General features: G+C 38.8%; 49 protein-coding genes (2 of these 49 running past the window's edge). 29 read left to right on the plus strand and 20 right to left on the minus strand.

Annotated elements, in window-relative coordinates; all coding sequences use genetic code 11:
• The 3 genes from uvrA to L2567_RS04890 all read left to right on the plus strand — a co-directional run.
• Positions 1 to 358, plus strand: partial view of an excinuclease ABC subunit UvrA gene (gene uvrA / locus L2567_RS04880; protein ID WP_235296612.1) — the final stretch only. Its footprint begins 2,486 nt before the window's first position; the window shows 358 of its 2,844 coding nt (coding positions 2,487–2,844); its start codon lies off the left edge, out of view; the stop codon is at positions 356 to 358.
• 494 nt (positions 359 to 852) lie between these two features.
• Positions 853 to 4,722 (plus strand): AsmA-like C-terminal region-containing protein, encoded by a 3,870-nt coding sequence (locus L2567_RS04885; protein ID WP_235296613.1) that lies wholly within the window; start codon positions 853 to 855, stop codon positions 4,720 to 4,722.
• An 88-nt stretch (positions 4,723 to 4,810) separates the two neighbouring features.
• Positions 4,811 to 5,272 (plus strand): peptide-methionine (S)-S-oxide reductase, encoded by a 462-nt coding sequence (locus tag L2567_RS04890; RefSeq protein ID WP_235296615.1) that lies wholly within the window; start codon positions 4,811 to 4,813, stop codon positions 5,270 to 5,272.
• Between the two features lie 153 nt (positions 5,273 to 5,425).
• On the opposite strand, the gene L2567_RS04895 is transcribed toward L2567_RS04890, so the two are convergent.
• The 7 genes from L2567_RS04895 to L2567_RS04925 all read right to left on the minus strand — a co-directional run bounded on the left by L2567_RS04895 (position 5,426) and on the right by L2567_RS04925 (position 13,667).
• Entirely contained in the window at positions 5,426 to 6,334 is a 909-nt protein-coding gene (locus tag L2567_RS04895) for a DUF4249 family protein (RefSeq protein ID WP_235296616.1), read from the minus strand.
• A gap of 1 nt (position 6,335) precedes the next feature.
• On the minus strand, positions 6,336 to 8,705 hold the full coding sequence (locus tag L2567_RS04900) for a TonB-dependent receptor (protein ID WP_235296618.1): 2,370 nt from the start codon (positions 8,703 to 8,705) through the stop codon (positions 6,336 to 6,338).
• Positions 8,706 to 8,826: 121 nt separating this feature from the next.
• Complete coding sequence (locus tag L2567_RS04905; protein WP_235296619.1) at positions 8,827 to 9,495, minus strand: class I SAM-dependent methyltransferase; 669 nt, start codon at positions 9,493 to 9,495, stop codon at positions 8,827 to 8,829.
• A 52-nt stretch (positions 9,496 to 9,547) separates the two neighbouring features.
• On the minus strand, positions 9,548 to 10,966 hold the full coding sequence (gene dacB, locus L2567_RS04910) for a D-alanyl-D-alanine carboxypeptidase/D-alanyl-D-alanine endopeptidase (protein ID WP_235296621.1): 1,419 nt from the start codon (positions 10,964 to 10,966) through the stop codon (positions 9,548 to 9,550).
• Positions 10,944 to 11,948 (minus strand): succinylglutamate desuccinylase/aspartoacylase family protein, encoded by a 1,005-nt coding sequence (locus tag L2567_RS04915; protein WP_235296623.1) that lies wholly within the window; start codon positions 11,946 to 11,948, stop codon positions 10,944 to 10,946. Before L2567_RS04915 ends, dacB begins: the two co-directional genes overlap by 23 nt.
• 6 nt (positions 11,949 to 11,954) lie before the next feature.
• On the minus strand, positions 11,955 to 12,857 hold the full coding sequence (locus L2567_RS04920) for a RimK family alpha-L-glutamate ligase (RefSeq protein WP_235296625.1): 903 nt from the start codon (positions 12,855 to 12,857) through the stop codon (positions 11,955 to 11,957).
• A gap of 30 nt (positions 12,858 to 12,887) precedes the next feature.
• Positions 12,888 to 13,667 carry an SGNH/GDSL hydrolase family protein gene (locus tag L2567_RS04925; protein ID WP_235296626.1) on the minus strand — a complete coding sequence of 260 codons (780 nt, stop codon included), beginning with the start codon at positions 13,665 to 13,667 and terminating at the stop codon, positions 12,888 to 12,890.
• A 128-nt stretch (positions 13,668 to 13,795) separates the two neighbouring features.
• Here L2567_RS04925 and L2567_RS04930 point away from each other — a divergent pair, with 128 nt between their 5' ends.
• Positions 13,796 to 15,091, plus strand: a complete 1,296-nt coding sequence (locus L2567_RS04930; protein WP_235296628.1) for an MFS transporter — start codon at positions 13,796 to 13,798, stop codon at positions 15,089 to 15,091.
• Positions 15,092 to 15,109: 18 nt separating this feature from the next.
• Here L2567_RS04930 and L2567_RS04935 read toward each other — a convergent pair whose 3' ends face one another.
• From L2567_RS04935 to L2567_RS04945, 3 genes are all read right to left on the minus strand, one after another.
• On the minus strand, positions 15,110 to 15,793 hold the full coding sequence (locus L2567_RS04935) for an NAD(P)H-binding protein (RefSeq protein WP_235296630.1): 684 nt from the start codon (positions 15,791 to 15,793) through the stop codon (positions 15,110 to 15,112).
• A gap of 87 nt (positions 15,794 to 15,880) precedes the next feature.
• Positions 15,881 to 16,522 (minus strand): DUF2306 domain-containing protein, encoded by a 642-nt coding sequence (locus L2567_RS04940; RefSeq protein ID WP_235296631.1) that lies wholly within the window; start codon positions 16,520 to 16,522, stop codon positions 15,881 to 15,883.
• 9 nt (positions 16,523 to 16,531) lie between these two features.
• Positions 16,532 to 17,509 carry a YARHG domain-containing protein gene (locus tag L2567_RS04945; protein ID WP_235296632.1) on the minus strand — a complete coding sequence of 326 codons (978 nt, stop codon included), beginning with the start codon at positions 17,507 to 17,509 and terminating at the stop codon, positions 16,532 to 16,534.
• 109 nt (positions 17,510 to 17,618) lie between these two features.
• Here L2567_RS04945 and L2567_RS04950 point away from each other — a divergent pair, with 109 nt between their 5' ends.
• Entirely contained in the window at positions 17,619 to 17,975 is a 357-nt protein-coding gene (locus tag L2567_RS04950) for a SpoIIAA family protein (protein ID WP_235296633.1), read from the plus strand.
• Between the two features lie 111 nt (positions 17,976 to 18,086).
• Positions 18,087 to 19,976, plus strand: a complete 1,890-nt coding sequence (locus tag L2567_RS04955; RefSeq protein ID WP_235296634.1) for an ABC-F family ATP-binding cassette domain-containing protein — start codon at positions 18,087 to 18,089, stop codon at positions 19,974 to 19,976.
• A gap of 169 nt (positions 19,977 to 20,145) precedes the next feature.
• Here L2567_RS04955 and L2567_RS04960 read toward each other — a convergent pair whose 3' ends face one another.
• The 6 genes from L2567_RS04960 to hemA all read right to left on the minus strand — a co-directional run bounded on the left by L2567_RS04960 (position 20,146) and on the right by hemA (position 28,105).
• Positions 20,146 to 22,581 (minus strand): DUF5916 domain-containing protein, encoded by a 2,436-nt coding sequence (locus L2567_RS04960; protein WP_235296635.1) that lies wholly within the window; start codon positions 22,579 to 22,581, stop codon positions 20,146 to 20,148.
• A 255-nt stretch (positions 22,582 to 22,836) separates the two neighbouring features.
• Positions 22,837 to 24,117 carry a glutamate-1-semialdehyde 2,1-aminomutase gene (gene hemL, locus L2567_RS04965; protein ID WP_235296636.1) on the minus strand — a complete coding sequence of 427 codons (1,281 nt, stop codon included), beginning with the start codon at positions 24,115 to 24,117 and terminating at the stop codon, positions 22,837 to 22,839.
• The gene (gene hemF, locus L2567_RS04970; RefSeq protein WP_235296637.1) at positions 24,114 to 25,019 is read right to left on the minus strand and encodes an oxygen-dependent coproporphyrinogen oxidase; all 906 of its coding nucleotides are present in this window, start codon (positions 25,017 to 25,019) and stop codon (positions 24,114 to 24,116) included. Before hemF ends, hemL begins: the two co-directional genes overlap by 4 nt.
• On the minus strand, positions 25,016 to 26,035 hold the full coding sequence (hemE, locus tag L2567_RS04975; RefSeq protein ID WP_235296638.1) for a uroporphyrinogen decarboxylase: 1,020 nt from the start codon (positions 26,033 to 26,035) through the stop codon (positions 25,016 to 25,018). The genes hemF and hemE overlap by 4 nt, the downstream gene beginning before the upstream one ends.
• Positions 26,035 to 26,940 carry a hydroxymethylbilane synthase gene (gene hemC, locus L2567_RS04980; RefSeq protein ID WP_235296639.1) on the minus strand — a complete coding sequence of 302 codons (906 nt, stop codon included), beginning with the start codon at positions 26,938 to 26,940 and terminating at the stop codon, positions 26,035 to 26,037. The genes hemE and hemC overlap by 1 nt, the downstream gene beginning before the upstream one ends.
• Positions 26,930 to 28,105 carry a glutamyl-tRNA reductase gene (hemA, locus tag L2567_RS04985; protein WP_235296640.1) on the minus strand — a complete coding sequence of 392 codons (1,176 nt, stop codon included), beginning with the start codon at positions 28,103 to 28,105 and terminating at the stop codon, positions 26,930 to 26,932. Before hemA ends, hemC begins: the two co-directional genes overlap by 11 nt.
• 145 nt (positions 28,106 to 28,250) lie before the next feature.
• Here hemA and hemH point away from each other — a divergent pair, with 145 nt between their 5' ends.
• The 4 genes from hemH to L2567_RS05005 all read left to right on the plus strand — a co-directional run bounded on the left by hemH (position 28,251) and on the right by L2567_RS05005 (position 32,521).
• Positions 28,251 to 29,306, plus strand: coding sequence for a ferrochelatase (hemH, locus tag L2567_RS04990; protein ID WP_235296641.1), 1,056 nt, complete (start codon positions 28,251 to 28,253; stop codon positions 29,304 to 29,306).
• Positions 29,287 to 30,594 carry a protoporphyrinogen oxidase gene (gene hemG, locus L2567_RS04995; protein ID WP_235296643.1) on the plus strand — a complete coding sequence of 436 codons (1,308 nt, stop codon included), beginning with the start codon at positions 29,287 to 29,289 and terminating at the stop codon, positions 30,592 to 30,594. Before hemH ends, hemG begins: the two co-directional genes overlap by 20 nt.
• Before the next feature lie 103 nt (positions 30,595 to 30,697).
• The gene (odhB, locus tag L2567_RS05000; RefSeq protein WP_235296644.1) at positions 30,698 to 32,008 is read left to right on the plus strand and encodes a 2-oxoglutarate dehydrogenase complex dihydrolipoyllysine-residue succinyltransferase; all 1,311 of its coding nucleotides are present in this window, start codon (positions 30,698 to 30,700) and stop codon (positions 32,006 to 32,008) included.
• A 9-nt stretch (positions 32,009 to 32,017) separates the two neighbouring features.
• Entirely contained in the window at positions 32,018 to 32,521 is a 504-nt protein-coding gene (locus L2567_RS05005; protein ID WP_235296646.1) for a hypothetical protein, read from the plus strand.
• A gap of 98 nt (positions 32,522 to 32,619) precedes the next feature.
• Here L2567_RS05005 and L2567_RS05010 read toward each other — a convergent pair whose 3' ends face one another.
• Positions 32,620 to 33,693 (minus strand): DUF3667 domain-containing protein, encoded by a 1,074-nt coding sequence (locus L2567_RS05010; protein WP_235296647.1) that lies wholly within the window; start codon positions 33,691 to 33,693, stop codon positions 32,620 to 32,622.
• 155 nt (positions 33,694 to 33,848) lie between these two features.
• Here L2567_RS05010 and radC point away from each other — a divergent pair, with 155 nt between their 5' ends.
• The 8 genes from radC to L2567_RS05050 all read left to right on the plus strand — a co-directional run bounded on the left by radC (position 33,849) and on the right by L2567_RS05050 (position 40,210).
• The gene (gene radC / locus L2567_RS05015; protein WP_235296648.1) at positions 33,849 to 34,523 is read left to right on the plus strand and encodes a RadC family protein; all 675 of its coding nucleotides are present in this window, start codon (positions 33,849 to 33,851) and stop codon (positions 34,521 to 34,523) included.
• A gap of 471 nt (positions 34,524 to 34,994) precedes the next feature.
• Positions 34,995 to 35,354 carry a YraN family protein gene (locus tag L2567_RS05020; RefSeq protein ID WP_235296649.1) on the plus strand — a complete coding sequence of 120 codons (360 nt, stop codon included), beginning with the start codon at positions 34,995 to 34,997 and terminating at the stop codon, positions 35,352 to 35,354.
• A gap of 97 nt (positions 35,355 to 35,451) precedes the next feature.
• Complete coding sequence (locus tag L2567_RS05025; RefSeq protein ID WP_235296650.1) at positions 35,452 to 35,739, plus strand: type B 50S ribosomal protein L31; 288 nt, start codon at positions 35,452 to 35,454, stop codon at positions 35,737 to 35,739.
• Positions 35,740 to 35,833: 94 nt separating this feature from the next.
• Positions 35,834 to 37,039 carry a GlmU family protein gene (locus L2567_RS05030; RefSeq protein WP_235296651.1) on the plus strand — a complete coding sequence of 402 codons (1,206 nt, stop codon included), beginning with the start codon at positions 35,834 to 35,836 and terminating at the stop codon, positions 37,037 to 37,039.
• Positions 37,039 to 37,722 (plus strand): spermidine synthase, encoded by a 684-nt coding sequence (locus L2567_RS05035; protein WP_235296652.1) that lies wholly within the window; start codon positions 37,039 to 37,041, stop codon positions 37,720 to 37,722. The genes L2567_RS05030 and L2567_RS05035 overlap by 1 nt, the downstream gene beginning before the upstream one ends.
• A 9-nt stretch (positions 37,723 to 37,731) precedes the next feature.
• Positions 37,732 to 38,343, plus strand: a complete 612-nt coding sequence (locus L2567_RS05040) for a tetratricopeptide repeat protein (protein WP_235296653.1) — start codon at positions 37,732 to 37,734, stop codon at positions 38,341 to 38,343.
• Positions 38,344 to 38,347: 4 nt separating this feature from the next.
• Positions 38,348 to 39,286, plus strand: a complete 939-nt coding sequence (locus L2567_RS05045) for an EamA family transporter (protein WP_235296654.1) — start codon at positions 38,348 to 38,350, stop codon at positions 39,284 to 39,286.
• Positions 39,287 to 39,526: 240 nt separating this feature from the next.
• On the plus strand, positions 39,527 to 40,210 hold the full coding sequence (locus tag L2567_RS05050) for a hypothetical protein (RefSeq protein ID WP_235296656.1): 684 nt from the start codon (positions 39,527 to 39,529) through the stop codon (positions 40,208 to 40,210).
• Here L2567_RS05050 and L2567_RS05055 read toward each other — a convergent pair.
• Complete coding sequence (locus L2567_RS05055; protein ID WP_235296657.1) at positions 40,195 to 40,680, minus strand: DUF6702 family protein; 486 nt, start codon at positions 40,678 to 40,680, stop codon at positions 40,195 to 40,197. The genes L2567_RS05050 and L2567_RS05055 overlap by 16 nt on opposite strands.
• Before the next feature lie 123 nt (positions 40,681 to 40,803).
• Here L2567_RS05055 and L2567_RS05060 point away from each other — a divergent pair, with 123 nt between their 5' ends.
• The 6 genes from L2567_RS05060 to L2567_RS21115 all read left to right on the plus strand — a co-directional run bounded on the left by L2567_RS05060 (position 40,804) and on the right by L2567_RS21115 (position 50,324).
• Positions 40,804 to 43,083 carry a M1 family metallopeptidase gene (locus L2567_RS05060; protein WP_235296658.1) on the plus strand — a complete coding sequence of 760 codons (2,280 nt, stop codon included), beginning with the start codon at positions 40,804 to 40,806 and terminating at the stop codon, positions 43,081 to 43,083.
• 144 nt (positions 43,084 to 43,227) lie between these two features.
• Positions 43,228 to 45,330: a pyrroloquinoline quinone-dependent dehydrogenase gene (locus L2567_RS05065; RefSeq protein ID WP_235296659.1), complete on the plus strand. Its 2,103-nt coding sequence runs from the start codon at positions 43,228 to 43,230 to the stop codon at positions 45,328 to 45,330.
• A 62-nt stretch (positions 45,331 to 45,392) separates the two neighbouring features.
• Positions 45,393 to 45,938 carry a CIA30 family protein gene (locus L2567_RS05070; protein ID WP_235296660.1) on the plus strand — a complete coding sequence of 182 codons (546 nt, stop codon included), beginning with the start codon at positions 45,393 to 45,395 and terminating at the stop codon, positions 45,936 to 45,938.
• Between the two features lie 78 nt (positions 45,939 to 46,016).
• Positions 46,017 to 48,338: an acyl-CoA dehydrogenase family protein gene (locus L2567_RS05075; RefSeq protein WP_235296661.1), complete on the plus strand. Its 2,322-nt coding sequence runs from the start codon at positions 46,017 to 46,019 to the stop codon at positions 48,336 to 48,338.
• A gap of 31 nt (positions 48,339 to 48,369) precedes the next feature.
• Positions 48,370 to 49,119 (plus strand): 3-oxoacyl-[acyl-carrier-protein] reductase, encoded by a 750-nt coding sequence (gene fabG, locus L2567_RS05080; protein ID WP_235296662.1) that lies wholly within the window; start codon positions 48,370 to 48,372, stop codon positions 49,117 to 49,119.
• Between the two features lie 41 nt (positions 49,120 to 49,160).
• The gene (locus L2567_RS21115) at positions 49,161 to 50,324 is read left to right on the plus strand and encodes a M43 family zinc metalloprotease (RefSeq protein WP_235296663.1); all 1,164 of its coding nucleotides are present in this window, start codon (positions 49,161 to 49,163) and stop codon (positions 50,322 to 50,324) included.
• On the opposite strand, the gene L2567_RS05090 is transcribed toward L2567_RS21115, so the two are convergent.
• Positions 50,296 to 50,997, minus strand: a complete 702-nt coding sequence (locus L2567_RS05090) for an SDR family oxidoreductase (protein WP_235296664.1) — start codon at positions 50,995 to 50,997, stop codon at positions 50,296 to 50,298. The two genes, L2567_RS21115 and L2567_RS05090, sit on opposite strands and share 29 nt — an antisense overlap.
• Positions 50,998 to 51,074: 77 nt before the next feature.
• Here L2567_RS05090 and L2567_RS05095 point away from each other — a divergent pair, with 77 nt between their 5' ends.
• The 3 genes from L2567_RS05095 to L2567_RS05105 all read left to right on the plus strand — a co-directional run bounded on the left by L2567_RS05095 (position 51,075) and on the right by L2567_RS05105 (position 53,617).
• Entirely contained in the window at positions 51,075 to 51,821 is a 747-nt protein-coding gene (locus tag L2567_RS05095) for an MlaE family ABC transporter permease (protein ID WP_235296665.1), read from the plus strand.
• Complete coding sequence (locus tag L2567_RS05100; RefSeq protein ID WP_235296666.1) at positions 51,818 to 52,573, plus strand: ABC transporter ATP-binding protein; 756 nt, start codon at positions 51,818 to 51,820, stop codon at positions 52,571 to 52,573. The genes L2567_RS05095 and L2567_RS05100 overlap by 4 nt, the downstream gene beginning before the upstream one ends.
• A gap of 105 nt (positions 52,574 to 52,678) precedes the next feature.
• Entirely contained in the window at positions 52,679 to 53,617 is a 939-nt protein-coding gene (locus L2567_RS05105) for a DUF4382 domain-containing protein (RefSeq protein ID WP_235296667.1), read from the plus strand.
• 172 nt (positions 53,618 to 53,789) lie between these two features.
• Here the strand turns inward: L2567_RS05105 and L2567_RS05110 are convergent, their stop codons facing one another.
• Positions 53,790 to 56,225, minus strand: coding sequence for a TonB-dependent receptor (locus L2567_RS05110; RefSeq protein ID WP_235296668.1), 2,436 nt, complete (start codon positions 56,223 to 56,225; stop codon positions 53,790 to 53,792).
• 86 nt (positions 56,226 to 56,311) lie between these two features.
• On the opposite strand from L2567_RS05110, the gene L2567_RS05115 reads away from it, so the two are divergent.
• Together L2567_RS05115 and feoB are read left to right on the plus strand one after the other, a co-directional pair.
• The gene (locus tag L2567_RS05115; protein WP_235296669.1) at positions 56,312 to 56,533 is read left to right on the plus strand and encodes a FeoA family protein; all 222 of its coding nucleotides are present in this window, start codon (positions 56,312 to 56,314) and stop codon (positions 56,531 to 56,533) included.
• Positions 56,533 to 57,671, plus strand: the 5' portion of a protein-coding gene (gene feoB / locus L2567_RS05120; protein WP_235296670.1) for a ferrous iron transport protein B. Its footprint extends 982 nt past the window's final position; the window shows 1,139 of its 2,121 coding nt (coding positions 1–1,139); its start codon is at positions 56,533 to 56,535; its stop codon lies off the right edge, out of view. The genes L2567_RS05115 and feoB overlap by 1 nt, the downstream gene beginning before the upstream one ends.

Consider the following 57,671-nt stretch of genomic DNA (forward strand, 5'->3'; position numbering starts at 1 on the left):
GGGTCAATCTTCAAGCACTTTGTCAGGTGGGGAAGCTCAGCGGATCAAGTTGGCATCCTATCTCGGAAAGAGTAATACGTCGGAGAAAATCTTTTTCATCTTTGATGAGCCTACTACTGGATTACATTTTCATGATATTGAGAAGTTGATGATTGCGATGAATGGTTTGGTGGAGAATGGACATACCGTGTTGATCGTGGAGCATAATATGGATGTGATCAAGTGTGCGGATTGGGTGGTGGATTTGGGTCCTGTGGGAGGAAAAGAAGGAGGGTATTTGATATTTCAGGGAAGGCCAGAGGATTTAGCAGAGGTCGAAGCGAGTTATACCGGGCAGTTTTTGAAGGAGAAGTTTTAGGATTAGGGGTTCGCTATTCCCTTTAAGAGCTGCAGCCAGGCTTTGCAGCGCAGGTTTCTTAGCATTTCCCTTTAAGAGCTGCCACCAGGCTTTGCAGCGCAGATCTATTATCAATTCCCTTTAAGAGCTGCCTCCAGGCTTTGCAGCGCAGAAAGCTCTTCAAGGGATGATATGATATGAAAGAAATGGGCTATTCGCTTTTCGCTATTCTTAAGAGCTGCAGCCAGGCTTTGCAGTGTAGATCTATTAGCATTTCTCTTTAAGAGCTGCCGCCTAGCTTTGCAGCGCAGAAAGCTCTTCAAGGGATGATAGACAGGGCTTCACAGCTCATATTTCGCTTTTCGTTATTTTTTAACATACCTACTTTTATCAATTCTGATAGCCCAGGGTGTTATAATTATAAGCACTGGATGATAGTTAGTAGTTAGTCTATTGTACAAGTAATTATTTATTTCCACCTTTGCTTAGTGAAAAAATGGAAAACTGTTAGAAGAGTGAGTATCACGCTGTTGATTCCACTTTTATTTCTCACCTTGATACTAGGTGTTGGGGACTATTTGATCAATCGATATCTTAACAGTGAGGGGAACACACTTATCAATGAGTTGCTACCCATCAATGGAACTTTAAGCTTCGAAAAGGTTAGGATTCGCCCGTTCCGAGATATTCCCAATATCTCTCTCAAAGTAGAGAACATCATCTTATCTGATTCACTGATAAATGAACATCATCACTATCCAGTCATAATCAAAAGTTTATATTTAAATGCATCACTACCCAGTTTGCGAAAAAGGTACCTTAAAATTAAATCTTTGGAACTGGAAGGAGTTAATGTAAGTGTCTATGATCGAGTCGATGGCTATTCAAATCTTACATCTATAATTCAGAGCTACTTGCAAAAAGGGACCATGGCGGAAACCATGAACGATTGGACGGTAAGCTTTGACCACAGTAAACTCAATATTCAAGATCTGGAAGTCATTAGGATAGACGATATCACAGAACAGCAAGCGCAACTCAGCGTTCAAGAATTGGCTATTAACAGTACAGAGGTAGATTCATCCTATCAGTTCGATATCGATATCGAAAAATTCAAGACATCGTCGCTCCACGAAAAAATAAAGTCTGATATTCCTCTACAGATTGAAAAGGTCAAAGCAGATGTTTTGGTTAAGAAATACTGGACCGAAGCCAGAATATCAAGCATTCAGCTAGACGATGGACAACTATATCTTCACACTGACGAAAATAGCGAAACGAACTTCTCGGATATCGTTGGTCTTCTGAAATCTTCCACCAACAGTAATGTTGAAAATGGCATGGATATAGAACTACATGGTGCTAGTTTGACCATGTCTGATATCAACTTTCTGTTGATAGATCAAATCAGAAATAGACATGTAGAAACAAAGATCGTTGATCTTGAGACTGAATTTAATTTGACTCATGATACAACAGCCGTAATCGAACTTCATCTTGACGTCTCACAAGTATCTCCCAACGTAAATAAAGGTTCATTTCTCAAAAACAGCATTGTAAAAGGTCAAGTGAATACAGATTATAGAAATAGTTCGGTCGCTCTTACGTCCTCCACATTGAAAATCAACCAGGATACCTTTGAGGTACAATCGTTTCTATCATTGGACAACCGGCAACCTACAACATTGACCATTGAAAAAGATGATGCACGCATAGAAAAGGTCAGACCTTTATTAAATGATTACCTTCAGGCAAGAGTTTCGACCTATGAAGCCAGGGGACCTATTCAAGCCAAGCTTAATCTCGTATTTACTCCAGGTGTGAAAAAAGCCCGTGCCGATCTTCACATGAGCGTTAACAATCAGACCTTAGTTATACAAGATGAAGTTTTTGAAAATGCAGTGGCATCAGTCACAATTATAAATGGATTATACGATGATTACCGTCAATATTCTGAAAATATAAAGAATACACGTGTACAAATACATCATGTTAGTGGCGTCACACGTGATTTTCATATTACATCAGAAGATGCCTTGATTACTTATACACCTGAACAAGGACTTCATTTAAAAGCTAAAGCCGAGGTGTCTGGAAACGCTGCTGTAGGCAGTCAATTTCTGGAGCATGATAGATTTATTTTTCGGAATGGTACCTTTTTATTGAAATCGGACATTGATGCGCCTCTAAATAACTTTGAGACTTTATTTTCAGGTACAGATTTGGATCTGAAGATTAGAAATATTGATGTGTACAATCCTGCTGGCAACACTTCCTTTCCATTAAATCTTATGTCTTTAAGAAAGACCGGAGATTCTACCACCTTTGCAATTGAAGGTCTGAACTTGGGAGTCGGCTCACCGATTCAAATTGATGGTGAAGTTATTAATCTGGAGGCAGTCTTGTTTCCAGGCAAAGATGAGCAATTACAAACGCATGCTTCAATAAGAGCTAATTCACTCAATTGGCAAGGATTGGTTGCAGTTTTTGGGAAAGATGGAATTATCAGTACAACGATAGAAGAAAGCGATAAACTTGCTAAGCGCTCAATGAAACAGACCCTATCAGGCATGCAGAAAAGTTTTCGGCCTTCCGTTGAAGTTTTTATTGACACCATAAATTATGGTAGGGAATTTCAATTATATGATTTTAAAACTGGCCTCAATTTTAAAAATGATAAAACGCTTGTTTTGCAAGAAACAAATTTCGAAATTGAAAATTCTAACGTCATTTTAGATGGAGAGGTAGTGATTAATCAGCTGGATTATACGAAATTTGACTTTGACATCGCATTGAATAATCTTGACTTTGATGTTCTGATGCCAAAATTTGATTATTTCGGTGTGAAAGTACTCAGGCAAATCCATGATCAGCCTGACAACCTCACCGTGAAGGCGAAGATATCAGGAGACTTGGATGATATCGAAGGACTTGATCCAGAATCCATAGATGCATATATTACCTACGAAAGTTTTTCTGAAAATAAATTTACAGGTAGCCTTTCATTACAAGCTAATCCCTCTACTAAAAATATGGATGTCGTTTTTAGTCATTCAGGTTTACCTAAAAACATCAATAAACTTCTAGGTTCTGAAGAATATACATTCGATAAAGGATGGTTTACTGCATCATTTGAATTTTCAGATAATTACGAATCATTTGCACAAATGCTAGAGGAGTCGAAGAGCAGCCTTTCTATTGCAAACGCTGAGGTAAAAATTAAAAGCCTGGGCGTAACAGTTCCTCTCTCTCGAATCGAAGTAGCTTCCATTAATAATAATGCCTACTATAATTTATTGATTAGAAGTGATTCATTAGACCATGAATTGACTTTGGATGGAGTAGTGAAGAATGTCAGGCATTTTGCGTTCAATGACACCGAAGAACCTTATGAAATAGACCTGACTTTGTCTTCTCCAGAATTGGTATGGGAACACCTCAAGCAGGTAGCGCTTTACGGGGATTCTAATACTCCTCAAAGTGGCAGATTATTTAAGAAAAGTGTGACCAAAATCTTGCAAGATTTTAATCCGAATGTAAAGTTGCAAATCGATAAATTTCTTTATACTGATCAACTGTCTTTTAACGATATTTATGCACATGCCTACATGGAAGATGATATTCTTAGTATAGATAGCGCGAATGTTTACTATGGTAACAGCCATATCGAGGCGGATATTGAAATGAACATGGCTTTTGAATATGCACTTCCATTTAAGCTGAATCTAGACCTTACCTACATTGACATTTCTCATACTTTACGTTACTTTAATTATTTCAATCGTGAAGAACTGCGCAATGCTAAACAAATAGATGGCAAGGTATGGTTAGATCTTGACATGGCAGGTGAAATAGATCTCAAAAACAATGTCTATGATTATGCAAAGACTGATGCTAACTTGAGGTTTGTTGTTCAAAACCTAGTTGTTGATGACCTGGAAACCATCAACGCAATTAGCAGAAAAATAAGGAGAGAAGATCGATTCAGAAAACTTCGGTTTGCTCCAATATCTACTCGTGTGAAAGTGCAGGGTAAAAGAATAGAAGTAGAACAAACTGAGATCCAATCGAATGCTGCTCAGGCATTTGTGGAAGGAACAATAGACAAAAGTTCACCGGAAGATCTTTGGATCTCTATTCCTATTGATAACTTGAAAAAACCAGATTTGGATACCATTCCAAAACAGACAGGTTACGAGGATAGCGGCCTGAAGATCTTTTTGCAATGGATAACGAGCCAATCTGAGGATGATGGAAAAGTCAAATTTAGATTAAGTAAAAAGAAATTTTTTCAGGAGAGAAACGAATCAAAAGAATTTAAGGCATATAAGAGAAAGAACCGTAAGGCACGTAGAGAACTAAGAAAGTCAGCTGAATCTAATTAATGCACATTAAAAAAACTCTGTAGCATTATAATAATTAATGATAGAGAATTCAATAGATTCCTAAAGCTAGGTCAAAACAAATTTTAACATGAGAAAAATTGGTTTCGGGGGAGGATGCCACTGGTGTACAGAAGCTGTTTTTCAGCATGTTCCTGGCGTGGTCAATGTTGAACAGGGCTGGATTGCTTCGGACCCACCTTTTGATGCTTTTTCAGAAGCAGTGATTGTGCATTATGATGATTCGGTTTCACTGGAAAAATTGACCCACATCCATCTGGAAACCCACAGTTCTAAAAGCAAACATCCTCTTAGGGAGAAGTACCGATCAGCTATTTATTATTTTAACGAAAAAAGCAAGGAAACTGCAGAACAATTTATCATGCAAAAAGCTCCTGATGCCATCACCATGCTGCTGCCCTTTCGAAAATTTAAACTCAATAAAGAAACTTATCTCAATTACTTTCAGAAAAATCCGGAAAATGCATTCTGCCAACGATATATTGAACCAAAGCTGAGAAAGCTATCTGAAATGGAAATGAATTCTCTTTGACAAATAATAGGCATAAATGAAAAATTCTTAAATAAATTAAAGTCTATTACATCACTAAACACACTATTAATGACATTAAGTAAGATTTAATTCTTGCTTGGTTGCCAATGGCAATTACAATAGACAAATACTTAATATATCATCAATTCATAATTATTTAATAACTAGTGATGATCTGCTAAGTGCTCCAAATACTCCTAACATAGGCACGAGATTCCCTTCAATAGGAATTATATTTCCAAATGCTTGAGAATATAAATCAGGACTAAAAGGTTGATCTCTAATACTCAGCAAATATCTGTAGTAATCTGGTGAAAGTGATTCTACCATTAAATTAACCTTCTCAAAACTCATGTAATTTTCTGGTATATAGAACTGAAATCTGTGATTGATAGTTTCGGCTTTTGCAACTGACAATAAGGTTGTATTAACTGCTGGTTTCATTTCAAGACAATTATCAGAAACGCATTTCATCAAAAAGTTGAAGGATTCAGATATTTGATTTTTACCAATGCAAAATATGCGATAAAAGCTTTGTAGACTAGATGGATTTTTAAGATTTAATTCGAAAAGAATAGACAATCTACCTGATCCACTGTTATTATCATCATAGAGTACGTTTTCTACTTTGGTTAATGAGTCTAAATTTACAATTATTGGCCTTTCTGGAACTTTCTGAATCTTGCTAAAATAATCGTTATTATCTTGTTTTATATTCATTCGAACTTCATCTTTACTTCTTAGTGGGCTATTCAGTTGCACTACATAATTGGGGTTTTCTGTACCAATGAATTCTATTTTTTCAGCAAGTATCTCTGAAGAATCATTTAGTGAAAATGTAAGGTTAATAGAAGTGTCAAGAAGCAATCCTTCAAAATTATCCGAAAACTTATAGGGATTTTTAAGTTTAAATACATTTGCATATATTTTATCGTTACCTTCCTTAGCAATCACATTGATCTTTAAATTATCTGGAATTTCCAGTTCTATTTCCCTATCATTTAATGATTTTTGGCATCCAGTAACAATGAAAGTGAGTATAACGAAAAAGTAGAATTTCATGTTAAGGGTTTATTAAATAACTATAACTAAAACTTGGAATAATAGGAAAAAGCGCATATTCTTCTAAAGTAAGTTTACCAGACCTTGTGCCGTCACTATTGTCAACGAAATCAGGAGATATATTAAAATAATAAGCATTTTTATTATTTAAAATATTGTAAATGTTGAAAGAAAATTTGTTCTTCTTATTTTTTGATCTATAAGTTATTCCACAATCTAAACGACTGTATGTGGACAATCTCTGATTATTTATACCTTCATAGTAGTTGACTCTAAAATCTTCTTCTCCTGAGATTAGTACTGGAAGAGAAATAGGTCGTCCACTTGTTAAATTATATTGAATAGAAAATTTATATCTCGTAGAAAAGTGATATATAAATGAAGCTGATAAAGAATGGGGACGTTCATACGTAAATGGAAAATATCTGTCACTATTTAAGTTTGGGAACATTCTTTGCGATCTTTGATAAGCGTAAGATAAACTGACAAATTTATGTGTATCGCTGTATTCAACTTTTGTCTCCATGCCGTATGCATTGCCTGATCCAATTAGTATGTTAGATAAAAGATTTCGACCAATTAAAAATTGACCTGTTTTGACATAAAGCATATTTGAAAGCTTCTTATAATAAATGTCGCTATACAATCTAAATTTTTTTAAAGTATACTTATACCCTAATGACGTTTGCCAACTGTCTTGAGGTGGAAGGTCTGCAGTAGCTGGAACCCAAGCTTGCGTAGGTATCCCTGATTCGCCAACATCAAGTAACAAAGAAGTCTGTACATTGCGATCTAGTGATAAATTTAGTATGCTAGATTCAGTTATTTCGTATGAGACTGAAAGTCTAGGTTGTATATACCAGAAAAGTTTATCTGAATAATATAGATTGTGCACTAAACCAAGCTGTGTATTAAATTTTTTTGCAAGATTAAATGCGTACTTAAAGAATATATCATAATCATATGAATTTTGTACAGTATTAAGTATGGTCGTATATGATTGAGTAATAGTATTTTTCCACTTATAATTTGATGAAATTGCTAAAGGTTTGAAACGATGAATAACTAAATTAGAACCAAAAGTGATATGTCTTCGATTTAAGTAGTATTTAAACTTTGATCTGATTCCATAATCCTGTAGACTGGTTAAAAATTTTCTTTCAGAAGAAACGATTTCTTTGCTTTTATTTATGGATATTGCTTCATTAAAGGAGTTATATGCATATCGAGTGTAAAACATAGTTGTCTTTTGCGATAAACTTCTATTCCAAACTTTTTTATAAGTAGAACTTACAACGTCATTTTTCCATTGAATTGCTCTTGTCACTTCTGCTTCACTTTGTTTTCTTATATTATCTATGCGAACATATTGATCGCCGCTTGCAAAATATTGAAATGACAAGCTTGTTGTTTTATTAAATTTGTGATGTAACTTTATATTAGCATCGTGAAAACTATTGGCTAGATTTCCTATGCTATTGTTAAGAAATGCATTATGCTTTTGAAGGACCTTCAAATAATAGTTAAATATGGACTTTCTACCCGCCAATAGTAAAGATGTGTTGTCCTTTGAAATTGGAAAAGATAACTCCGCCCCTATTGAAATAGGACTTAATGTGATATTGGATTCGAATTCCTTCTTGTTACCTTCTTTAAGGTAAATATCGATCACTGAAGAAAGTCGTCCGGTGTATTCAGGGGGAAAAGAATTTTTGTAGAAATCTACATTTTTAATAATATTGCTATTGAAATTGGATACGAAACCCAGCATATGAGTAGGATTATAGATGGGAGCGTTGTCAAGAAAAAAGCCATTCTGATATTCATTACCACCTCTAACACTGAAATTAGATTGTCCTTCGTTTCCAAAGTTGACACCTGGAAAATTCTGTAAATATCTTAATAAATCTCTCTCTCCACTCATAGATGGCAGCTGTGTGACTAGATCTATTGGTATAGACTCAAAAGATATATTGTTTCGATTAAACTTCGATTTTTGAGTATGTGATATGATTTCTATTTGATCTAATGCATTTTCTTCTTTGATAAGGTAGATATTGTAATTCAGAGTATCATGAGTCGTTTCAATGATTTTAGTTTTGTAACCTAAATAAGAAACTATGACCTGTGGCGCTTCAAAGGATGTTAAATATGCTAAGCCTAGGTCATTTGTAAAGGTATAATTATTTGATCCAAGCTCCTTTATTGATGCAAAAGGTAATGCTTCCCCACTAGACTTATCGTATACTCCAAAATAAAACTTTTCCTGGGCAATTATAAATGATGATATAAGGCAAGAGGCCATAAAGCATACCCACTTGATTTTTAAAATGCCCCCAAATACTGGGGGCATATCTGATGATTTATTCAAATACAATAAATTTATTTGTCTGGTTGTTCTCTAACAATTGTCGCCATGATACACAAATTAAAGCCATTTGTCCAAATGGATATTCAGTATTTTCTTCAAAAAGATAATAGGATTTGCGATTTCAAATCTTCCTCGCTCTTACTATATACTGATAATCCAAGGTCTGGTCATCTGACTCGAAAACCTGAAAGCCTGCTGCTTCTAATTCTTCCTCCAATTCACCTAGTGGCACTCTGTAATTCATGCCCGGAGCATTAATGGACAGCTTTTTGGTTTTAAAATCAAGAATGAAGAGTTCGCCATTGGTGCTGAGATCCTCCTTAAGCACGCGATAATACTTACTTCGATTTTCAATATATCCGATGGTATTAATGATGGCTATCACGTCAGCTTCTCCTTTTTCAAGCATTGGATCGCTGGGGATAGCAAGCCGCGTTTCTATTTTTTCTTGAATATTCGCCGGTAATTGCTGTTTAAAAGTTTCTATGATTTTGATCATAATGGGATCAATATCAATCGCGATGACCTTCTTCGCTTTGAGCGCAAACCGGAAGGTGAAATATCCGGAACCAGCTCCAATATCCGCAATCGTCTTGTTGCTGATATCTCCTAATAACTTAACTACCTCTTCTGGCTTCTGCCATACAATTCTTCCACTATCGTCTACTTGCTCCAGAATATTTTCTTTGGCCTTCTTATAATTTTCATCTTCGGGAAACCTTACTTCTTGTTCACCGGGAACACAGGCAGCGAGTAGCAAAACTATAAAGAGCACTTGGGTTATCTTCATGGGTTAAAAATACTACTGCAATTACTCATATTGTTGAAATAAGGCAAAAAAATTAACCTTTGACATATATTGTATTCATTAGTTCTTGATGAATGCGACGAATTTTCCGATTGGATTCCTGGTGTCTATTGGAAATAATACAGAAAAATAGCACCTTGCCTGAAGCGGCTTTGGTGAAACCGGCATAATTCATCACCTGTTGCATGGAACCGGTCTTAGCCCACAATTTGCCATTGGCCTGCATGCCTTTGAACATATAATACAGTGTTCCTGTCTTTCCTGCTTCCGGAAAATAATTGCCCAATCCCGCGCCATAGACCAGATAGAGGTGACGGAGCAGTTGCACAAAATCTTCAGGGCTCATTGAATTCCAAAACGACAATCCGCTCCCATCTTCGATATATATGTCTGATGTGTCTATTCCTATTGCACTCAAATATGTTTTTTCCATCTGAATACCTCGATGACGCGAACCCTGACCCATTGCCACAAGAAAAGCTTCGCAGTAGAGGTTGATGCTTTCCAGATTTGCCGAACGAACCAATTCTTTCAAAAGTGGTGACTTGATCTGCGCAATCTTTTCATGCATGTCAATGGGTTGATTAAACTCCACATCTGCACCGTTATTCGAAATCCCGTCTGCCAGGAGTTGACCTGATATCAATTCTGCGAAGTATTTAGGACTGTTGGGAATAGATCCTTTAATTCTGAAGGTAGTGGCGCCTTGTGGAAGGCTCCCGCGAATGTATCTTTGATAGGTGTATGGCGCTCCGAAAATGTACGATTGATCACCCGATCCTCTGGTACCGGTTTGAAGTTCATTGATAAATTCAAGATTGGGAATAAAAGGAGAGTGGCTGATAATTTGAGGGGCGACGCTTCTGTTATTTTGCAGCTGGAAGTAAAGATTGTAATAATTTTCATGAAGATTAATAGACCAGGTATTGCAAGCGTAATAGTTTCCGATATCATTCCAGGACCAGGAATGAATGGTGCCATCAGTTCCAAAATAGGAGGCATCACATATCACTTTCCCATCAATGCAAGTAATTCCCTTCTTTTTGACAAAGCGGGTAATATCTTTCAATAATTGTCTGATTTGCGGCCTCTTCTGGAATCTTTCGGATCCTAAGGAGGGGTCACCATTGCCATATATAATGAGGTCTCCGGTCAAATTTCCGTCTGGCAAGATGCTGCCCGTGTATCCAATCTGCGTCGAAAATTCATAATCTTCTCCAAGCATTTCCAGAGTAGCGAAGTTGGTGATGATTTTTTGTAGCGAGGCAGGAATAAAATTTTGTTCACTATTTCTTTCATATAGCAATTCACCCTTTTCATCCATGATAGCGATCCCTAATTCTGCCGTGGCGGGATATTTTTGTAAAATTCTATTGATTTCACTGTCCCATTGGCACCAACCAGTGCACCATAAAACAGAAAAAAGGATACTAAGTAATTTCTTCTTGCTCATATGCTAGGTGATATAATGCGTCGCCCTGATTTACAACGGAGGCATTGTTATGGCCAATAATATATCCGGATTTAGTCGATGTAATGGTCACAGACTTAAGCCCTTGGGGATCTTTAATGAACCCTATAGGTTCATCTTTCGTCACTTTCTGACCTGAACTTTTGGCCCAGATAAAAAGTCCGCTGTACGGAGCGCGAATCCAACTGGTTTTGGTCACATGTAGAATATGATCGACAATGGCTTCTTCATAGGAAGCAATCATTTGAGCGTTGTTCAATATTCGTTTAATACCGCGGACGCCCAGTTCGATTGCAAAACCATCAAAACGAATAGACTCACCAGCCTCATAAACAATGGTAGGGATGTTCATTTCATGTGCAACCTTGCGCAGTGACTTTGAAATGAAAGGCTTTTGGATCAGAAATGGCGCCCCAAACTGCCTGCCCAGTTCCTTAGCTAAAGGATCAGCCTTCGAATATCTAATCTGTGGGAAATTATAGCGAGAAGCGCCTCCCGTATGTAAGTCGATGATAAAGTCAACCATTGGGAGTACTTTTTTCGTCAGGTTTCTGGCCACTCTGGAAGCCAATGAGCCATTGAGGGATCCTGGAAAACTGCGATTCACATCCTTTCCATCTGGAACAGCCCTGCTAAAATTGATGAATCCGAATATATTGACAATAGGTATCGCGATGATGGTACCTTTAGAAATGTGGTCGAATACTTCTTCCTCAAGACATCGTCTGATGATTTCTATGCCATTGATCTCGTCACCATGAATACCACCTAAAATCAGGACAGTAGGGCCCTCTTCCTTTCCTCTGAAAACATGGGCATCAATGGTGATCCTGGTTCCTGATGGGAGCCTCCCGACCCTTAATTTTATAAGCGTTGATTCACCCGGCAAAACGATCGAATTGCTGATTACAAAATCGTCTAATTCCGCCTCCTTCCTAAATTTTTCAAAAATTTTCTTAACCATTCAATCTTATCTTTCTGCAAACTGTTTTTTGTGAAGCTTGGCATTTCGTTCGGTATATTGAACGATTTTTGAGGCTATGTCAATGTTAGTGGTGGTCTCGATTCCTTCTAATCCCGGCGAAGCATTCACTTCCAAAATCAATGGGCCTTTATTGCTTCTTAACATATCTACACCACAAACGCTTAAACCCATAATTTGCGCCGCCTTTTTGACCACGGCTTCTTCCCCTTCCGTCAACTTGACAACGAAAGAGTGACCACCTCTGTGTAAGTTGGATCGAAATTCTCCCGGACGAGCCTGTCGCTGCATTACGCCTACAATTTCACCATCAATGATAAATACCCTGATGTCTGCACCATTTGACTCAGCAATAAATTCCTGCAAAAGAACCCTTTGTTTTAGTTTGTGAAAGGTTTCAATCAAATTTTCAGCAGTAGAAGCGTTATCCGCCTTTAAAACACCAATTCCGTGTGTTCCGCTCAACATTTTGATGATCAAAGGCATTGAATCTAAGCGTTCTAGTAGTTCTGGAATGGTGTAGCTATTGTTAGAAATCAAGGTATCAGGAATGCCAATGCCTGCAGATGCCAGCAGTTGCAAAGCACTTAGTTTATCTCTTGTCCTAAGCAAAGCTTCATGATCTAAAGTAGAAAAAACACCCATGGACTGGAATTGCCTGACGACTGCCGAACCATAGGAAGTGGCTGTATTTCCGATTCTCGGTATCACGACGTCGTAGCCCTCTATGACTTCATCTTCATAATAAACTTCTAATTGTCCTTTGCGAATTCTTAGGTCACAATACATGTGATCCAGAACACGAACGAAATGGCCTCGATCTGTAGCAGCTTTGTACAGACTTTGCGTACTGTAAAGTGCGGCATTCCTGGACAAAATTATAATGTTCATAGTAAGGATCTTTTAAGACTCAGTAAGATATTAATTTTGAAGCACATTGAGCCGGAATAAAAAATCAGCAAAGTCCTTGCCCCACTGTTTGTATGTCAACATGGATGGGTGGACGCCATCACTAAAGAAGTCGTCAACTTTATATCGGTGATCAAATTTACCGAGCCAATCTTCCAGTTCAATGATTTTCGGATCATAGAAAAAGTTCTCATATTTTTTAGATATGACATTCAACTCTTGCCCCAGTATTTCTACCAGATTTCCTATAATCCATTTTATTAAGGGTGTGAAGGCAGGAAAATCTTTAATAGGAGGCATATTTATAAAGGCGATGGTGGTTTCTGGAAATTGGAGCCTAATTCGGTTTATCAATGTTTCGATCTGTTTTTTCCATTTCCAGGGTGTATTGAAGGTAAAAGCGTCATTACCACCCAGGCCTATTATGATGATATCAGGATCTTGTTTCTTTATTTTTGGAAGGAGTCGGTCCGTCACCATTTTAGCGGTATATCCACTTTGAGCATGTACGGTCCAATCTATAGTAAAGCCAGAAAGATCACTCAAATGTTGACTTACAGCACCTGCAATTCCATTTTGATGTTCTTCTACACCCAGGCCTGCAATCGTACTTTCACCAATGAAAATGATGTGCCTCCGCTCATTTTTTGATCCATGACAAGTACCGTAAGGAGTTTTAGCGCCAGGAAGGCGTGGGACTTCCCTTCGTACTTTGCGACCCTGCAGAATAAGAAATGGTATTAAGGGAATAGCAATAGTTAAAAGGCCTGAATAGCGAATTCGATTCCACATTTTGCGAAAATATGCATTTCTCCTTCATTGAGTAGGATTGATCTTCAATAGATTCACTTAGTGGCTTCAAGTTTCTTTGGTTGTCATTTCAAAGAATTTATGGTCAAAAGGCTTATATTGACGCCATAATGAGTACGATTTCCAATGTCATTAAAATCAACGATCGAAAAACCATTAATGGTTGGGCTATATACGATTGGGCCAATTCAGCTTATTTTCTAGTCATTTCTACCGCCATTTTTCCTGCCTATTTTTTGTCTAATACACCTGAGGTGGTGAGTGTTATGGGTTTAGAGATGACCAACAGCAGTCTGTATTCCTATTCGGTCTCGTTTTCCTATTTGGTGATTGTTTTCTTGTCTCCTTTGCTATCGGGTATTGCTGATTTTGGAAATAAGAGGATGTACTTTTTAAAGTTATTTACCATCGTAGGTTCTTTGGCCTGCATTGCACTATATTTTTTCGCCGGCGTAGGTCAGATGTGGCTGGGTACAAGTGCGTTTATATTGGCAACGATAGGTTGTGCAGGAGGAATTGTTTTTTACAATGCATATCTGCCGGAAATTGTTACAGAGGATAGGGTAGATTCTGTAAGTGCAAAAGGTTATTCCTATGGTTATATTGGATCTGTACTATTATTGATCATGATTTTGGTCCTGGCGATGAAACCTGACTGGTTCGGAATTACCAGTGAGACACTACCCTATAGAATAGGTTTTGTAATGGTTGGATTGTGGTGGATCGGCTTTGCTCAGATTACTTTCAGAAGATTGCCTGGAAGTGGAATCGGTAGAATCACCTTGGAAATGATGAATAAAGGGGTTATGGAGATCAAGGCGGTGGCAAGAAAATTGAGAGAACAACCCAATATTCTTCGATACTTAGCGTCTTTCTTTTTCTACAGTGCAGGTGTGCAAACGGTCATCTATTTGGCATCAGCCTTCGGAGCCAAAGAACTCGGCTTTACCACGATCAATTTGATCACTGTCATACTCATTTTGCAATTTCTTGCCATGGTTGGCGCCTATCTTTTTGCTCAGGTCTCCAAGCGCGTGGGCAATAAATGGGCGTTGATCATTATGAATATCATATGGATTTCAATTTGCCTGGTCGCTTTCTTCGTCGAAAACCACATACAATTCTATGTTATTGCCGGTTTTGTAGGTTTGGTGATGGGTGGTATTCAGTCCCTCAGTAGATCTACATATTCTAAAATGGTAGAAGAAAATCGCGAGGATCTTACCTCCTATTTTAGCTTTTATGATATCGTCTATAAGCTTTCCGTAGTAATCGGAACTTTCGTTTTTGGGTTGATAGAACATCTGACATCCAATATGCGATTCAGTATTTTAGGACTCGCCATATTTTTCATTATCGGAATATCTATACTTACAACGGTAAAAGTAAAGTTTAAAAGTGCTTAAGATGATCCAGCAAGTCAACTAGCGCTTCATCTGTTCAGGCAAAATCTTTTGGAAGTCTGACCATGTTAAAGATTCGAACCCTTTACCTGCTTTTCTGATATTAAACGCCATTGCCGCACCCAGATTTTCAACTTTTACACCCCTGTATTTTTTTAATTGGCCCAGAAATAATGGACTGAGGACCGGCCATATTTTCAATGTCAAACCCTGTGCAAAGCCATACCGATTTTGGGGAGTCAGTATCATAGAAGGTTTGAAAATACTCAGTCGATTAAACTGGATGTCTTTAAGAGCTTCCACCAGCTCTCCTTTCGTTCTTAAATAGTAATTATTAGCATTGGGATTGATAGCCACCGATGAAAGAAGTTGAAAGTGCTTGACACCTTGCTCTTTACATTTCTGAGCAAATAGAAGCACTGCTTCCTTATCGATTTTTACAAATTCATCTCTGGGTAATTTTGAAGGCTGACCGACGCCGAGCGTGCAAATGGCCACATCGTGATTTACTAAATGATCAGCATAGGTATCCGCATTGAAAATATCGACCAAATATTGGTCTAAAAGAGGAGCATCTATCTGATCGATCTTCCTTCTACCAAACGATGTGATTTTAACAACCTCTTCCATCTTTAATAGTGACTTGAGTACCTCACTTCCCACAGCGCCAGTTGCTCCCAGTAGAGCTATTCGTTTTGTATCCATAGAACATAAAGGTAAGAAAAGCGATTCAAGCGCTTGAAAGAATTAGGTTTAGACGACTTTACCTATGTTGAATAATGAATAAAAGGTTTATACTACACGCAGATGCTTGCTTTTCCAAATGTAGATTTCTGCTATCCCTAAGTTGACCAACCAACCCAGCCACGCCACCAATCGATAAATGTCCATCGGCGGCCATTCCAGCCAGTTGGCTATCATCCATTTTAATAGTCTGAGGGTGATAGCGGATAAAGTTAACGCAAGACTTCGTATCATGAAGTTGCGGTGTAGCGTCCATTGCTTGTTGCGGGCATATACTAATGCCAACAAAGTGAAGAGAAACCAAATGAAAGCTTGCATGACAAAAGAAAACTGACTGATCATCCCTCCATTGGCATAAAATGCCATAATCAATCCAGATGGACTACTAATCACAAGAATGAGAAATACATAACACTTTCCCATTAGCCGATGTACTTTTGGAAATTGTATTCTGATCGAAGAAGAAAACTGTACTATTCCGATCAGTAAAACAAATATGCTGGTATAAACATGGCTGAAAAATGCTAACTGGTAAAACTTTTGGTCAATAATATCATATTTGATATTTAGAAAAGCCACATCTAATCTCAAAGGAATGTACTGAAGAGTAATCAGAAGCATGAGGTATGAAAAATACAGCAGGGTTGCAAAGTAAAGTGTTTTGGTGATGATTGATTTGCTGCGTTGCATCCTATGATTTTATCCCCTTCCAAAAGAATCGTAGTATTCCGAGGCATTTTTTTCATACCTGAGGAGCAACTCTATATTTTCCTTTTCCAGATCTGTAAAGTCACTTTTGATGTCAGTGTGAACAGGAATGTACCAGGATTGTGCATCGAAAAACACACGTAAGGGCCTGTTCTTATAGGAATAACCATGTCTGGCGTATATGGTGTTTCGAATGATGGTGAGGTCTCCCCTTTTCAGATTTTCAACCTGGGATTTAGTAAGGTTGGTATTTGACGCATTGATGGTGTAAATGAGATCTGTAGCGGTAGCAAACTCTTGAGCAATCCATTCCTCAAACTCATTTTCGTCCATTTCTACCCGCTCTATAGTTTCCAGGGATTCGTTCCAGTTGACATATTGTTTAGATCTCTCCAGATTGACATCAGGATTGTACCTGAAGGACCGTTTTTCTAAATCGTATTTTCTCTTTTTGATGTCAATGTCTTGGTAGGCAGTCCAAGTACCTTGTAAGCGACCATCAATGATGGTAAAGTTGAATTCGCCATCATATCTGTGGTCACCCGGTTCTTTCAGGGAGAAGTGATGGTTGCCTTCATCAGTTATTCTCATGGTGCCCTTAAATGGACGATCATTACCAGCAACAATGCTTCTTCCGGTCACAGTTCCGTTTTTAATTTGATCGATGGAAATATTGATTTTGTTCTCTCTGGTCCATACAAATCCTTCATCAACATAAAGGGTTTTGTCTTCCCTACTTTGATCGTCGTCTCTTTCAAAATAGCCAACCCAGTTGCCGACAAGATCTGGATATTTCGGTTCTTCAGCTTCGTCGATCTTACGGTCCATTTGACGATCACTCATCTGGATAGAAGGCGTGTCGGTTTGAGTTCCATCTTCAACTACGATTTGCGCATTATGATTTTTTATGTTATCACTGCAGAAGCTAAAAAGGAGTGCTGTGACAATCAGTTGAAAAATGGTTCGCATGGGTAGAGTGATTGATTTGGTCACCTAAAATAAAGAATTATTTCAAATGAGATAGTGAAAATGCTCGAGCCCGAACAATGTTTAGTTTCATTCAGTAGATCAAAATAAAATGGCAGAAGTAAATATTCTAAATCATACCAACATCATACATACCAAAATCAGTGAGAAAATTACTACTGAGGACTATGAACAAATGGTACCTTTTATACAACGAATAGTGGACAAGTATGATAGTGTCAGATGGATATATGAGTTGCAAGGAAAACCGTCAATGGAACCCGGGGCCATGTGGAAGGATGCGAAAACCAGCATGAAATACTTCACTAAGTTTGAGAAGGTGGTTTTAATAGCAGAAAGAGACTGGATAGAGAAAGCAACTAAAATAGGAGACAGCCTGGTCCCCTTTGAAATGAAATACTTTGGTTCAGAAGATGCTGCCCAGGCGTATGAGTGGATCAAATCATGACTTAAAGCTCCTTAGATATGACGCTGTTTGCTGTATTTTCTATTTATTTAAAATCGACAGAATGATCAATAAGTAAAGCTTATCTTCGCCACATCATCAAATAAATTTGATTTGAATTATTTGACTATAGAAAATGCCTCTAAGACATTTGGAGAAAAAGTTCTTTTTCAGGACCTCAATTTATCGATCAACCAGGGAGACAAGATTGCCTTGGTAGCAAAAAATGGTACTGGAAAATCTACGCTATTAAGAATTATCAATGGTGAGGAGGCAGTAGAAGGTGAACAAGCTAAAATCTTGTTTAAGAAGGACATTACCATAGCTTACCTGACACAGGAGTCGCAATTGAAAGATGATCTGACGGTACTGGAAGAGGCATTGAATAGTGACAACCCCCGTCTAGAGGCTATTCAGCAGTATGAGTCCGCTTTACTTTCTAAAGATGATGAAAGAATTCAGAAAGCGATAACCAAAATTGAAGACTTGAAGGCCTGGGATATAGAGGCCAAAGTGAAAGAGATTCTGGGAAAGCTTAAGATTTATAAGTTGGATCAAAAAGTAGGTAGCTTATCAGGAGGGCAACAAAAAAGATTGTCGCTCGCAAAGGTTTTGATTGCTAATCCCGATTTTTTAATACTGGATGAACCTACCAATCATTTGGACCTTGAAATGATCGAATGGTTAGAAGAATACTTACAACAGCCACACTTAACCATTTTCATGGTGACACACGATCGTTATTTCCTGGAGCGGGTTTGTAATACGATCGTAGATTTGGAAGAGAGAAAATTGGCTTCATTTAAGGGTAATTACTCGGAATATCTCGAAAAGAAAGCGGCAATTCAGGCAACGGAGAAAGCGAATCTGAATAAAATGAAGAAGCTTTATTCGAAGGAATTGAATTGGATTCGCAGACAACCAAAGGCTCGGGGAACCAAAGCCAAATCGCGAGTGGATAAGTTTTATGAGATCAAAGAAAAGGCTCATCAAAATGTCCAGGAGGACGAAGTTGAATTCATTATCCAATCGGAGCGGCTTGGATCGAAGATTTTGGAGGCCTATTATGTGCATAAATCATTTGGTGAACTGAAAGTGCTGGATGATTTTTACTATAAATTTAAGAAAGGAGAGAAGATCGGAGTCGTGGGTCCCAATGGGGTAGGGAAGTCTACATTTATTAAAATATTGACTAAACAAATTGAACCTGACCAGGGAAAAATAGTCATAGGAGAAACTGTTAAATTTGGGGTTTTTGCACAGGAAGGCCTTCAGCTACCAGAGGATAAGCGGGTCATCGATGTAGTCAGGGATGTAGCCGAGTATATTCCATTGGAAAAAGGGATGAAACTTACGGCCAGCTCACTTTTAGAGAAGTTCCTGTTTACCAGAAATCAGCAGCAAGTCTATTACTCCCAACTTTCTGGTGGAGAGAAAAGAAGGCTGTACTTGCTTACCGTTTTGATGCAAAATCCCAATTTTTTGATACTGGATGAACCTACCAATGATTTGGATATTGTGACCCTAAATGTTCTTGAGGAGTACCTACAATCATTTAAAGGATGCTTAATGATCATTTCGCATGATCGCTATTTTATGGATAAGATTGTAGATCACTTATTCATATTAAGAGCAGGGGGTTCCATTAAGGATTTTAATGGCAATTACACTGAATATAAGGCGAGAGAGGACGAGTTTTTACCGAATAAGCCCGTTATTGATAAAAAGACCAATGAAAACAAATCAATTCCTGCAGAAACCAAGAAAACCGATACAAAAGCTAGTTCTGCAAAACTAAGTTTTAAAGACAAGCATAGGTTGGAAGAGATTGAAAAACTTTTGGCTAGAAATGAAGCACGAAAAAAGGAGATTACTGAACAGTTTTCGGATGCTTCTCTGAGCTCAACTGATATGGAAGCACTTTCTAAGGAAATGGGTTTGCTGATGTCAGAAATAGAAGACCTGGAAATGGAATGGATGGAGATTGCGGACAAAGTAGGTTGAGACGGCTGGGGGCTATCAAATTTCATTATTGATAACGACCTGGGGACTAGCACTTTTTCTTTGAAGTTAGCATGCTGGAACTTGAAAATTCCATTTACAAGCTTACTTCGATACAACATAAAGGCAGCTAACAACTTTTAAATTCCAGTTGCAAGAAAAATACCCCAACTTACGAATTGAACTTATTAGCAACTTTGATATAATCCAAAAAGTAAAGCACTTTCAGGTTCATGGAAAAGTTGTTGTTATATTGGTAGACAGACTGTACACTACTCTTGTAGGAAGGCTGCAAATTCCGAATATCCTCACCATTGTTCGCAAAATTCTTCACTACAAAAACAAGGTCACTTCCCGGTGCAAACCTCCAGTTGTACACCAAATCCATATTCAACAAGTTAAAATTGACATCATAGGTTTTTCTTCCATCATCATTGATATCATCAATATCATGTTCAATCAGCTCGCCTTTGTCTCCCAATAAATGATATGAATTATAGTTAACTTTAGACCAATAATGTCTTCCAATCAGATTCACATACATGTTTTCATTGAAAATGATTCTGGTTGTAAACTCATTGACGACGGTCTTACGGTCTCTTTTACCAAACAATATGGCTTCGCTTTGTCCTATAACATCTTCATTCTTGGATACAAAACCCACATCATTCTTCGACAGCGTCCAGTCGTAGTTCCAATCCAGACTGATCTTATCGTTTACTCTCCACCTCGGTCCGATCTCAAATGAGTAGCTGTTTCGGGATTCCTCGTTAAAAGTTCTGATGTTCCAATCCATATTGAATGCAAGCGGGTTGTTGTAATTGGTGCTCAAAAAAGTACCAATCATAAAGTTCTGAGGAAAAGCGTAAAATTTTGAAAAATCGGAAGTTCTTGGTTCGAAGTAATCAAAGGTCTGTATGGGCTCTAGACGAATGAATCCTCCGGTACCAATAAAATTGTTGGTCCTGACAAATCCATTGGCAGTAACCGCAAAATCGGTAAACACATTAGGATCCACAAGCCTCCTGTAATCCGTTCTCAACCTTACACTACCTCGATTAATGTATTTGAATTTAGGATTGTAACTATTGTAAGCTCCACCGACATTGACACTTCTCTCATTTGGACTTCGGATAAAACCCAGATCATTAATATCGTAATTAGGGCTTTCTTCTGAATACCTGGCATAGTAGGTTAATTGGCCGCTGGCCTTTGCGGCGACAAGGTTGTATTTGTAACCCAGATCTACGGATTCAGAGTGATATTTTTGACTTAAGGCAGATGAACCGCTCAACATCCACTTCTGATCCTGTGTTCTGAGCGTGAACTCAGTGCCGGTTACATTGGCGTCATAATCCTCTCCGAATCTAGTCACATTGGTGTTAATCAAAGATACATAGGAATTATTCTTAAGATTTTGATCAGCAACCAAAACATTATAATTGGTCAATGGATTGACCTGAATTTGGTGCTCTAATCCATTAGCATCTGTATATGCTGCATTGCTCACACCTACAATCGCATTGAAAACGCCTATACCCAAACCATTTTGCATCCTTCCAGATAATTTGGAGGCATTGAGCAGTTGCGTTATATTACTATATCTGGTGATTTTATTGCCTTCACTTTCTTTGTCAAAGATTCTGTGTCTATTGTGTGGAGCACCACCTATTCTCCGGGAATAAAAAAGACCTGCTTTCTGAAAAAGCTCAGTTCCCTCGGTAAAGAAAGCCCTGTTTTCATCAAACTGGACCTCGAAAGGCGTTAAATTTAAAATTTCCTCATCAAATCTCACCTGGCTAAAATCCGGAATAAGGGTCATATCCAGGGTAAAGGCATCATCAATTCCATACTTTAAGTCCATCCCTCCGCTAATTCCAGAGCTGGTAGAGCCAGCCTGTTTCATATTGGTCTGACCTCCATATGACAAATAAGGGGTCACCATTAAGCGTACAGGAGTTTCAATTTTTTCAATTCCGGTGAGTACTCCAGCCTGAGATAAAAACCCTTCAATCGTCGGATCCACCTCATTCCAAAAACTGGTCTCACGCGTTCTACGAACTTCACGACCGAAGTTGATACCCCACTTTTGTACATCTTTTTTTGGAAATCTCAATGCAGAATAAGGTATTTCCATTTCCACGACCCAACCATATTCTGTAATCTGTACACTTGAATTCCACACTGCATCCCAGTTGTCATCCTCTCCTTCAGGAGATAGTAAAAAGTCACTTTGAACTCCTGCCGAGGTTACTTTAAAGCCAAACCCGTTGATGCCGGATTGGTAAGAATCTATCGCTATGGTAAAGGAACTAGCATTAGCTCGACCATCTCTCTGAGACAGTTGCTTCATGATTTTTTCTGGTTCAGGATCTATCAGAAAAGCACCTATGTATAAAGAGTTATCGTTGTAAAGAATCCTGACTTGTGTTTCAAATTCAGCCGGCAAACCGGGAGTAGGGCTTAGAGTCGTAAAACCTTCCGCTATTTTGGCACTCACCCAGTCTGATTCATCCAGGGCGCCATCTATTCGTATTGAGTTGATTGCTCTTTCTGCTTCTATAACTCGATGAGGAATCTCTCCTCCAAATAATGATACAGGAAGCATTATGATAAAAAATAAAATCAGTCTTCGCATTAGAATTTCTCTGTCTTAGTCTCGTAAAAGTATTGGAATACTGTGAATGGTATTCGCAATATTGTCTTAATAACAATTTGTTAACGAATCATCATGTACATTGTTTCATCGTTCTGGGTCAATGTCGGAAATTTAACATATCAAAATTTTTAAATATGTACAGTGCAAACTATTGCATGTTGTAGGGACTCTGCAAAGGATCTTCAAATCAATTTCCATTCAAACTTAGAATGTCCGAAAGGTATTCAAGATTTTTTCAATCTCAACTTCACCAATTCCTTGACCCAAAAACCAAGATTCATAATTGCTAGGGGGCATGTAAATGCCGGATTTCAAGCCATGATGGAAAATTCTAGAGAAGAGTTTGGTATTCGTCGATTTCGCATCTGAAAAACTCTTGACTTGTCCCTCCAGATAAAAAATACTGATCATAGACCCTATAGAATTAATGGTGTGGTCAATACCTTTCTCGTCAAGAATTGTATCCAATTCTTTATGCAATGTTTTAACCGTTTCTTCCAGGTCGACGTAAATCGAGGGGTTATCCTTTAAGATGGTTAGTGTAGCTATTCCAGCAGACATGGCTACCGGATTGCCAGACAAAGTACCCGCCTGATATACAGGTCCCAAGGGTGCCAGGTGCTCGAATATTTCACGCTTGCCACCGAAAGCACCTACGGGCATGCCACCACCGATGATCTTTCCAAAGCAAATAATATCCGCCCTTATGTCAAAAAGCTGTTGAGCACCACCAGGAGCTAACCTGAAGCCTGTCATGACCTCATCCAGCACAAATAAAGCGCCGTTGCGGTGACATAATTCTTTAATGCCGGACAAGAAACCTTCTTCAGGCACTATACATCCCATGTTTCCTGCGACTGGTTCAATAATTACACATGCAATGTCATCATGAAGATCAAAAAGTGCTCTCACAGATTCCAGATCATTGTAAGACGCTATAAGTGTATTGGACGCAGTTTCCTCAGGGACGCCAGGCGAATTTGGGCTTCCCAATGTCAAGGCACCACTACCAGCCTGGACAAGAAAGCTATCATGATGGCCGTGGTAGCAGCCGGCAAACTTGATGATTTTCTTTTTGCCCGTATATCCTCTTGCCAGTCTGATAGCACTCATACATGCTTCTGTACCAGAATTGACCATTCGTACGATATCCAGATCAGGAACCATTTCACAGATCAATTTGGCCATTTCAAGCTCTTTAGCTGTGGGTGTACCATATGTGAAACTATGTTGTATCTGTTCGGTTACAGCTTTTATGACCTCTGGATGGGCGTGCCCAAGGATCATCGGTCCCCAGGAGTTGATCAGGTCTACATATGAATTGTCATTTTCATCAAAAAGATAAGCACCTTTAGCTCTTTTGATAAAAACAGGTGTACCACCTACAGAATTAAAGGCCCTAACAGGGGAATTGACTCCTCCTGGAATATATTTTTTTGATGCTGAAAAAAGTTGTTCGCTGTTCGTCAATGTGTGGTTCGTCATAGATTTATATTTTCTGATGCCCAGTCTCTTGGCTTTAAGGCTTTTAATAATTGTGCTTCAGCGCTGCCGGCTGCAGGATGATGGTTGTAAACCCAACGTACAGTAGGCGGTAAACTCATCAGGATAGATTCAGTTCTTCCATTTGTTTTCAAGCCGAAAAGTGTTCCACGGTCATGGATTAAGTTAAATTCTACGTATCGCCCTCTTCTGATTTCTTGCCATTCTTTATGATGTTCGTCGTATGTGTTATCTTTTCTTTTCTGAAATATGGGCATGTATGCTTTTAGAAAAGCATCGCCAACTGCGCTAGTGAATGCCAAGTGAAATTCCGGCCTTCCTTTCAAATAATCGTAGAATATACCACCTACGCCACGGTGTTCATCCCTGTGCGCATTATAAAAGTATTCATCACATTTAGGTTTAAAGGTAGGATAGAATTCTCCATTGAATTGATCGCAAACGGACTTTAAAACCTGATGAAAATGTATCGGATCTTCTTCGAAAATATAATAAGGAGTCATATCCATTCCTCCTCCAAACCAGCTGTCGACCATTTGGTCAGATTCGTAGAGTTCAAAATAACGGATATTGAAATGGACTGTGGGAACAAAAGGATTCAAGGGGTGAATAACAAGGGAAATACCAGAAGCATAAAACGTTGCTGATTTGGCATGTAGACGCTCTTTCATTTCTTCCGGGAGCTCTCCATGTACCATAGAAATGTTGACTCCCCCTTTTTCTATGTATTTACCATTAGATAGAATATTGGAGAATCCACCTCCGCCACCAGGCCTTTCCCATTCATCTTCAAGTAGTATTAAATCAGGATCATCGTTTAGAAAAGCACCAACGATCTCTTTTTGAAGTAATTTAATTTTTTTCTCAAATCGATCTTTGATCATGAATACCTATAGTTTTTTACCGTTTGGATAAAAAGCTTTGCCTTTTCTACAGGAATATTTGGCAGAATACCATGACCTAGATTGGCGACGTAGGGATGTCCTTCAAAAGACGCAATCATTTCATTTGTTCTTTGAACCAGGATCTCATCTGATGAAAGCAACATCGACGGATCAAGGTTGCCCTGTAATACTTTATCTTTACTAACCTTTGATTTTGCATAATCTGCAGAAATGGTCCAGTCTAGTCCTAATGCATTGCATTGTAGCTGGTTAAGATCATCTAATAAGTGCCATCCACCTTTAGCGAAAACAATAGATGGAAAGTCAGGAAATGCATCACAAATTCGCTTAATAAACGGATAACTGAATTGCAGATAGTTTTTTCGATCTAATAAACCACCCCAGCTGTCAAAAACCTGAAATACATCAACGCCGCTGTCAATTTGATGCCCCAGATATTCTATGGTTGCTATGGTAATCTTATCCAGAATTTTTAAAGCCAGGCTGGGATGATTATAAGCAAAAGACTTGGCCTCAGAAAAATCTTTTGATCCCTTTCCCTGAACCATATAACAAAAAACTGTCCATGGCGATCCCACAAATCCAATGAGTGGTATATGATCAGGGAGCTCCGCTTTGATCATTTTAATACAGGCTTCGACAGTTGGCATCCTTGAAATGATATCCTCACCATTCAGCTTTTTATATTCTGATTCACTTTTAACGGTCCAGTCCAGAACCGGTCCTTTGCCTGGAATCAGTTCTACATCGATGCCTAAAACTTTAGGAATAACCAGGATGTCAGAGAATAAGATGGCCGCATCTACACCAACCTGGTGGACCGGCATCACAGTGATCTCGGTGGCCAATTCCGGTGTTTCAATTCTTTCGAAAAAAGAATACCTTGCTTTCAGTTTCATGTAATCAGGCAAATATCTTCCTGCCTGCCTCATCATCCATACCGGTGGCCTATCTACTGCTTCTCCCTTTAAAACTTTGATGAAACGGTTGTTCATTATTGATGTTTAATTTTATACATGATTTTATCTCCACCTTCATCCAAAATATTTTGGACCCAGTCCGAAACGTATTCCAATGCTGAATTTTTATCGACGGATTCATTGACATAAAATGCCGCTTTACCATTTGGATCATGCAAGCATCCTTTGAAGATGATCTGATCACTGCGAACCTTAGCCAATGCACCAATCGGTGCGCTGCATCCACCTTCCAGCAAATTCAGAAACTTTCTTTCTATTTCAGCACATAATTGAGTATCTGGATCTACCAGTTGATGTCCCATTTTATCTATAAATGCATCATCAGATCTGTAACTAATGCCCAGGATACCCTGCGATGGTGCCGGTATCATCCAATCCAGTTCGGTGCATTGACCATTGATAAGATTAAGCCTGGACATGCCCGCATAAGCCATGATGATCCCATCCCAATCTGAATCCCACAGCTTCTCAAGTCGGGTGGGGACATTTCCCCTTAATGGAACAAACTCAGAATTGGGGTATTTGAACAACCACTGTGCCTTACGCCTCACGGATCCAGTTCCTATTTTGAAAGTAGAAGCTGAAATGCTTTTTTCAATGACATTATTGACCAGGACATCTTTAGGATTTTCGCGTCGCCCCGTACTTATGACCTTAATGCCTTCGAGTGGCAGGGTGGGATAGTCTTTGAGTGAATGAATGGCCAGGTCAATTTTGTTATCTATTAAGGCTCGGTCAAGAGCTTTTGTAAAAATACCTGTCTGATTTAGGGATTCTAATTTGGATTTTTTATCGATGTCTCCAAGAGAATCTATCAGGACCAATTCTGCTTTTAATCCCAGATCCTGGATTCTTTTCAATAGATGATTTGCCTGCCAAAGGGCTAGTTTGCTTTTTCGAGTACCAATTCTAATCTGCATTCACAGCCCTGTTTCGCACTTTCTTAATCCATTGCTGAGAGAGTTGATTGAAAAGTTCATCGGTATACTCATTCAAAAACTTTTCAGAATGTGCTCTTTCTCCTGAATCGACGTTCATCAAAGCCTCCCTTTTCATGTCAGCAAGTTCCTCCTTAAGTTCTGCAAGCATTGGCATTCCAGATTTAATGGTGAACCACGCTTTTAAATCCTCAATACGGTCTTCTATAATTTGCTCAACGACTGCTTTTTCAGCTTCACGCTTCTTTAGATTTTGGTTGATTATTTCAGATAATTCATCAACATTTAGGAGCTGAATATTGGGTCGGCTCTTTAGTGAGGGATCCACATTTAAAGGAACGGAAAGATCTATGATATATTGATTCTTATGCTCAATAATATGCTCAGCTGTAATGATAAAATGAGGAGCATTAGTTGCACAAATGATGACATCAAATTGTGCAATATTTTGGTGCATTTGATGAAAGGGTAATATATTGATATTTTTTCTTCCGCCAAGTGCTGTGGCTTTGTCTATCGAACGGTTGGTGAGTGTGATATTTTCAGCAGGGACCAATTTCAGTAAGTGGTCAATGGTGTGGCTGCCAATTTTTCCCGCTCCTAAAATAATATATTTAAGATTTTCCATGTCAATATCAGCATTGCGCAGGTATTCTATGCAAGCATAACTGGTGGAGCTAGCACCGCTGTAGAATCCAGTTTCCGTTCTGGCTTTTTTCGCAGCTGATAAAGCATTGTTTATGATTCTTTCCCACGTTCCTGAAATCATTCCGTTTTGCTTAGCCAGGGCACAAGCTTTTTTTACCTGTCCTAGAATTTCATAATCGCCAGCAATCTGTGATTCTAACCCACTACAAATCCTGAAAAAATATCTGGTTGCTTCATCATTTTTTTTGCAGTGAAAAAGCTCGGGTTCGACGTCATTTTGATAGATGTGTGTCGTGATCAGGTCAATAGCAGTCTGCTTTTGATCGATGGGAATAAAAAACTCTGTTCGGTTACAGGTGGATATAATCAATGCTTGTTGAATTCCGGACTTTTTGAGCAAGTGAAAGGTTTCTATGATACGATCTTCATTCAGGGCATACTTTTGGCGTTGACTGAGATTAGCCTTTTGATAATTTACGCCTATAACCGTCCAGTTCAAATAATTTGCTTTAATAATTGAAACGCAAAAATACTTGTAAAAACCTCTGATAACACGGGTTTTTGTGTCATATAATTGTAAAAGCCAATGCTTAGTTCCAACTAATGTGGACGGATTAAGTTTAATTTGCACTCAAAATATAGAAGTGGGAAGTAAGAAAGTCGCATTAATGGTCAATTTAGGATCTCCGGATTCCACTGCTAAAAAAGATGTTCGAAAGTATCTGGACGAGTTTCTGATGGATGAGCGGGTGATTGATCTGGCCTATTGGAAAAGAGTTCTTTTGATTCGTGGCATCATATTGAATTTTCGCCCCGGTAAAAGTGCTAAAGCATACCGAAAAATTTGGTGGGACGAAGGTTCACCTTTGATCGTGATTTCAGAACGGCTTCAGGAAAAAGTTGCGAATCGCACTGAGTTTCCGGTCTATCTGGCAATGCGTTACGGTAATCCTTCTATCGAGGATGTGCTACTGAAAATTAAGGAAGAAAATCCATTTGTCGAAGAAATTTTACTCATTCCGCTGTATCCTCACTATGCCATGAGCTCCTATGAAACGGTAGAAGTTAAAGTGAGAGAATCATTAAAATTAATGAGTCATCAGGTTGGTTTAAAGGTCATGCCACCCTTCTACAATTCTAAGGAATACATCAAATTATTGGCTGATAAAATAGCGAATCACAACCCGGATCAATATGATCAGGTTCTTTTTAGCTATCACGGTATTCCTGAAAGACACGTACGTAAAACGGACCCTTCAGGTGGTCACTGCTTAAAAGTGGACAATTGTTGTGAAGTTCCTCATCCATGTCAGAAGTTTTGTTATCGTCACCAGACGCTTAAGATGACTGAATTGATTAATGGAGAATTGCAACTTGCTGAAGACAAAGTAGCTTCCAGTTTTCAGTCAAGACTAGGCAATGATCCCTGGCTGCAGCCATTCACGGACAAAAGGCTGGAAGCACTCCCTGATGAAGGAGTGAAAAAATTACTGATCGTTTGTCCCGCGTTTGTCTCTGATTGCCTCGAAACATTAGAAGAAATAGAAATGGAAGGTCAGGAAGAGTTCCTGGAGAATGGTGGCGAAGCGTTTAAAATGGTACCTTGTTTGAATGATGATGATGAATGGGCGGAATTACTTGCGAAATGGATCAATGAATTTGAACCGGAAATAAGCCTAAGTGAAACCAACACATTTTGATTACATTGTTTTAGGCGCAGGTGTGAGTGGATTGGTCGTGGCCAATGAGCTGCAGGCTAGTGGTGCTGATGTATTGGTCTTAGAAAAAAGCGATGTTCCTGGTGGTGTTTTACAATCTGTAAATAAGGATGACCTAATTTGGGATCGAGCTGCCCATACTATCGCTGCAGATAATGAGCTCCGTTCTTTTTTCGAAGCGTACCAACTTGAGGATTTACTGGAAGAACCAGATGACACTGCTAAGGCCAGACAATTAGTGATCAATGGGAAAATCTCAAATATTGAGCCGCATCCAGCTAAAATCTTGTCATCAGATTACCTGAGTTGGAATGCAAAGTGGAAAATTATAAAAGAAGTATTTAAAGGACCAGTGGGTGATCTTAACCCAACCGTTGCTTCCTTTTTTCAATATCATTTTGGTGACGAAATCACAAAGAATATCATAAGTGCAATATTTTCAGGAATTTACAATGGTGACATTGAACAAATGGAAATGAAGGCAGTGATGCCTGAAATATTTGCGAAAGAACAGGAAATGGGAAGTTTAATCAAAGTGGTGGCCCGAATGACTAAAAGCAATGGTGGTGGAGGGCGAAAAATTTTTGGAATAAAAGGTGGGACAGCTTCCATGATGCAACGATTAGCTGCGAGGCTGGAGAGTATATTGTTTCGGCAATATGTTATAAGCCTTGATCACATTGGCGATAGATACGTAGTCAAAACCACTGAATCTGAGTGGACGTGCAACAAGCTTATTTCAACCCTTCCTGCATTTGCCTTGGCCCCCATCGTTCAAAAGCGATCTCCTGAGCTAGCAAGCTTACTTTCCTCTATTACTTACAGTTCTATCGCTCTTTTACACGTATCAATTGAGGATGAGGGACAGAAAGAACATGAAGCCTTTGGTTTTTTATGTTCCCAATACCATACCTCGCCATTAAAAGGCGCTATTTATAATTCAAATCTCTTCCCCTCCAGATCAAGAAAAGGACTGCACACTTTCACCATTTTCATGGATTACTGGGAGGACATGGATTTCAAGAGGGAAAGTCAGCTCGTTATTCAGGAATTTCTTGATTTAAAAAAGATCAAAGGACCAGCTACATTGCACTGTCATACGATATGGGCAAATGGAATTCCACAATTTAATAGACCCTATCTTTCGAGGAAAAAAGAAATATTGGCACTTGCTGATTTCGAGTTAAGTGGATCTTTTGTCTCCGGGGTGTCTGTCCCTAACTGCATTAAGTACAATCAAGCACTGGCCAAGCGCTTGATCTCTTCTTGATCTCCGCTTCAAATATTGTGCAGTCAAATAATTTTTAGCATATTTGAAAAGGAAAGACTTATATTTTAAGCCACATTAAAGAATATTTTAAACTAGTCTAAAAATGAGCATAGTTGAGATGAAGGTTCCTACAATCGGGGAATCAATTACGGAAGTGACCTTATCGCAATGGTTAAAGGCCAATGGTGATTACGTGTCCCTAGATGAGCCGATTTGTGAATTTGAGAGTGACAAAGCTACTTTAGAATTTCCCGCAGAAGCAGCAGGAAAGCTGATTCATGTTGCACAGGAGGATGACGATCTTGAGATTGGTGCACTTGTGGCTAAAATAGATACCAGTGTATCCGCTCCCGGTGGCGACGATTCTGCTTCTAAAGAGGAGAAAGAAGAAGTCTCGAAAGAAGAGTCTGCATCGAAACAACCCTCGGATAAGAAAGAAGAAGCTGATTCTGAAGAATCGGCGGAAAGTGAAGATAGCTATGCTACCGGACATCCCTCTCCAGCAGCTGCTAAAATATTGAGAGAAGGGGGTGTTGACGCTAAAAAGGTAATTGGAACTGGAAAAGATGGAAGGATAACGAAGGAAGATGCTGAGAAAGCGGTAGCCGATAAGGATAGCAGCAGTGCCGAAAAGAGTTCTTCCGTTGCTTCTGAGACTCCAAATAAAACTTCAGAGGCAGCCACCAACGAGTCCAAAAGTAAGGAAACTTTCAGTAGAAATGTGAGGAGAGAGAAAATGAGCAGAATGAGAAGGACCATAGCATCCAGATTGGTTTCTGCGAAGAATAATACCGCGATGCTCACTACCTTTAATGAGGTTGATCTCACAGAGATTATGAAATTGAGAAAGACTTATCAAGACAGGTTTGTAGAGAAAAATGGCATCAAATTAGGATTTATGTCTTTGTTTGCCAAGGCGTGTGCCAAGGTACTCTTGGAAATGCCTGAGGTCAATGCGCAAATAGATGGCAATGAATTGATCTACCACGATTATGCAGACATATCTATCGCCATTTCAACGCCTAATGGATTGGTAGTTCCCCCGGTTCATAATGTTGAATCATTAACCTTTGCAGAAATTGAAAAAAAGATTAAAGAATTGGCTGTAAAAGCAAGGGATGGAAAGCTAAGCCTTGAGGAAATGAAAGGTGGTACTTTTACGATTACCAATGGTGGAATTTTTGGATCAATGATGAGCACACCTATTATCAATGAACCTCAATCTGCCATCTTGGGTATGCACACCATACAGCAACGACCCATGGCGATCGATGGTGAAGTGAAAATAAGACCCATGATGTATTTGGCCTTATCTTACGATCACAGGGTCATTGATGGAAGTTCTTCCGTGACTTTCTTAGTGAAAGTCAAGCAATTGCTCGAAGACCCGACTACGCTGTTATTAGACTTGTAAGCAGGAAAGATGACGTTAGGTGACTTTTTTAATGTATTGAGTGAAAATCCTTCGATTGTTATCTTCTACTTCATAGCGGTTCCATTAAGCGCCTTGCTGGGATGGATTTTTGGAAGAGGAGATGGACATCTTACACCATGGAAGTATTTTTATTGTGCCATTATTTATTTTGCCTGTGTACCCGGAATATTTGCGATTACATTGAGTATTTATCAATTTTTATTTGAGCGGATGTCGGTCAATGAAATAAATATATACACTCAGATCTTACCAATTATCAGCATGGTTTTAACCATTTGGCTGGTAAAAAAGAATGTCGCATTGGATCAGATTCCGGGTTTTGGAAAACTACCTGCCCTGATGGTGATCATCTTAGTCCTTCTTGCATTGATGTGGGCACTGGACAGGACCAGAATCATTGCATTTACAGGATTTCCTTTTTTCTATGTCATTATCATCTTAATTGCGCTTTTTGTTGTGATTCGCGTAGCTATGAAAAGACTTGCCCGTTAGAGTAACCATTGACATAAAATATCAAACTACTCATCCTTAATGAGGATTCACTTTTAAGATTAGAAGTTTGGATGATATCTCGCCTAAATTTCGATGGATTAGAATAAAGCCGCTGTAATCACCACAAAGAGTAGGAAAGTAACTAGAAAGACTACAAAGAAGACAATGCCTATCAATATATATTTGATGATGGTCTTTATGTTTCCTTGTTTGTAATAATTCTTAAAGGCAAAATAGGGAAATAGCAAGCCGATCATAGCCATAAGCCCTGCAATGGTTTGATTGTACTCTAGAGGTACAAGTATTCCTAAAATGATTGCAGAAAATAAAATCAAGGCTGAAAAGAGATGGAGGAGAAAGACAAAATGTTCCATGTAATATCTTTTCCTTCTGATATAAAAGACTTTTAAAATCAGTGAGAAAATGGGAATCACGGCCAGAAAAAGCCAGGTGAGATTGGCAAAAATGAAGTTGTTGAGTGAATTCAGATCGCGTGCAGCCTTTATATATTGTCTAAATGCAATGCGATCTATAAAATTGTTTAGATTTTTATTGGCAACCACTGTATCAATGTCACCATTGTAGATTTCTTCATTGGTATACTGAATGGTATTAGAAATAAATTTAAATGTGTTGGAATCTTTGCCTATAGAACTATTTAAATAAATGGTGTCTGATCGATGAACAAGGTAAAGTTCTTTATCAAGCGAATCCAATAGTGCTCTCTGTTGGGTATTAGTATAAATTTCTCTCAAAGAATCGAGCGTTGCACCTAGAATGGGTTTTTGATCATAAACGACTTTCTTGTTATTATACCTTTGACCTAAATTTAATGTGTCATTATCAAATTTGATGACGTTGTCCAGTTTCAATAGAGAAATCACAGTAAAGAATATGATCACACAAACAATATACAATCTGAGTGGGTGATAAAAAGACGCGCGTTTACCTTCGAAGAATAGTTGGGTCAATTTTCCAGGCACAAAAACATAGCCCAGTGTCCTCCAGAATTTATTTTCAAGATTTAGAACGATGTTAAAAAACTCTTTGATGAATTCAAAGAATGTGATTTTTAAAGGTCTGTTTTTCTGTCCGCAAGAAATACAATAATTGTAGCCTGGCGGATTTTCCGTACTGCAATTAGGGCAAATATTTTGGGTGGTTTCTGACATCAGTTGTAAAATATTGAAATTTTCTTTCAATCTAAGGTAACGTTTGGACAAATTCTTACACTAATAGGCAAAGGTTTATTTAATGATGGCCGAAAGCATGCAAACGCTTGTTTGTATTGCTTTCGGTTCATTCTAACAAGTGGTAAGAAATACAGATGATTATTAAAGATTGGGCTTTGGAGGACAGGCCGAGGGAAAAGCTTTATATGCTTGGTCCCAGACAACTTACAAATGCTGAATTATTAGCAATTATACTCTCTTCGGGAACACGGACCAAAAGTGCATTGGAGGTGGCCAAGGAACTTTTGGCAGCGTCAGATAACAATCTGGATAAGTTGGCCATAAAAGACATTGAGTGGTTGATGGAAATCCAGGGCATAGGTCATGCGAAGGCAATAGCGATAAAGGCAGCTATGGAATTGGCTAACAGGAGAAGTGAGCGCAAGGTGAAGAGACGCAAGATCACAAGTTCAGAAGAAGCCTACGAGGAAGTCAAAAATCTGTTTCTAGATTTACAAGTAGAGGAGTTTTGGGTGGCATATTTGAATAGAGGGAATCGTATACTAGCAAGAGAAAGGATCAGTGTGGGAGGCGTTGCGGGGACGATAGTGGATCCGAAAGTGATTTTTAAGCCGGCCATTTTACTCTTGGCTACTGGAGTAATTCTATTTCACAATCATCCGTCAGGTAACTTGAAACCCAGTCGAAACGACTTAATGTTGACGAACAAATTGATAGATGCTGGACGTCAACTTGACATTGTAGTGCACGATCATTTGATCGTAGGAAATGGAGGATATTACAGTTTTCGGGACGAAGGTGAAATGTGAGAATGATGTTGAATTTAACCTATTTTATGAGTAGAAAATGGAGTCTGGGACTGGCACATTTCATTTGTCAGAGGGTGATTAAATTAAAACATTTTTTATGTGTACAGAATAGAATATCAGTAGTAAAGTGCTTTGGGACTGGCAAATTCCCTATGCCTTAAGATCGTTTATAAAAATTTTGTCTTTTAAAGAGGTCTCTTTATTAGCAGTAAACTGCTTTAGGACTGGCAAATTCCATTTGCCAGAAGTTCATTAAATTAAAAAAATTCATATGTGTACAGAATAGAATATCAGCAGTAAAAATTGCCTTGAGATTGGCACATTCCATTTGCCAGAAGGTTACTAGTTAATAGATCTTTCCCCATTGAATAAAGAAAACCACAAGAAAAATATTGAGATGTAAACTTCAAATTAAGCAACATAGCTAATACTGATTTTAAGTGAACTTGCAATTGATGAAAGGAACAAACCATGGCCGCACATAATGAACTTGGAAAAAAAGGAGAGCAAATCGCTGTCGACTATCTTATCGCTGATAATTACGAAGTTTTAGAAGTCAACTACAGATTCAGCAGAGCAGAAGTAGACATTATCGCCAGAAAAGATGGTTTATTAATTTTTGTAGAAGTAAAAACAAGATCCTCTCTAAAACACGGTTGTCCGGAATCAGGAGTGAACCATAAGAAAGTGAAATTGCTAATGGATACAGCCTATCACTACATGGAAAAGATAAATCATGATTGGGAAATCAGATTTGATGTTATTGCACTACTGTTTCCAAAAAACCGCCTACCTTTTCTGAAACACATCAAAGATGCATTCGTGCCTTAATTTTTTCCATATAATTGCTTTCCTAATTCATATAAATATTCTATCTTTGCACTCCGAATTTAAAAATATAGTCAATTAGGCTATTAAATAAACGATTATGAAAAAAGAAATTCATCCGGAGAGTTATAGAACAGTTGTCTTTAGAGATGTATCATGTGACTATGAATTTATTTCAAAGTCTTGTGCACCAAGCAAGGAAACAACGACTTGGGAAGACGGAAATGAATATCCATTGATCAAGCTAGAGATTTCTTCTGAGTCTCATCCATTCTTCACAGGAAAGATGAAGTTTGTGGATACTGCAGGTAGAATTGATAAATTCAATAAGAAATTTAAAAACTTCGGTATTAAGAAGGACGAGGAACAAGATGCAGCTGCAGAATAATCCCTCCTCTTTTCTATTTTACTGAATCATTAAAATACATTAATTTTCATTGCCCTGTTGAATATTTCTTCAGGGCTTTGTTATTTTTATCACCATGGATTCCAATCTAATACTTTTTGATGATGATTCTCGTGACAAGTTATTGCCATTGGCATATACACGACCGGTCTGCGAGTTAAGAGTGGGTATTTTGACCATAAGAGAAAAATGGGAATTGATGATGAATTGCAAAGCTTCATACATCACCCAGGAGTACCTCTCCAAAAAATATCCTATTCATATCGAGAATTCAAATCTTGTGATTAATGGTGCGCTACTTCCAACTAAGAAATTAGTTGACCTTTTTAGTCAATTAGATGTTAATCAAGCCATTATATTTAACGATGAATTATTGGCAGCCCACCTGGATCGAAAGCAATTTAAGAACCTCGAGGCTGACGTTCCCATTTCACAATTAACAGGTTACGATATATCCGATGATGAATCGGTTCAATTAATTGATGCAGCCTGGAAAATATTTACATTAAATGGTCAGGAAATTGAAAGAGATTTTGACCTGATTACCCAGAATAGAACCACTCAACCTATCAGTCATTCAAATACGATAGTAGGAACCGGAAGAATTTTTGTTGAAAAAGGAGCAAAAGTAGAAGCCTCAATATTAAATACCTCTCACGGGTCTATATATATTGGAAAAGAGGCTGAGGTGATGGAAGGGGCTATGATTAGAGGTGGCTTTGCCCTATGTGAGCATGGAATTGTTAAAATGGGAGCTAAAATTTATGGAGCCACGACGATTGGTCCCTGGTCTAAGGTTGGAGGCGAAGTTAACAATTCTGTTATTCTAGGTTATAGCAATAAGGGACACGACGGTTATATGGGAAACTCCGTGGTAGGGGAATGGTGTAATATAGGTGCCGATACTCAAACTTCTAATTTAAAAAACAACTATACCGAAATAAAGCTTTGGGATTATAGTAGTGAACGCTTTATCAAAACTGGCCAACAATTCTGTGGACTTATCATGGCAGATCATGCAAAATCGGGTATCAGTATAATGTTTAATACAGGTACCACAGTGGGTGTCGCCTCTAATATTTTTGGAACCGGTTATCCTCGTAATTTCATCCCATCTTTTGCATGGGGTGGCTTAAAAGGATATGAAACTTATAGGCTAGACAAAGCTTTCGATACAATGGAACGCGTCATGGCCAGAAGAAAAATGAGCTTGACAGATCTCGACCGGGAAATTATTGAAAGCATTTTTAAGCAATCTTCCAAGTATAGATCCTGGGAATAATGAAGCAGCCATGGTGGAAAAGAATGCTGTCCCATTTCTCAGATATACATATAGAAAGTGTCGACTCCTCTGTCAATCCAGAATTATATGTCTGTTTATCGAAAGGCAGATATCAATTATGCGTTAAGAATGCCATCTATTCTTTCGAAGATAAATACGATAATTTCTGGGACACCTTTGCAATGCTGGACCTGGGTGATTTCATCGGGAAAGATATTTTAATATTGGGTTTTGGGCTGGGAAGCATACCAAAAATGCTTGAGATGAAAGGCCTGAAGGCTCACTTCACCGGAGTGGAATACGATGAACAAATCATCTACTTATTTCACAAATATATGGCTGACAAAATAGAGGCACCCTTGGAAATTATTCAAGCTGATGCTGAAATTTTCATGAAACTGAATGAAAGAAAATACGATATGATCGCCATGGATGTATTTGTCGAAGACCTAATACCTAATCAGTTTTTACAGCCAGCATTTCTCACTGACCTTAAAAATGGTCTCAGTGATAATGGACTTCTGATTTGGAATCATTTATATCACTACGAGAAAGATAGAAAAGCCGCAGATAATTTTTTTGAAGACACTTTTCAAAAGATTTTCACAAATGCGTCTTTTATCCAAACCAGCGGCAACAAGATGTTGTTAAATAAGAAAATTGTACCTTCGCAGGCAAAATAAATCAAGAGTATGTTAACGATAAATGTATATCTCAAAATAGCCTTAATCATCGTGTCCATGATCCTGGGAATATGGCTGACAGCTGCTTTTGGGGTGTGGTACGGATTGTGGTTTATTATCATTTCTCTAGGGCTTCTGGCGAGTTATTTACTTTTGGGAACGGTAAATTCGGCTGCAAAATTTGTTCAAGTTTCCGATTTTGAAGGCGCAGAGGAAAGACTAAAATTGACCTTGTCTCCGAAATTGTTGTACGTAACAAATAGAGCCATTTACTATATCATGCAAGGATCTATTGCCATGAATAAAAAAGACAATGCTCTAGCAGAAGATCTTTTTCAGAAAGCATTGGCACTGAAGCTTCCGACTGATAACGAGAAAGCCATGGTTTTGCTGCAACTTGCGAACATCAATGCCATGAAAAACAAATGGACTGCCGCCAAAATATATCTGAATGATGCCAAGAAACTGAAGGTTTCAGAGGGACAGATTAAAGAGCAGATTCAACAGTTTGATAAAGCATTCTCTAATAGAGGCCAAGCTAAAGCAGCAGCAACCATGGGTCGAAAGGGATATCGACAAATGGGTGGTGGCGGCAAGCGAAGAAGACCTAAAATGAGATAAGGGCTTGAATTCTAACAATTTCCTCATTGTAGTCTGTTTTTTTATTATTTACATCGTATGGGGAAGTACTTATCTGGCTAATATTATAGCCATTGAATCCATTCCCCCATTCGCACTGGTGTGGTCTCGTTTATTAGTAGCCGGCACCATTTTGCTTTTGATCACCTACGCTATTGGAAGATGGCAAATGCCTACTCAATTACAATGGCGAAACCTGATTATATCTTCTATCTTATTTCTTGCAGTAGGGCTTAGCGGGGCAGTATGGGCAGAGCAATTCATAGATTCAGGTATAACTGCACTGGTCATATCCATAGAACCATTGGTAGTCGTCATGTTGATGTGGCTATTTAACAGAGTATTACCCAAGTGGAATAAATTCATCGGCTGTTTCATTGGAATGGTTGGTATGTATCTTCTGGTCAGTCAGCAGGAAGTTGTTGCCGGTCCTGAGGATATCAAAGGAATTGCAGCCATCATGCTTTCAGTCATATGCTGGGGAGTTGGATCCGTTTTTATCAGTAAGGCTGAATTGCCAAAATCAATGTTTACGGTAGCAGCCTTACAAATGCTAATTGCTGGTGTGTTGGTATTCTTTGTCAGCTATTTATCCGGTGATTTAAAAGGTCTTGAAATCTGGAATTGGGAACCGCAAATTTATTACAGCTGGATTTATCTGGTTGTATTTGGATCAATTTTAGCTTACTCGGCCTTTAATTATTTGCTTAAAAATGTATCTCCAGAAAAGGTAGCTACTTCCACTTACGTACATCCCATAGTAGCCGTTTTCTTAGGATGGTTCATTCGAAATGAGGTAATCACCACTCAGACTTTAGTGGCCATGGCCGTGATGTTGACTGGAGTTTATTTCATCAACACCAACATGGACCTTCTACTTGTCATCAAGAATCGCAAAAGAAAAAGCAGCGCTAAATCTCTTTAGCACTGCCAATCACTTGCTTGCTCTCATACCTGATTTCTCTGGTAAAGAGGGGTGCTAAATGACTAGTCGTTATAGGCAATTATATTCTTTGAAAAAATTGACCGTTTTGATCCTGGTTTCAACCTAATTAGATATTTCTCAATTATCTTGGCTGATTACATTGTTAAGACGACACCATTTAAATAAGCCACATATCTTTGGAGATTTTTTTTAAAAAATTAACTTAAGGTCAAAAAAATCATGAAAACTGATCTGGATATTGTCTTGGAGTCACTTGAAAATAGCGTCAGGGAATTAGAAATTGAATTAGAAGACTCAGTCCAGCATGGTGAATTTCAAGCAGCGCATTATCTATCGAACGCGCTGAATGAAGAAAGAAGGAAATTGGAAATATTTAACCATTTGAAAAATCCTTATAAGGATCAGATTCAAATGTTAAAGTCTCGCATAAAAAGCAAAAAAAAATGGATTGAACAGGATAAAAAATCTTGGATTGCTTTTCCTCCTGGTGAGGTTCCAATAACAGATCATCAGAAAATGATTGAAGACTTGCAATCAAAATTGGAAATACTTGAAAACTCAACAACAAGCTACTTTTCGGATAGTACAATTTTGATGCAATATATTCAGGAACTGATCAATGGAAATCTACATATTTTAGAACTTATACTAAAGGAAGAAAAGCTCCAAATCACAAAAAGTGAGGAGGCCATTCTTATACAATTATCACCAGTTTCTAATCTTAATTTTAAATGGCATTCGCTTCAACTTGCTAAAATCAAACTGGATCTTGAATCGAAGAGAATTGCTGTTCCTATTACAGGAAGAGCGGTACAGGACGCTTTACAAATCTTATCAATCATTGTTTACGAACTGTACCCTTCAGTTAAGACTGCCAAGCTTATGGCTCAAAAAATCATTTGAAAGGGTTTCGAGTGAACATCAAACTTTTGACTTTGCTTCTTCCCATTAGCCTGAATAGAAATCACATTATCCTGATCATCAAAAAGTTCAAAAAGGATATGAGAAAAAATGTCAATAGATTTCAATTTTTTAACATTGGCCTTAAACAAATAAAGCACTATGGCATCGTTGCTTATTTCGTACTCCAGTAATTCGAGTTCACTGGCTTTATCATTGACATAAAGATCGATATGGCGATTGGCATATTCCTGGAAAAGGGAATCGTAATCTAAAGTGCTTTCTTCTGGTTTTAAAATATTGAAATGCTCGTTCTGCATCTGAATTTGAAGCGATTTTTCCAGATCGTCGTAAAAAATTCGCTGTTGTACCTCGATTCTTTGAGCATCTTCGTTATAAACAATAGAGCACATACTCAAGTGTAGGTCGTGAAAGGAGTTAAATATGACGAACAAAAAAAGAAATATTTGCATTTAATAAAAACGGATTATGTGTTGAGAAAGTTTCAAACTATTTTCACGCGTCATTGATGAAAAGTATTAAACGCCAAATCGGCTACATCAATGCAATTCTATTCAGTAAACATAAACAGTAATATGAAAAAATTATTTTATTTGTTGACGATTTCCCTTCTAGCTTTAAATGTCAATGGGCAGAAAGAGTGGGAAGGAAAATTCGAGCAATTAGGTCCAGATCTCCCCACACCAAATGAATATAGAACAGGAAGTGGTGCGCCAGGAGAAGATTACTGGCAACAGAAAGTTGATTATGATATGGTGGTGGTTTTAGATGACAACCAGCAAACCATCAAGGGAACTGAGGAGATACATTATCACAACAATTCCCCAGACCAATTGAAGTACTTATGGGTTCAATTGGATCAGAATATGAGAAATAAGAATTCCAATACTTATAAGATTCAGACCAATGGGATGCTTGAAGAAGGCGATACCATTCCTGCTAAAATATTTTCTCAGTATATGGAATCTCCGGACTTAGATCGAGGGTTTAATATCACTTCAGTAGTAGATGTCAATGGAAATCCACTAAAGTACATCATCAATCAAACTATGATGAGAATTGATCTGCCAGAACCCATTGAGTCTGGCGGAGACTATAGGTTCTCTATATCCTGGAACTATAATATTAATGATCGGATGAGTGAAGGTGGACGCAGTGGATATGAATACTTTCCAAAAGATGATAACTACCTCTATACCATAGCACAGTTTTACCCTAGACTGGCAGTTTATGACGATGTCAACGGATGGCAGAATAAGCAATTTTTAGGAAGGGGCGAGTTTGCGCTGGAGTTTGGAGATTTCAAAGTCGCCATTACGGTTCCTGAAGATCATATTGTTGCCTCTACTGGAACACTTCAGAATCCTGATGAAGTATTGACGGTCACTCAGAGAGAAAGACTTGAAAAGGCCAGGAATACATATGATAAGCCAGTACTTATTGTGACCGAAGAAGAAGCCATTGAAAATGAGAAAAGTAAGACACAGGGAAGCAAAACGTGGGTTTTCGAAGCTGAAATGGTAAGGGATTTTGCTTTTGCAAGTTCACGAAAGTTCATTTGGGATGTTCAGGCTGTCAAATTGGAAAATAGCACCCCGCTCGCCATGTCTTACTATCCTAAAGAAGGAAATCCTTTATGGGAAGAAGAATCTACAAAAGCAGTTGCGGCTACATTGAGAGTATATTCAAAGCATACCATTGAATATCCTTATCCTAAAGCCATTTCGGTTCATGCCGCTTCGATAGGAATGGAATATCCTATGATTTGCTTCAATTTTGGTAGGCCCAATGAAGACGGTACATATTCTGATAGAACTAAGTACGGAATGATCGGTGTCATTATTCACGAAGTTGGTCATAACTTCTTTCCTATGATTATTAATTCTGATGAACGTCAATGGACGTGGATGGACGAAGGTTTGAATACTTTTGTGCAATACCTGACGGAGCAAGAAGGGTATGTTGATTTCCCTTCCAGAAGGGGGCCAGCAGATAAGATTGTGCCTTATATGAGCATGCCTAAAGATCAGATTAGGCCTATCATGACCAATTCAGAACAAGTTAAACAGTTTGGTTGGAATGCTTATGCAAAGCCGGCAACTGCCCTGAATATTTTACGTGAAACCATCATGGGGCCTGAGCTTTTTGATGCTGCATTCAAAGAATATGCAGAGCGATGGGCATTTAAGCATCCCGAGCCTGCAGATTTTTTCAGAACCATGGAAGATGCTTCTGCTGTAGATTTAGATTGGTTCTGGAAAGGCTGGTTTTATACCGTAGATCATGTAGATGTTGAAATAGATGAAGTGAGGTGGATGAAAATCGGTGCAGAACCAAGTATGGCAATGGAGGACAAGGACATAGAAGAGGCTCCTAAGAAAAAGAAGCGCAAGAATAAGAAAAGTGAAAAGGAAGAGGTAGCAGAGTCACCCAGACATGATGATGTCCCTGCACCACAGACCGATTTTAGCGCTGGGCCTAAGCCTTTCGTACTGGTAGAAACAGATGACCGTATGTATGGAGAGTATAGAAATAAAGTGGACGATCAGAAGATCATAGATGAAGTAGCTCAAAAGAATTACTATTCTATCAAGTTTTCGAATAAAGGTGGATTGGTAACGCCTATTATTCTTGAATTCACCTTTAAAGATGGTAGTACGAAGCTGGAAAGAATTCCTGCAGAAGTATGGAGATTAGACGAAGACAGCATTACAAAGATGTTTTCCTTCGAAAAAGAAGTGGAGAAAATTGTTTTAGATCCATACAAGGAAACGGCGGACACCAATACTGAAAACAATGTTTTTCCTAAAATGGAGAAAAAATCTAAGTTTGATAAGTTGGATGGGAAAGCTTAATCCAAAAATTAAGTAGAAATGATTTAGCAATGGATGCCTTTAGCATTCGATGTGGTCATTGCATATAGTTATTGAATAAAAAAGACAAGGAGGACTTGAAAATTCAATTTTCAAGTCTTTTTTATTTTTTACATTTAACAAATGATGCGTTGGTTGCTTTTTCCTATTTGTCTCTATTTATTTATAGCCTGCTCAGATGATCGACCTGACTATGAAAATTGGTCCCATTATCTTGGCGATCCGCAACGCTCACATTATACGACACTGGATCAAATCAGTACCGATAATTTGGATCAACTTGGCATTGCCTGGGTTTATCAAACCCCTGATACAGGGCAGATGCAGATGAATCCCATAGTTGTTGATGGCATATTGTACGGAGTAACTGCAGGGTTAAAAGCCTTTGCTTTAGATGCGGAAAGCGGAGAAGAAAAATGGATTTTTGAGGATTCGACTAAAGACTGGCATAGTACAAGTCGAGGTGTTTCCTATTGGGAAAAAGAGGGGGATAAAAGAATTCTGTTCACAAGAGGTGATCAATTGATCGCGCTTAACGCTGACTCAGGACTTCCTGTCAAAACATTTGGAAAAGACGGGTACCTTGACTTAAGAACAGGCCTGCCTTCAATAGCAAGAGAGAAATATATAGTATCTAATACTCCAGGAGCTATTTACGAAGACCTCATTGTGATGCCAACCAGAGTTGCGGAGCAGGCAAACGCTGCACCTGGAGATATAAGAGCATTTAATATAAAGGATGGTTCTCTGGCATGGACATTTCATGTCATTCCTTATCCTGGTGAGAAGGGTTACGAAACTTGGGAAAATAAAAGTGCCTACAAGAACACCGAAGGAATAGGTGCGGGAAACAATTGGGCAGGGATGACAGTGGATGAAGAGGAAGGTATCCTTTATGTTCCTACTGGATCTTTAGCACCTGATTTTTATGGAGGTCACCGAAGTGGAAGCAACCTGTATGCCAATTGTTTGCTTGCGCTTGATGCTTCTACCGGCGAGCTTATCTGGTATCAACAATTGACGCACCACGATCTTTGGGACAGGGATCTTCCAGCGCCCCCGAATCTTCTTGATCTAAACATTAAAGGGGCAAAAAGATCGGCAGTAGTACAACCTACGAAGCAAGGTTATGTCTATGTTTTCGATAAGTACACAGGAGAGCCATTGTTTCCCATAGAAGAAAGGCCTGTTCCCTCATCCAATCTAGAAGAAGCCTGGCCTACCCAACCTTTACCAACTAAACCTCTGCCATTCGCTCGTTTGTCATCAGAGTTATCGGACAAAGATATTAGTCCCTATGCTCCAAATCCGGATGAAATTAAGAGATTGATGCAAGCGAGCCATCGGGACTTTTATCATCCACCGGACACCATTCCCACCCTTTTGCTTCCTGGCTACGATGGAGCGGCAGAGTGGGGCGGAGCAGGAGTAGACCCGAAAAATGGCATCATTTATATCAATTCAAATGAAATGGCCTGGATACTTAAAATGGAAAAAGTAGCTGACTTGGAAGGCAAGCAGGTAGCCAGAGGCGCTTACCAATACAAGCAATATTGCTCTAGCTGCCATGGTGCAAATATGGAAGGGAATGCATTGAGTGGTTATCCTGCCTTAAAAAGTGTAAATGAAAAGTTCAACAGACCACAAATCATGGAGATGATAAATTATGGCAAAGGAATGATGCCCGGTTTTGAATTTATTGATCAGAAAGATAAGGATGCCATTATTAACTTTTTATTCGACAAGGATGATGAAATGATTACGGTGCATGAAAGTTCAGAGCTTCGATATAATATACCCTACAAACATACAGGATATCAGAAATTTTTGGACGCCAATGGACTTCCTGCAATTAGTCCACCCTGGGGAACACTGAGTGCCATTGACTTAAACACCGGTGAGTATTTATGGAAAAACGTATTTGGTGAAATAGACAGTCTGATGGAATTAGGTCATCCTGCAACTGGGTCTGAGAACTATGGCGGTCCCATAATCACTGAAAATGGCTTATTAATTATCGCGGCTACTAAGGATGGTAAGGTAAGAATATACGATAGGTATACTGGGGAATTGCTATGGTGGGATAGATTACCAGCTGCCTCTTTTGCAACACCGACGACTTATATGGCTGGAAACAAACAATATCTTGTCTTTGCTTGTGGAGGTGAAAAGTTAGGAACAAAACCTGGACATCAGTTGGTAGCCTATGCTATTGACGATGAAAATTAAGCTGTTATTGATTTAGTTTCTATAAGGGAGAACATTCTTAAACTTCAAGGTATTAGAAAGATATGAAAGCGTATTTTTTCACCTTTATAATGATCTCTATGGTGACCATGACAAACAAGGTTTATTACCTCACAGAATTTAAAGTGAACGATCCCGAATGGTATATTGTCAATGACGGAGTAATGGGTGGACTTTCGGAAAGCCAGATCGTGACCGAGGAAGACAAAGCTATATTTAGTGGGAATGTGTCACTGAAGAATAATGGCGGATTTGCCTCTGTCAGAATGCCAATCAAAGAACAATTGCCTTCCAATTTTAACAAAGTAATCATTAGGCTGAAAGGGGATGGCAAGCAATATCAATTTAGACTACGTAAAGAGAATGACTTTGATGGACTTGCTTACGATTACGGTTTTTCAACACCAAAAGGACAGTGGGAGAAGATCGAAATTCCGTTGAGTGAAGTTGTCGGAACTTTCCGAGGTAGAAAGTTTCCAGACAAAACGGGTGTCTCTTCTGATGAGATCCAACAAATCGGTATTCTCATAGCAGATAAACAAGAGGGTTCATTTCAGCTGGAGCTAGATTACATTGCACTCAGCGAATAATATTATAATAGTTTTAACAGCTTTTTAAAATCTTAATGGTGTATATCTTGTTATAATTGTAATATAATTTGGCAAGATATGAGTGCAACAGCAAAGAAGAGCAAATATTCACCGGGAGTGTTATCCTTACTTCCCATTTTCTATGTTACCTGGTCAGATACGGTACTAAGTCCCACTGAAATAAAGTTGATTCGCAAAAGAATTCAAGATTTAACGTTTCTGACTTTTTCTGACAAAAGACAGTTGGTTAAATGGCTTAATCCGGCGAAACCACCCAGTGCGGAGGATTTTAAGGAGTGGATCAAAGTGATCAGAAAACACGCTCCTGAAATGGAAGAGGATGAGAAAATGGATTTGAGCGTGTTGGGGCTTAAAATTGCTCAAGCCAGTACTTCAGGAGATAAAGACGAGGTGTGGAGGGCTCCTAGAACGAGAAAGGCACTCAAGGAAATAGAGGAAGCCTTAGGCATAGAAAGTGAGATCAGTAAAGTTTTGATTCAGACCAAGCTGCAACCAGAAAGTAGTACGGTAGAAATCAGCAATGAAGGCAGTTTTGATCCCAAAACAATGCAGATGATTTTAGATGGAAAACATGGCGAATTAATCAATAGAATCAAGCAGTTACTCAGAGATCCGGTTTTTGAACATAAGATCATTAGGGATAAAGAAGAACATCGCTTAAGAGTGCTAAATCAGGTGAAGTTACTGGCAGATCAGGGCATCAGTAAGTTCGCCTTCCCCGAAAAGTATGGGGGTAAAGGAGATGTGGCTAAAAGCATTGCAGCTTTTGAAGGTCTGTCCTTTCATGATTTTTCTATGCTGATCAAGTTTGGCGTACAGTTTGGTTTGTTCGGAGGTGCTTTATATGGTTTAGGAACAGAACGCCACTTCGAAAAATATCTGGAGGACATGATGAAGCTGAATCTACCGGGTTGTTTCGCCATGACTGAGACAGGTCACGGCTCTAACGTACGTGGATTGACCACGACAGCTACCTACAATCATGATAAAAAGACCATAGTCATCCATTCTCCGGATCACGATTCCGGAAAGGAATACATTGGAAATGCCATGCATTCAAGAATGGCTGCTGTATTTGCACAACTTATGGTTAATGGAGAAAATCAGGGGGTACATGCTCTTTTGGTGCCTTTGAGGGACAGGCATCATAATTTGTTGCAAGGTATAAAGGTCGAAGATTGTGGCTATAAATTGGGGCTAAATGGTGTCGATAACGGTAGAATATGGTTTGATAATGTCGAAATTCCCAAAGAAAATTTACTTAATAAATACGGAGATATTGACGAGGATGGCCATTATATCAGTTCGATCGAAAATCCATCCAAACGATTTTTTACCATGCTTGGGGCTTTAGTAGCAGGCAGGGTAAGTGTTGGAATAGGCGGTAATACAGGAGCAAAGTCTGCTCTTGCGATTGCGATTAAATATGCCATAAAGAGAAGGCAATTTGCTCCTAAAGATGGAGAACAGGAGACACTTATTATGGATTACCCTTCACACCAAAGAAGACTCATTCCTAAATTAGCCAAAACATATGCCTTAAATTTTGCGCTCCATGATTTGCAGGATTTTTATACCAAGCAATATGGGACCGGTGAAATGCGGGAGGTAGAAACTCTGGCAGCAGGATTAAAAGCATACGCTACCTGGCACGCCACGGAAACCATTCAGGAGTGCAGAGAGGCATGTGGTGGAAAGGGTTACTTAATGGAAAATCGAATAGCTGATATCAAAGGAGATACGGACATATTTACCACCTTCGAAGGGGATAATACCGTATTGATGCAGTTGGTAGCAAAAGCATTAATGTCAGAATTTAGAGATAACTTCAATGATGGCGGATACATGGCCATCATTAGATTTCTCGCTGGCAGATTTACTACTTCAATTACTGAATTAAACCCCATTACCATCCGCAATACCAATGCAGAGCATCTTCTGGATGAAGACTTTCATCGCAGTGCGTTTGATTATAGAGCACAGAAATTGACCATCACTGTTGGTCAGAGAATGCGCAACTATTTAAAGCGCAGGATCACCCCTTATCAGGCTTATTTAAGATGTCAAAACCATATGCAAACGATGGCAGAAGCCTATATAGAAAAAATCATTCTGGAAAAGTTTTATCAGAAGATTGCTGAAACCGAAGATGCGGCTTGTGCAACGACTTTGACCAAGTTATGCCAATTGTACGCACTGGATACCATGCAGAAGCATAAGGGTTGGTACCTGGAAAACGATTATGTAACTGGGAATAAAACCAAAGCCATCAGAAGGGTGGTCAATAAGCTGGTGCAGGAGCTCAGACCTGAAGTACTGAGTTTGGTCGAAGCTTTTAACATTCCGGATGAATTACTTGGAGCCAGGATAGTAACCTGAAAATTTTATCTTTGGCCTAAAGTTTAGATTTATGAAAATATTGACAGGGCATACCACATTATTGACTGGAGGATCAAGAGGGATAGGAGAGGCCATCGCTGAAAGATTCGCCGCACAAGGTTCGAATGTTGCTTTTACTTATGTTTCTTCAGCTGATAAGGCCAATGCATTGGCAGACCGTCTGAGCGAGGAATATGGGGTCATGGTCAAGGCATACCAGTCAGATGCCAGCTCCTTCGAAGAGGCACAATTGCTGGTGGACAAAGTCATTGAAGCCTATGGCAAAATAGATACTTTAATTAACAACGCGGGAATTACTAAGGACACATTGATGCTTAGGATGTCGGAAGAACAGTGGGATCGAGTGATCGACGTCAATCTGAAATCTGTTTTCAATCTTACCAAGCACTGTTTAAAACCAATGCTTAAAGCCAGGAGAGGTTCGATCATCAATATGAGCTCGGTTGTAGGTGTCTTTGGAAATGCTGGGCAAGCCAATTACGCGGCATCTAAAGCGGGAATAATCGGATTTACCAAGTCTATTGCAAAGGAAGTAGGCACGAGAAGTATAAGGTGTAATGCTGTTGCTCCCGGATTTATTGAAACAGATATGACCGAAGAGTTAGACGATAAAACCAAAGATTCATTTTTAACCAATATTCCTATGAAAAGATTGGGAACCGGGGAGGAAGTAGCTAATACTTGCCTGTACCTGGCTTCAGACCTTTCGGAATATGTGACGGGTCAGGTCATTAGTGTATGTGGTGGATTAAATACTTAATTTTCCTATTACTGATAACGTTTTGGTGCTGCAATTCCAGAGTGTCTGAACTTTCTGTGACACCTGAATTAATGGAAGAATTAAGTCTTGAACACGTCGGTGTTTCGGAAAATGATTGTCATGTCATTGAGTCCTACATACCTGACACAACAATACCCTATGCTGATAATTTATTGCACATCAGAATGAACTTTCACTTCATGAATACTTCTGATTGGAGCAACAATTTTACCGGGGAGAGAGGAATTTACTATGCCAAAGAACTGGTGAGGTATGCCAATGAGAAGCTATTTTATAATCAAAAAATGAGACTTCCTGAAGGAAATGACACCCCTGTCTATTACCCTGGTTACAGGTATGATTTGCAGGAAGACGGTATTTACTTTCACGCCGACGATGAACTTTGCTTTTATATCAATGAAGGAAAGAGTAACAACTACAAGCGAGATGTCATTGATAAATACAGCGTTGGTGAAGATTCTATACTCAATGTTTTTTTTATGGTTCATCATCCTGATTCGGTTCGCTCTGATACCTACAGTGCCAGTAGTGCAGGGATCGCGCTGGGAAAAAGCTTAAAGTTGGGTGTGAAATTTGATCCTAATGAAGAGCCATGGCGGCACTCATCATTACTGAACCATGAAGTAGGACACGTTCTGGGTTTGAGGCATACCTGGAATCTCAATGATGGCTGTGATGATACGCCGAAAAACGCCAATTGCTATGGAGCAACAGAATCAGGAAGGTGCAAAGCGCCTACATCCAATAATATGATGGACTATAACAATGCACAAAACGCTGTGACGCCATGCCAGATTGGAAAAATGCGTATGCAAATGGCTAATTTAAATTCCAGACAAAGAGACTTACTCGATAAGAAATGGTGTGAACTTGATACCCTTAGAAATGTGATCATCAATAAGCCTGTCCACTGGACTGGTGCTAAAGATTTACGAGGAAATATTATCATACAGGAAGGCGGAAGCTTGATGGTTTCGTGTAGATTATCAATGCCCCCATCTAGTGAAATAAGAGTAGAACCGGGTGGTGAACTGATATTGAATGAGGCTCGGATATACAATGATTGTAATCTGCAATGGAAAGGCATCGTGGTCGTAAAAGAAGGCAGAAATCAGGGAAAAGTTTACAGGAGAGGTGCCGTAAAGCTTGAAAACGTCAAAGGTCTCCCAGCTGTGGCCGAATGATGATTTCTTCAACCACTGCCGAAGAACTTAATTGATAAGCGGACCACAAGGCTTCCGCAACATCACTGGCCTTCATTAGTCGCTCTTCTGGGAGGTCAACACCATCCCACGAATGGGACCAGGTAGCTCCTGGCATGATTGCAGTGACCTTTATACCTTTGTTCTTCAGCTCTTCTCTTAAGACTTTCGAAAATCCCAGTAAGGCAAATTTACTGATAGAGTAGGAGCCGCCATTTGGATAAGCTATTAAACTTGCTACGGAACACATATTGAAAATATGCCCTTGGTTTCTTTCCAGAAACTTCGGTAAAAGTGCTTTGGTAAAATAATAGGCGCTGTATAAATTGGTTTCAATTTGAGATTCAAGAATTCCATCCTCTTCTTTATGAACTTCACCTGGAATAAATACTCCTGCATTATTTACCAGTATTTCAACAGTTTTCCATTGCTTTTTAACTAGTTCTGCAAAGGCCGTGACCTCAGACTTAATACTCATGTCTGTAGGCTTGCTTATGAATTCAATGTTAGGATGTTTTGCTTTTAATGCCTTTTCCATAGCTATAAGATCGGCAGAACTACGAGAGCAAATGGCCAGATTGGAACCTTCTTGCGCTAATCTTTCAGCAATAGCTCTTCCGATTCCCTTGGTTCCACCCGTTATTATAGCGTTCATGTTATAAGTTTATGAAATACTAAGCATATTGTTAGCTTTACCAAACAAAAGCTTTAAAATTAGGTTTAAAACGTTGTATGATTTCAAAAATTTTCACTGACTTCGGCAGATTCATTCTTTGGTTGCCGAAGGTTTTCGCCAAACCAGAAAATCTTTCTATGTACTGGAAAGAGATTTCCAGGCAAATGAATGATATTGGGATAGGATCATTTATCATCGTTTTCTTAATTGCCATATTCATTGGAGCGGTTACAGCGGTGCAGTTTGCCTATCAGATGGATGGTACTTTGATTCCGAGGTATTATATTGGTTACATCGTGCGAGATATGACCATCATAGAAATGGCACCTACGATTTCATGTTTGGTTCTATCAGGAAAAGTCGGCTCTAATATAGCGGCAGAAATTGGTGGGATGAGACAAAAAGAGCACATCGATGCTATGGAAATCATGGGTGTTAATACTGCGGCCTATCTGGTGATGCCTAAAATAATTGCTGCTTTGGTAGTTATTCCTTTATTGGTTTGTATGGCTGCCATCGTAAGCATCCTTGGAGCCTATCTTGCTAGTGTACCCACAGGAATGTTTACAGGTGGAGAATTTGTGCAGGGGTTAAGATCATGGTTTGAAGGATGGAATGTGTTTATTATGCTGGTTAAATCTGTGGTTTTTGCATTCATCTTAACGAGTGTAGCTTGCTATCAGGGCTATTTTGTGAAAGGAGGAAGTATTGAGCTCGGAAAAGCGAGTACACAAGCGGTAGTAACCGGAAATATTCTGATTCTGGTTGCTGATTACGTCATCGCATTAGTATTGACCACATGATAAGAGTTGAGCATATAAAGAAGTCTTTTGGAGACACTGAAGTACTTAAAGGAATCAGTTTTACATTTTTAAAAGGAAAAACCAATTTAATTATTGGTAAGAGTGGTGCCGGCAAGACGGTCTTATTGAAATTATTAGTTGGCCTACTCAAACCTACCTCCGGTAAAATATGGTATGATGATGTCGATTTCACTAAATTAGATCAGGAAGCAGTACGTCGGATTAGAATGCAAGTAGGTATGCTTTTTCAAGGTTCAGCTTTATTCGATTCGATGACTGTTGAGGAGAACATCAGATTTCCGATGGATATGTTTACCAAGAAAACCATGAAGGAGAAGAGAAAAAGAGTGGATTACTGCCTGGAACGCGTCAATTTGGAGGGCGTTAATGATAGATATCCTTCAGAAACCAGTGGAGGGATGCAAAAGAGGGTAGGGATTGCCAGAGCCATTGTTCTAGAGCCTAAGTATCTTTTCTGTGATGAGCCCAATTCGGGTTTAGATCCGAAGACTTCTATAGTTATCGATGAGTTGATCGCTAGTATTACCGAAGAAAACAATATTACTACAGTCATCAATACGCACGATATGAATTCTGTAATGGAAATAGGAGAAAATATTGCACTACTTCATGACGGACATCTGGCATGGGAAGGGAGTAAAGAAGAAGTTTTGAAATCAGGCAATGAACTTCTACACGACTTTATTTTCGCTTCTCCATTTTTACAAAAGCTGAAAGAAAGTGCAGACTAAACTGTCTTCTTAAACACGTCGTTCATCATAATATAAAAACTTGTCATAAGTTATATACGCTGAAGTTCAATAGGAGAGCTTTGATTGTTTAACAAATTATAATTTATGACAATTAAAAATTTATTGATGATGCTGTTTGCGATCCTGATGGTAGCTGCAGCATGTGAAAAAGAAGTCGCAGAAATCCCTAAGGAAGAAACCAAACCAACTGGTAGATTTCAGTTGGAAATGACGGATTCGCCTGTTGATCATCCGGAGGTGGAAGCTGTATTTATAACCATTGCAGATGTCAAGCTTGATGGCGAGTCAATTGAAGGTTTTGAAAAAACCACATTTGATATTTCAGCTTACCAGCAAGGTGATGTGAAAGTTTTATTTGACGGTAGTTTAGCTGTGGCCAATTACAGTGATCTTGAGATCGTTTTAGACCATGCTAAGGATGATCAAGGGAATTCCCCCGGAAGTTACGTGCTGGAAAAAGATGGTGAAACATACGGTTTGTCTGAGCTTGCTGAAAGCACAATCAAATTCGAGCGGACTATTACCATCGATAGTATTGAAACATCCAATATCCTGGTAGATTTTGATCTAAGAAAAACCATCAAGGAGGGTGATGAAGATCGAAAATACGAGTTTACAGCCGGTTCTTCCTTTGAATCTGGTTTTAGAATAGTAGACAAAAAAGACTCCGGAAAGATTATTGGGCAAATAAATGATCCTTTGTCAAATAGTGAAGTTACTGTCGCCTATATATATAAAAAAGGAACATTTAATTCTGAGATTGAAACTTCTGCACAAGATGGAATTTTATTTGCCAATGCTTACAGTAGCGCCAAAGTGGATGATGAAGGAAACTTTGAATTACATTATTTGGAGACAGGTAAGTATGAACTTTACTTCGGCTCTTTTGATGTTGAAGAAGATGGTGGCCTATCCTTAGAAGGGAGATTGACCATGGACGCGTTGAATTTAACAGATATTGATATTCAGGCCAACAGTACACTGAATATTGCACTCACAGTAACTGGAATATTAAATCTGTAGCTAAACGAAAGCACACTTTGTATATTCGAAGCAGGCAAATGAGGTGTTTTTAAGCTTATTTCCCCGTAATTTGGTCAATATTAGACCATGAAAAATTTAACAACACAGAAGCTGCCTCCATTAGTTAGTTGTTTTTATTATTCCATAGAATCCGGGGGCAGCTTCATTTTTGTTAAAAATCCAATCTATAATAGAAAAGCGGTAAAAAGCCCAATTGGTACTCTTCCCTGATAGGTCCTAATGGATTATCAGGAGCATAAGTTAAAGTCAGGATATTTTTAGTGTCAAAAATATTGACAAAATCAATGGCCAATTCATGGGTTAAGTTCCTAGTATTGTATCTGTAATTGATTTTAGCATCAGCCCGGAAATAGGGTCTGAATTGAAATTCATTAAAATTGACATTATCCCTGTAAATAATCTCAAGTTCCCTTGCAGATTCTATCTCATTGACTTCACCATATCGTCTTCCACCGGCATAAGTTACCTTTCCACCGATATTTAATGAAGACTTGTTGCTGAATTGAAATTCTTTTGCAAATAGTGCATTTGATGCATGATTTCCGTTGAAGGATGTATTGGTCCATCGACCATTGGACCCCCTGTATTCTGAATTGAAAAGAGATGAAGTGATGAGGAAATAGTAACCACTGGCAAAAAACTTTTCGATGGTCAACTCTATACCATAATTCCTTCCATCTCCTGAATTGGATAACTCAGCTGGGAAAAAACGCGAAAAGCCAGACCCGGCATTGACCAAACTAAAAGATGACTGCTCGATTTCTACAGGTATATTATATAAGTATTGATAATAGGTTTCGAATTTAAGTCGCATATTCTTAGCTAAATTCCTATCATAAGAGAAAACGGCGTGATTGCTTTTGGTTAAGCCCATATCTCTGTTATATTCTACAGGCTGTCCATTTTCATCGGATCGGTTTCCATAGAAATAGAGGTAATTGGATTGAATTTGTGAATGCACACCTAGTCCTAAGCCAATCTTTTGTTTATTATCAATCTGATAGGAAAGACCGACTCGCGGTTCAAGCGGGGAGAACGAATTATTATTAAGACTGTAATAAGTGCTTGTTATTCCTGAAGTCAAGGTCAGATCCTCATTTAATCTGAATTTGGCTTGTATATATGGTTGAATTAAAGCGGTCATTACATTGGCATTCCATCTGGTTCTCCAGTCCCTAAAAATGGTTTCTCCTCCGGAAATATCAGGTATTATTCTTCTGACGCTATCCTGATACCTGAGATCGAAGAAATCTGTATTGATTCCCACTTTCAAAGAAAGCCTCTTATTTGCTTTCCAGTTAGTAAAAATGTACGCACTATACTTATTCTCTGTAAAGGTATAGTCGAGAACATTTACCAGTGTATCCACATTATATCGGTTGTTAATAATACTTCGTTCAAAATAGTCGTGATTCGCATCAACGTTGGAATGAGATGCAGCTATACCTGCCTTTATAAAGGTATTGATGTTAATAGGTTGTGTGTATGTAGCGCCTACAATGCCCATTCTGGAACCAAAATATTGGTCGCGGTCGTTTGAACCAAAAATCAATGTACTGGTGTCCACTTCAGTATCTTCGCTGAGTATGATGTCTATATTACTTAAACCACCTATTCCAAAAATGGCCAGATTTCCACCTTTTTTCATTGGAAAATTCAACCGAAAAGCACCATCCTGATATTGAGGTACAGCATCAGTACCTACATTGATGTTGAGGAATTGAAATAATGAAAGGGTTGAATATCGATATGTTGCCAGATAGGATGCGCCTCCAGAATTTAATGGTCCTTCAGCCATTAATTCAGTTCCCAGAAAACCCAATTGAGCACTAAACTCATGCTTTTTGTTATTCCCATTTCGCATTCTCAGATCAAACACACCCGCGATTCCATTTCCATATTCGGCAGGAAAAGCACCGGTGAAAAAATCTGAATTGGCTAAAAACTTATTATTGAGTATGGTAACCGGCCCTCCACCTGTTCCGGGTATGGAAAAGTGATTGGGATTGGGAATATTGAAACCATCCAAACGCCATAAAACGCCTTGAGGAGAATTCCCTCTGATTATGATATCGTTTCTGGAATCATCGGCTCCTTGTACACCTGCAAAATTGGATGCCATTCTTGCAGGTTCTCCCCTTGAACCGGCGTAGCGATCAGTTTCCTGAACAGAAAATTCACGTGCACTGACGGTTGCCATCTCGTTGGTCACATCACCACTTCTTTTGGCAAAAACCACGACTTCATCAAGTTCAAGAACCTGTTCCTCCATTTTAATATTGAGGATCACTTCCTTAGCAGAATTAACAATGATGTCTGTAAGCCTGACCTCTTTGTAGCCCAGGTAGGTAAACGAAATGGTCATGCGTCCCAATGGGACATTTTCAATCATAAACTGACCATCGAGGTCACTTGTCGTTCCCAGAATTGTACCGTCCTCCTGTGGAATGGCGACATTAACTCCGATCAAAGGAAATTGAGATTCTTGATCTACGACAGTACCACGAACTGTTTGGGTAATTTGGCATTGAACCCAAAAACCAAAGAAGCACATCAGAGAAGTGAGTAAAATTCTAAACTTCTGCATTGAATTCTCATTTAAGTTATGACATAAAGATATGTTATTCCATCCAAATCCATATCTTTGTTATTTTAATTAAGTCTAAATAAAGCTTGAGAACTATATTGGATTTAAAGAAGGGAGAATCTGCAATTGTAGAGCAATTCATAGATGAATCGCTTTCCTGTAAATTGTTGACCATGGGCATTTTGCCCCATGCGAAAATTACAATGGTTAGGGTTGCTCCCTTTGGAGGTGCGTTCTACCTGAAGTTGAACGGACTAAATGTAGCTGTACGAAAAAATGAAGCAGCTACCATTATAATTAAAGATTAATGGTGCAGAGAGAAAAGCCGGTAATTGCACTTATTGGCAACCCTAATTGTGGAAAATCAAGTCTTTTCAATATTCTTACTGGTTTGCGTCAACAAGTAGGGAACTTCCCTGGCGTTACTGTAGATAAGAAAATCGGCGCAACAGACCTGGGGCAGGGAACCTATGCTGATGTACTTGACTTACCCGGAACCTATAGTCTCTATCCCAATTCCACTGACGAAAGAATCGTTACAGAAATACTGACTCACCCTGGTAACCCGAATTATCCAGACTTCATCATATATGTGTTGGATGTCATGAATATGGAAAGGCACCTTTTGCTCGCCTCCCAACTAATTGATTTAAAAATCCCCATGGTTATAGCCATCAATATGACGGATATTGCCGATAAGGAAGGGTTAAAATATGATTCAGTTTATCTAGAAAAGAAATTAGGTGTTAAAGTCATTCCTATCAGTTGCCGTGAGGAAAGAAACATTGATGTATTAAAAAATACGGTATTGCAACTCATTAAGAAAAATGAGGGTATACCGGACACTTCTTTTCACAGCTTTTCAAGGGCTGACATAGAGACGATTGAGAAATTGAAACCATATCTTGAGGAAACTAACGACTACAGAACATTATTGATCGCCCATCATCATGACTGGCTGAAGAGTAAAAGTGCTGCTGAAAAGATTAACATCAAAAACCTTACAGATCAGGCCCATTTTGAATCGATAAAATCCCAGATTAATGAAACCATGGGACGTTTTTCAAAATTTACGCCGTATCTGCGTCACATGCAGTCCAAAGACGACCTTAAGAGTGAAAGTCTGACTGATGCCATAGATAACGTGATCACTCATCGGATCTTTGGTCCGGTGATTTTTTTCGGAATCATGCTGCTGGTATTTCAATTGATTTTCTCATGGTCAGAATATCCAATGACATGGATCGAGGATGCATTTGTATGGGGAGAACAAGTGGTGAAAGAATTTCTTCCTGACGGATGGTTTACCCGACTTTTAACTGAAGGAGTGATTGCTGGATTAGGTGGGATCATGGTTTTTATACCTCAAATTCTGTTTTTATTTCTTTTAATCTCTTTTCTTGAGGAGGTCGGGTACATGTCGCGTGCCGTCTTTATGTTTGACAA

Origin of the sequence: Portibacter marinus, assembly GCF_021533195.1 — a bacterium.
GTDB lineage: Bacteria > Bacteroidota > Bacteroidia > Chitinophagales > Saprospiraceae > Portibacter > Portibacter marinus.

What these genes read in the sequence shown, in the direction of transcription:
- L2567_RS04890 (WP_235296615.1), top strand. Translation starts at nt 4,811, where the DNA reads ATGAGAAAAATTGGTTTCGGGGGAGGATGCCACTGGTGTACAGAAGCT.
- L2567_RS04895 (WP_235296616.1), bottom strand. Translation starts at nt 6,334, where the DNA reads ATGAAATTCTACTTTTTCGTTATACTCACTTTCATTGTTACTGGATGC.
- L2567_RS04905 (WP_235296619.1), bottom strand. Translation starts at nt 9,495, where the DNA reads ATGAAGATAACCCAAGTGCTCTTTATAGTTTTGCTACTCGCTGCCTGT.
- dacB (WP_235296621.1), bottom strand. Translation starts at nt 10,966, where the DNA reads ATGAGCAAGAAGAAATTACTTAGTATCCTTTTTTCTGTTTTATGGTGC.
- L2567_RS04915 (WP_235296623.1), bottom strand. Translation starts at nt 11,948, where the DNA reads ATGGTTAAGAAAATTTTTGAAAAATTTAGGAAGGAGGCGGAATTAGAC.
- L2567_RS04920 (WP_235296625.1), bottom strand. Translation starts at nt 12,857, where the DNA reads ATGAACATTATAATTTTGTCCAGGAATGCCGCACTTTACAGTACGCAA.
- L2567_RS04925 (WP_235296626.1), bottom strand. Translation starts at nt 13,667, where the DNA reads ATGTGGAATCGAATTCGCTATTCAGGCCTTTTAACTATTGCTATTCCC.
- L2567_RS04930 (WP_235296628.1), top strand. Translation starts at nt 13,796, where the DNA reads ATGAGTACGATTTCCAATGTCATTAAAATCAACGATCGAAAAACCATT.
- L2567_RS04935 (WP_235296630.1), bottom strand. Translation starts at nt 15,793, where the DNA reads ATGGATACAAAACGAATAGCTCTACTGGGAGCAACTGGCGCTGTGGGA.
- L2567_RS04940 (WP_235296631.1), bottom strand. Translation starts at nt 16,522, where the DNA reads ATGCAACGCAGCAAATCAATCATCACCAAAACACTTTACTTTGCAACC.
- L2567_RS04945 (WP_235296632.1), bottom strand. Translation starts at nt 17,509, where the DNA reads ATGCGAACCATTTTTCAACTGATTGTCACAGCACTCCTTTTTAGCTTC.
- L2567_RS04950 (WP_235296633.1), top strand. Translation starts at nt 17,619, where the DNA reads ATGGCAGAAGTAAATATTCTAAATCATACCAACATCATACATACCAAA.
- L2567_RS04960 (WP_235296635.1), bottom strand. Translation starts at nt 22,581, where the DNA reads ATGCTTCCTGTATCATTATTTGGAGGAGAGATTCCTCATCGAGTTATA.
- hemL (WP_235296636.1), bottom strand. Translation starts at nt 24,117, where the DNA reads ATGACGAACCACACATTGACGAACAGCGAACAACTTTTTTCAGCATCA.
- hemF (WP_235296637.1), bottom strand. Translation starts at nt 25,019, where the DNA reads ATGATCAAAGATCGATTTGAGAAAAAAATTAAATTACTTCAAAAAGAG.
- hemE (WP_235296638.1), bottom strand. Translation starts at nt 26,035, where the DNA reads ATGAACAACCGTTTCATCAAAGTTTTAAAGGGAGAAGCAGTAGATAGG.
- hemC (WP_235296639.1), bottom strand. Translation starts at nt 26,940, where the DNA reads ATGCAGATTAGAATTGGTACTCGAAAAAGCAAACTAGCCCTTTGGCAG.
- odhB (WP_235296644.1), top strand. Translation starts at nt 30,698, where the DNA reads ATGAGCATAGTTGAGATGAAGGTTCCTACAATCGGGGAATCAATTACG.
- L2567_RS05005 (WP_235296646.1), top strand. Translation starts at nt 32,018, where the DNA reads ATGACGTTAGGTGACTTTTTTAATGTATTGAGTGAAAATCCTTCGATT.
- L2567_RS05010 (WP_235296647.1), bottom strand. Translation starts at nt 33,693, where the DNA reads ATGTCAGAAACCACCCAAAATATTTGCCCTAATTGCAGTACGGAAAAT.
- radC (WP_235296648.1), top strand. Translation starts at nt 33,849, where the DNA reads ATGATTATTAAAGATTGGGCTTTGGAGGACAGGCCGAGGGAAAAGCTT.
- L2567_RS05020 (WP_235296649.1), top strand. Translation starts at nt 34,995, where the DNA reads ATGGCCGCACATAATGAACTTGGAAAAAAAGGAGAGCAAATCGCTGTC.
- L2567_RS05025 (WP_235296650.1), top strand. Translation starts at nt 35,452, where the DNA reads ATGAAAAAAGAAATTCATCCGGAGAGTTATAGAACAGTTGTCTTTAGA.
- L2567_RS05030 (WP_235296651.1), top strand. Translation starts at nt 35,834, where the DNA reads ATGGATTCCAATCTAATACTTTTTGATGATGATTCTCGTGACAAGTTA.
- L2567_RS05035 (WP_235296652.1), top strand. Translation starts at nt 37,039, where the DNA reads ATGAAGCAGCCATGGTGGAAAAGAATGCTGTCCCATTTCTCAGATATA.
- L2567_RS05040 (WP_235296653.1), top strand. Translation starts at nt 37,732, where the DNA reads ATGTTAACGATAAATGTATATCTCAAAATAGCCTTAATCATCGTGTCC.
- L2567_RS05050 (WP_235296656.1), top strand. Translation starts at nt 39,527, where the DNA reads ATGAAAACTGATCTGGATATTGTCTTGGAGTCACTTGAAAATAGCGTC.
- L2567_RS05055 (WP_235296657.1), bottom strand. Translation starts at nt 40,680, where the DNA reads ATGCAAATATTTCTTTTTTTGTTCGTCATATTTAACTCCTTTCACGAC.
- L2567_RS05060 (WP_235296658.1), top strand. Translation starts at nt 40,804, where the DNA reads ATGAAAAAATTATTTTATTTGTTGACGATTTCCCTTCTAGCTTTAAAT.
- L2567_RS05065 (WP_235296659.1), top strand. Translation starts at nt 43,228, where the DNA reads ATGCGTTGGTTGCTTTTTCCTATTTGTCTCTATTTATTTATAGCCTGC.
- L2567_RS05070 (WP_235296660.1), top strand. Translation starts at nt 45,393, where the DNA reads ATGAAAGCGTATTTTTTCACCTTTATAATGATCTCTATGGTGACCATG.
- L2567_RS05075 (WP_235296661.1), top strand. Translation starts at nt 46,017, where the DNA reads ATGAGTGCAACAGCAAAGAAGAGCAAATATTCACCGGGAGTGTTATCC.
- fabG (WP_235296662.1), top strand. Translation starts at nt 48,370, where the DNA reads ATGAAAATATTGACAGGGCATACCACATTATTGACTGGAGGATCAAGA.
- L2567_RS05090 (WP_235296664.1), bottom strand. Translation starts at nt 50,997, where the DNA reads ATGAACGCTATAATAACGGGTGGAACCAAGGGAATCGGAAGAGCTATT.
- L2567_RS05095 (WP_235296665.1), top strand. Translation starts at nt 51,075, where the DNA reads ATGATTTCAAAAATTTTCACTGACTTCGGCAGATTCATTCTTTGGTTG.
- L2567_RS05100 (WP_235296666.1), top strand. Translation starts at nt 51,818, where the DNA reads ATGATAAGAGTTGAGCATATAAAGAAGTCTTTTGGAGACACTGAAGTA.
- L2567_RS05105 (WP_235296667.1), top strand. Translation starts at nt 52,679, where the DNA reads ATGACAATTAAAAATTTATTGATGATGCTGTTTGCGATCCTGATGGTA.
- L2567_RS05110 (WP_235296668.1), bottom strand. Translation starts at nt 56,225, where the DNA reads ATGCAGAAGTTTAGAATTTTACTCACTTCTCTGATGTGCTTCTTTGGT.